The organism is Achromobacter sp. SLBN-14 (assembly GCF_006715415.1).
Lineage (GTDB): Bacteria > Pseudomonadota > Gammaproteobacteria > Burkholderiales > Burkholderiaceae_B > Achromobacter > Achromobacter mucicolens.
Genome location: NZ_VFNE01000001.1, coordinates 1,083,256 through 1,139,787 on the forward strand (window position 1 = coordinate 1,083,256; position 56,532 = coordinate 1,139,787).

Sequence of the window (56,532 nt, forward strand, 5' to 3'; positions counted from 1 at the left end):
CGATGAAGCGCAGCACATGGGCGCGGCGCGGCATCATGACCATGTTGCGCAGACGCCGCTCCCAGGATTGGCCGCCGCGCGCCGGCCGCGACAGCGTCAGGGATTGATAGCGGATGCCGCGCTTGGTGGCGTCCAGCTTGAGCGCCTTGAACAAACCCCAGAGCGACAGCAGCAGGATGATCGAGAACGGCAGCGCGCTGGCGATGGTGGCCGTCTGCAACGCGGTCAGGCCATCGGCCAGCAGCAGCGCGATGGCCACCGCGCCCATGGACAGCGACCAGAAGATCCGCTGCCATACCGGCGTGCGGTCCGCGCCGCCCGAGGCCAGCAGATCCACCACCAGCGCCCCGGAGTCGGCGGAGGTGACGAAGAACACGGCCACCATCGCAATGGCGAACACCGAGATCACGCTGCTCCAGGGCAATAACTCAAGGAATGCGAACAGGGCCAGCGAACTGTCCGCATCCACGGCCTTCGCCAACCCCTGGTCGCCGCCAACCAGGATGTAGTAGATAGCCGTGTCTCCGAACACCGTCATCCAGAACAGCGTGAACCCGGCCGGCACCAGCAGCACGCCGCAGACGAATTCACGAATGGTGCGGCCCCGCGAAATGCGGGCGATGAACAAGCCCACGAAAGGCGACCAGGCGATCCACCAACCCCAGTAGAACAACGTCCAGCCGCCCAGCCAGTCGGTCGGCTCGTAGGCGTACAGGTTGAAGGTCTTGTTGACGATGTCGGACAGATAGGCGCCGGTGTTCTGCACGAACGTCTGGAAAAGGAACACGGTGGGGCCAACGGTCAGCACGAACAACAGCAGGACCACGGCCAGCACCATGTTGGCTTCCGACAGGAAGCGGATGCCCTTGTCCAGCCCGCTGGCCACCGACAACGTGGCCAGTCCGCAGGTGATGACGATCAGCACGATCTGGGGCACGACGCCAACCGGAATGCCGAACAGATGGTTCAGGCCGCTGTTCATCTGCGCAACGCCCAGGCCCAGCGACGTGGCCACCCCCAGCACGGTGCCGATGATGGCGAAGATGTCGACCGCGTGGCCGATCGGACCATGGATGCGATTGCCGATCAGCGGATACAGCGCCGAGCGCAGGGTCAGCGGCAGGCCGTGGCGGAAGCTGAAGAACGCCAGCGTGAGCGCCACCGCCGCGTAGATCGCCCAGGCGTGCAGTCCCCAATGAAAGAAGGTGATCTTCATGGACTCGCGCGCGGCCTCGACGGTGCCGCCCTCGCCCACGGGCGGCGACACGAAGTGCATGACGGGTTCGGCCACGCCGAAGAACATCAGCCCGATGCCCATGCCGGCGGAAAACAGCATGGCGAACCAGGTGAAGTTGCGGTAATCGGGCTCGCTATGGTCCGGACCCAGCTTGATGTCGCCGTACCGGCTGATCGCCAGGAACGCGACCGAGATCAGGATGATGGCGACGACCAGGATGTAGAACCAGCTTGCATTGCCGATGATCCAGGCCTGCATCGATTCGAAGAGGGTCTGCGCTGCCTTGGGCGCAATGATGGCAAAGGCCACCAGCAGCAACGTAAAGACGGCCGCGGAATAGAAGACGGGCCGATGGATGGTCGTGCTTGGTCGGGGTTCCGAAGTCATGGATGCACTCCTTGTGCCCGAGGGTGATGGAACATGGCGTTGGCCCCCTCAGCACGACCGGTGCGCCGCCGGTATTACTATCACGGGCGCACCCAAGCTGACAATCACCTGAGTTTGAAATCGGACCGTTCAGCGACGGTCCCGCGGCCTCAGTCCGGCTTGGCGTCGCCGAACACCACACGGCGAAAGAACCCGGCCAGCACGGCCTCGGTCATCTCGGGCGTGACGGCCTGGGGATCGAACGCAACGCTGAACTGCATGCCGTCGGACAGGGCCAGCAGACCCACCGCAAGCTGCTCGGCCGGCAGCGGCAGCGGCGTGCCGAACTGGGCCGAGAACTGGCGGATGTATTCGGTGGTGGCCGCGCGCAACTCGCGCAGACAGGCGACAAAGCCCACGCGGAAGTCCGGATCGCGCGCCGCCTGCAGCTTGCCTTCCATCCACAGCAGGAAACAGTCGTTTTCGCGAAAGTGCTTGCTGTAGTAGTCGAGCACGCGCGCTTCCATCTGCGACCGGCTCTCGCCGGCTTCGAAAATGGCGCGCATGTCGGCCATGACGTTTTCGTGGTCGCGCTTGAGCAGTTGCAGGAACAGCTCGGACTTGCTGCTGAAATTGGAATAGAACGCGCCGCGCGTGTAGCCCGCCTGCTCGGCAATGTCTTCAACGCTGGCGGCCACGAAACCCTTCGACAGAAAAATCGACTGCGCGGCGTCAAGCAGGCGCTGGCGCGTCTGATCTCGGCTTTGCTCTCGGGTCAGGCGGACTTTGGACATGGCGCGAGTTTAGCACCGGCGCGCATTTCAGATTCAACTTTGTATTCAGATACAAGACTGTATTAGAATTCAGTCCGTATCGAGTCTGACTCGTCCCTTTCCTGCCCCATTTCCGCGCAGCGAGGTGTTTCGTGAATTGTTTTGGCCCGGGCGCGCATCCCATCGCGCGCCATGCCGTTGCTGCTGCAGCACGGATCGTTCCCGCCGTTTCGCCCCGCCGCGGCACGCGCCTGTTGGCCCTGTCCGCTGTCATCGCAATGGCCGCCGCCGTGGCCGGCTGCGGCCGTGACGAAGCGCCCGCCCCCGCGCCGCGCCCCGTCGTCGCCATGCCCGCGCAGGCGGACGAAGCCCTGCCGGCCTGGACGCTTCCCGGTGAGGTGCAGGCGCGCTACAGCACGCCGCTGTCGTTCCGCGTGGGCGGCAAGATCGTGGAACGCAAGGTGCGGCTGGGCGACACCGTGTCCCCCGGCCAGGTCCTGGCCAAGCTGGACCCGGCCGACGCCACCAAGAATGCCGCCGCCGCGCGCGCGGCGCTGTCGGCGGCCCAGCACCAGCTGGACTACGCCCGCAAGCAACTGGATCGCGATCGCGCCCAGGCGCGCGAGAACCTGATCGCCGCCACCCAGCTCGAGCAGACCCGTAATGCCTATGCCTCGGCCCTTGCGCAGCGGGACCAGGCCGCGCAGGAGGCGGCGCTGGCGGCCGACCAGCTCAACTACACGACGCTGCACGCCGATCACGCGGGCGTCATCACCGCCGAACAGGCGGACACGGGACAGAACGTCGCCGCCGGCACCCCCGTCTATCAGTTGGCCTGGGCGGGCGACATCGACGCGCTGTGCGACGTGCCCGAAAGCGTGCTGGCGGGCCTGGAAATCGGCCAGCGCGCCACCGTCACGCTGGGGCCCTTGCCCGGCCAGACGTTCACGGCCGTGCTGCGCGAGATCGCGCCGGCCGCCGATCCGCAAAGCCGCACCTACCGCGCCAAGCTCACATTGGAATCGCCCTCGCCCGAGGTCCGGCTGGGCATGACGGCCAACATCAGTTTCGATAACCGCCAGGCCAACGGACGGACCACCTATACCGTGCCGGCCACGGCCCTGTTCCATGACGGCCGCGAGCCGGCGGTGTGGATCGTCAAACCCGAGGCCGACACGCTGGAACTGCGCCGCGTGCAGGTGCTGCGCTACGACGCGCGCACCGTCACGCTGTCGCAAGGGTTGGCGGCGGGCGAGCGCGTGGTGTGGCAAGGCGTGCACACCGTGTCGGCCGGCGAAAAGGTACGCCCGGTGCCGCCGCTGCATCCCGAGGATTTCGCGTCATGAGCGCCCCCGGCCAGGACCCCGGCCAGCAGGCTGACCAAGACGCCCATCGCCACGAGGAAGGCCGGTTCAACCTGTCGGCCTGGGCGCTGCGGCATCAGCCGCTGGTGATCTTCATCATCACGCTCGTCACGCTGTTCGGCGTGCTGTCGTATTCGCGGCTGGCGCAGTCCGAAGACCCGCCCTTCACCTTCCGCGTCATGGTCATCCAGACCATGTGGCCGGGCGCCACGGCGCAGCAGGTCCAGGAGCAAGTCACCGACCGCATCGCCAAGAAACTCCAGGAGACCGCCAACACCGACTTCCTGCGCAGCTACTCGCGGCCCGGCGAATCCCTGATCTTCTACACGATGAAGGATTCGGCGCCGGCCAGCACCGTGGCCGACCAGTGGTATCAGGTGCGCAAGAAGGTGGGCGACATGCGGGCCACGCTGCCGCAGGGCGTGCAGGGTCCGTTCTTCAATGACGAGTTCGGCGACGTCTACACCAACATCTACACGCTGCAAGGCGACGGCTTCTCGCCCGCGCAGTTGCGCGACTATGCCGACAAGCTGCGCACCGTGCTTTTGCGCGTGCCGGGCGTGGCCAAGGTGGACTATTTCGGGGATCAGCCCGAACACATCTACCTCGAGATCCCGAACACGCAGCTCACCCGGCTGGGTGTGTCGCCGCAGGAGATCGCCGAGGCAATCAACAGCCAGAACGCCGTGCAGGGCGCGGGCACGCTGACCACGGCGGACGACCGCATCTTCGTGCGGCCCACGGGCCAGTTCCCGAATAGCCGCGCCCTGGCGGACACGCTGATCCGCGTGAACGGCAAGTCCGTCCGGCTGGGCGACATCGCCACCCTGCACCGCGGCTACGACGATCCCCCGGCGCAGCAGGTGCGGTTCCAGGGCGAAACCGTGCTGGGCATCGGGATCACCATGCAGCCGGGCCACGACGTGGTGCGCCTGGGCAAATCGCTGGACGCCAAATTCAAGGAACTGCAGGCCGAGCTGCCCGCGGGCCTCGCGCTGACGGAAGTGTCCAGCATGCCGACGGCGGTGTCGGAGTCCGTCGACGAATTCCTGCGTTCCGTGGCCGAAGCCGTGGCGATCGTGCTGGCGGTGAGCCTGGTGTCCCTGGGGTTGCGCACGGGCATGGTGGTGGTGATCTCCATCCCTGTGGTGCTGGCCATCACGGCGCTGTTCATGGAGATGTTCGGCATCGGCCTGCACAAGGTGTCGCTGGGCACGCTGGTGCTGGCGCTGGGCCTCCTGGTGGACGACGCCATCATCGCGGTCGAGATGATGGCGGTGAAGCTGGAACAGGGCTGGAACCGGACACGCGCCGCCGCGTTCGCCTACACCAGCACCGCCTTTCCCATGCTGACCGGCACGCTCGTCACCGTGGCGGGATTTCTGCCCATCGCGCTGGCCAAGTCCAGCACCGGCGAATACACGCGCTCGATCTTCCAGGTGTCGGCCATTGCGCTCATCACCTCGTGGTTCGCGGCCGTGGTGCTGATTCCGCTGCTGGGCTACCGCCTCCTGCCCGAGCGCAAGCGCGAGGCGCATCTGCCGCACGACCACGAGCACGACATCTACAACACCCGCTTTTACCAGCGCCTGCGCGGCTGGGTGGCGTGGTGCGTGGATCGGCGTTATCTGGTGCTGGCCGGCACCGTGCTGGTGTTTGCCGTGGCGATGGCGGGCTTCAGGTTCGTGCCGCAGCAGTTCTTTCCCAGCTCCGACCGCAGCGAACTGCTGGTGGACGTGCGTTTGCAGGAAGGCGCGTCCTTTGCCGCAACGCTGCGCCAGGTCGAGCGTCTGGAAAAAGCGCTGGAGGGCCGGCCCGAGATCGCGCATTCGGTCAGCTTCGTGGGTACCGGCGCGCCGCGCTTCTACCTGCCGCTGGACCAGCAGCTTGCCACGCCCAACTTCGCCCAGCTCGTCATCACCACGCATTCGGTGGAAGACCGCGAAAAGCTCGCGCAGTGGATGGCGCCGATGCTGCGCAGCGACTTCCCCGCGATCCGCAGCCGCCTGTCGCGCCTTGAGAACGGGCCGCCGGTCGGCTACCAGGTGCAGTTCCGCGTCAGTGGCGACAAGATCCCCGAGGTGCGGGCGGTGGCCGAAAAGGTGGCGGCCGAGGTGCGCGCCGACAAGCGGTCGGCCAACGTGCAGTTCGACTGGGACGAGCCTTCGGAAAGATCGGTGCGCTTCGAGGTCAACCAGCAGAAGGCGCGTGAACTGGGCATCACTTCCAGCGACATCTCCAGCTTCCTGGCGATGACGCTCTCGGGCTACACCGTGACGCAGTACCGCGAGCGCGACAAGCTCATCAACGTCACCCTGCGCGCCCCGCGCGAAGAACGGGTCGACCCGGCCCGCCTTGCCACGCTGTCCATGCCCACGGCAAACGGCCCCGTGCCTCTGGGCAGTATCGGCCAGGTCCGCTACGACCTCGAGTACGGCGTCATCTGGGAGCGAGACCGCCAGCCCACGATCACTGTCCAGGCCGACGTGACGGGCGATGCGCAAGGCATTGACGTCACGCACGCCATCGACAGGAAGCTGGACGCCCTGCGTGCCGAGCTGCCCGTGGGCTTTCGCATCGAAGTCGGCGGGCCCGTGGAGGAAAGCGCCAAGGGCCAGACGTCCATCAACGCGCAGATGCCCCTGATGGCGGTGGCCGTGCTGACGCTGCTGATGGTGCAGTTGCAAAGCTTTTCCCGGGTGCTGATGGTGGTGCTGACCGCGCCGCTGGGACTGATCGGCGTCGTGGCCGCCCTGCTGCTGTTTGGCAAGCCTTTCGGCTTTGTCGCGATGCTGGGCGTGATCGCCATGTTCGGCATCATCATGCGCAACTCGGTCATCCTGGTGGACCAGATCGAGCAGGACATCCGCGCGGGCCACAAGCGCGTGGATGCCATTGTCGGCGCCACGGTGCGGCGTTTCCGGCCGATTACGCTGACCGCTGCCGCCGCCGTGCTGGCGCTGATCCCGCTGCTGCGCAGCAATTTCTTCGGCCCGATGGCGACAGCCCTGATGGGCGGCATCACCATCGCCACGGTGCTGACGCTGTTCTTCCTGCCCGCCCTGTATGCGGCGTGGTTCCGCGTGAAGCACGACGAACGCGACGAGCCGGAAGGCGTGCCGCCCGGCGCCAACGCGGGCGACACGGTGGAACGAGGAGCCTGACCATGCGCATCCCCTTCACTTTCCAACGCGTTCGGTTTGCGGCGCTGCCGCTGATGCTGGCACTGGGCGGCTGCGCCTTCGCGCCGGACAGCAAGCCGCCCGCCATGGCGCAACCCGCGCAATATGGCGTCGAGGCCGCGCCCCCCGCGGGCGCCACCGCGCAGGGCGTGGCGCAGCGCTTCGAACGCGGCGCGCACCCCGTGCCGCAGTGGTGGAAGCGCTACGGCTCCGAGGCGCTGAATGCACTCGTCGAGGAAGGCCTGGCCAACAGCCCCGACCTGGCCGCCGCCGAACGCAACCTGGCCGGCGCGCGCGAGCAATTGCGCGGGCAGGTCAATTCCTCGCTGCTGCCTTCGGTGGACGCGGGCGCCAGCGCCACGCGCAACCGCGCGCTGACGATGCCCGAACTGCCCGAACCCACGGCGCTCTTTAACGTCTTCACGGGACAGGTGCAGGCCAGCTACAACCTGGACCTCTTTGGCGCGGCGCGCTTTGCCAACACCTCGCTGGCGGCGCAGGTCGCGCAGCAGGCCTATCAGCTTGAAGCTGCCCGGCGCTCGCTCGCGGCCAACATCGTCACCGGTGCGATCACCTCGGCCGCGCTGGCCGAACGCGTGGCGCTGACGGAAAAGCAGGCGGTGCTGCTGCGGCAGGTGGCGCATGACACGCAACGCCGCTATGAATACGGCTCTGCCTCGCAGAACGATGCGCTGGCCGCCGACCAGGACGCCGCCACGCTGGAGGCGTCGTTGCCCGGCCTGCGCGCGCAGTGGCATGCCACGCGTCACGCGCTGGCCGTGCTGCTGGGCCGCAGTCCGGACCAGGCGCCCCCCGACCTGGCCTTCGACACGCTGGCCGTGCCCGAGGCGGTGCCCGTGGTGGTGCCGTCGGAACTGCTGGCCTCGCGGCCGGACATCCGGGTCGCCGAGGCGGCGCTCGAGGCCGCCGCGGCCGACGTGGGCCTGGCCACCGCGCAGATGTTTCCCAGCCTGTCGCTGTCGGCGTCCATGGGCAAGGGCGGGTTTTCTTGGGCCGACGCCTTGTCAGCTGGCGGTTCGATCTGGGCCATCGGCGCGTCGCTGACGCAGCCGATCTTCCATGGCGGGCAATTGCTGGCCGAACGCAGCGCCGCGAAAGAACGGTACGAGGCCGCCGTCCTGCAATACAAGCAGACCGTGCTGACCGCGTTTCGTGATGTGGCCGACACGCTCTCGCGCCTGGATGCGGGCGGACAGGCGCTGGCGTCGGCGGAAGCCTCGCGGCGCGCGGCCGAACAGTCCTATCGGAACACGGCCAGCCGGGTCAAGTTGGGCGCGCTGGCGCCTTACACCCAATACGCCGCCGAACAGCATTACGTCGCTGCGCGCCTGCGCGAACTGGAATACGCCAACAGCCGCATGACGGAAACGGCGGCGCTGTTCCAGGCAATGGGGTCGCCGGTCGCCGCCGCACCGCAAAGGTAGCGATCCCGCGCGCCGGTCTTCGTGGCGCGCCAGGACGGGCTGGCGCATCAGCCTTTCTTGAAAAGGCGCTTGACCAGACTCACCGCGCCCAGCACGACCGCGCCGGCGACGATGCCGAACAGGGCATTGAGCAACGTGGACACCAGCGCGTGCACGACGCCGCCCCCGCCCACCGCGGCGGCGGCGTGTTCGATGGCCGCATGCACGGGCGGGATGCCGTGGGTCAGGATGGCGCCGCCGACCATGAACATGGCGGCCGTGCCCACCACGGACAGGGTCTTCATCAGGTAAGGCGCCGCGCCCACGATCCGCTCGCCCAGCCAGGCCACCGCGCGCGACGATTTCTGGCTCAGGTGCAAGCCCAGGTCATCGAGCTTGACGATGCCCGCGACCAGGCCGTAGACGCCCACCGTCATCGCAATGGCAATGATGGACAGCACCGCGACCTGCCGTGTGAAGTCGGCGCCCGCCACCGCGCCCAGGCTGATGACGATGATTTCCGCCGACAGGATGAAGTCGGTGCGCACCGCGCCTTTGATCTTGGTCTTCTCGAACGCCACCATGTCGACCGACTGGTTCTGCAGCGCCTCGGCGCGCGCGGCGTGATGTCCCTCGGGCGATTCGCCGTGCGACAGGAACTTGTGCGCCAGCTTCTCGACGCCTTCGTAGCAAAGAAAGGCGCCGCCCAACATCAGGAGCGGCGTGATCGCCCAGGGTGCGAAGGCGCTGATGAGCAGCGCCGCAGGCACCAGGATCAGCTTGTTGATGAAGGAACCCTTGGCCACCGCCCAGACGACGGGAAGCTCGCGGTTGACGGGCACGCCGCTGACCTGCTGGGCGTTGAGCGCCAGGTCGTCGCCCAGCACGCCCGCCGTCTTCTTGGCGGCCACCTTCGTCATGACGGAAACGTCATCCAGGATGGTGGCGATATCGTCGAACAACGCGAAAAAGCTGCTTCCGGCCATCAAGATCCCCAGGCGCCTAGTAAGGTGCTCCGAGTGTACAGGCGGCGGCCGGCGGATTCATGCAACCGAGCTGTCGGTTTTCATTCCGTTTGTGTCCGGATCGGGGCGGGTTGCGCGCCGTGCGCACCGCCGCGTCAGAAGCGTCTGGCGGGTCTGGCGCTACATCGCCTCGATGCGGGGATAGAGATCGCGGTTTTCGCGCTGCATGCGCTCGTGCACACGGCGCAGCACGGTGTTGGCGTCGTCGCGAAAACCCCGCTCGTCCAGTTCCAGGCTGCGGGCATTGTTCCAGCGCTTGGCGAAGCCTTCGTAGGCGGCGGCGATGGCGTCCATCTCTTCCTGGAATTCGCGTCCCTTTCGCGCCAGGTCGGCGTCCGCGCTGCGCGCCACTGCGGGATACAGCGCGCGGTCCTCGACCGCCAGATGCAGTTTGATGGTGGCGCTCATGGCGACGATGCCCCGGGCGATCTCGGCCGCGTTGCGCGCCACGCCGGCCAGGGCCAGCTTGCGCAGCGACGCGATGCCTTCCAGGATATCCACGTGCTGCTGCTTGAATTTGTCGATGTTCATACGGACCTTCCCTGATGATGCCGCGGGGCCGGCAGGCCCCGCCCTTCCTTGCCGCGCGCGCCGTCAGGCCGGCGCGCGTGCGCCTGCGTTTTCGAAGAGGATGTTGTTTTCCAGGTGGATGTGCGCCATCAGGTCTTCCTTGAACTGGCGAATGCCCAGGTAAAGCGCGCGCCAGGTATTGCAGGCCGCACGCGGCAAGGTCACGTTGTTGGTCAGCGCCATCAGGCGTTCGAGCGCCACGCCGTGGTCGTCGTGTTCCGTGCGCATGACCATGATCGGCATGGTGGCCATGGCGCCGTGGCCGCGCGCCAGCATCGGGAACAGCACCTGTTCCTCTTTCTGCATGTGGCTTTCCAGTTCCTGCTGCATGGCGCGCAGGTGGTCGGCCAGGCCCGCCGGGCAGTCCGGGCTGTCGGCGTGGACCTGTTCCACCTTCAAGGCCAGGCGGATGAGCTCGGGCAATTGCTGACGGTGGACCTCGTGGTAACGCGCCAAAATGTGATCGACCAGCTCGGCCGGCGAAGCGAGCCCCCAGTCCGTTTCCTGCGAGGGGTTCTGCGCCAGGGCGACCAGGCGCGCCTCGATCTGCGCGGGATCCAGCGAACGCTGGGCTGCCGCCTCGGCCAGGCTTTTCTTGCCGCCACAGCAGAAGTCCAGTTCGAATTCGTGAAACACCTGCGTGGCGCCGGGAATGCTGCGGGCCAACTGGCCCAGGGATTGCTCAACCATGCTCATCGCGTCTCTCCATAGATCATGACGGTGCTTCTCTACTTGCGAGATCCGTGCCAGGAAAAACTTGCGATTTATCAATCACCTGCGTTTTAAAGGGTAGATATCACCCTTATGCGGTAGGGTTTTATTCACCTTGCAACGGTAGAATTCACCCATGCAAAATCTCCTGCTTGCCGACCTGGTCGCCGACCTGCCACCCGCCATTCGTCTACAGCGTCTGGTCTCCAGCCTTCGAACGCATTTCCGCTGCGGCGCCGTCGCGCTGCTGCAGCTCGAAGAAGATCACCTGCGTCCCATCGCGGTGGACGGCCTGACGCAGGACGCCCTGGGCCGCCGCTTCGCCGTGCAGCAGCATCCGCGGCTGGCGGCCATCCTGGCGCGGCGCGGCGTCACCTGCTTTCACCACGACAGCACCCTGCCCGATCCCTACGACGGACTCATCAACGGCATGGCCGGCGAACCGCTGCCCGTGCACGACTGCATGGGCACCAGCCTGCACATCGAGGGCAAGACCTGGGGTGTGCTGACGCTGGACGCGCTGGAGGTCGGCACGTTCGACATGGAGGCGCAGGCCGATCTGCGCGACTACATCGTGCTGCTCGAAGCCGCGCTGCGCACCACCCGCCTGGAAGCCGAGATCCGCGCCCTGCGCGTGGCTCGCGGGCAGGCGCCGGCGGACAGCGCCGCACCCGCCGCCAGCGAGATCCTGGGCCAGAGCGAGTCCATTGCCCGCCTGCTGCACGAGATCGAAGTCGTGGCCGATTCGGAATTGCCGATTCTGCTGCTGGGCGAAACCGGCGTGGGCAAGGAATTGTTTGCGCGCCGGGTGCACGGGCTGTCGCGCCGCCGCGACCGGCCGCTGGTGCACGTGAACTGCGCCGCGCTGCCCGAGTCCCTGGCCGAAAGCGAATTGTTCGGCCACGCGAAGGGCGCGTTTTCCGGCGCGGTGGCCGACCGGCCCGGCCGCTTTGAAGCCGCCAACGGCGGCACGCTGTTCCTGGATGAAGTCGGCGAACTGCCGCTGCTGGTGCAGGCCAAGCTGCTGCGCACCCTGCAGAACGGCGAGATCCAGCGCCTGGGCGACGACCGTCCGCGGACGGTTGACGTGCGCATCGTGGCGGCCACCAACCGCAGCCTGCGCGACCTGGTGCGCGCGGGCGATTTCCGCGCCGACCTCTACCACCGCCTGTCGGTCTATCCGATTCCCATCCCGCCCCTGCGCGACCGCGGCAACGACATCCTGCTGCTGGCCGGCCGCTACCTGGAACTGAACCGCGCGCGACTTGGGCTGCGCAGCCTGCGGCTGTCGCCGGAGGCCGAGGAGATGATGCGCCGCTACCGCTGGCCCGGCAACGTGCGCGAACTTGAACACGTCATCAGCCGGGCGGCCATCAAGGCGGTCAGCCACGGCGCCAGCCGCAACGAAATCGTCACGCTGGGCGCCAAGCTGCTGGACCTGTCCGACGGCGACATGCCGGGTGCGCTGGAAGACGATGCGGATGACACACCTGCTCCGGATGCGCCGGCACAGTCGCTACGCGACGCGGTGGACGCCTGTCAGCGGCAGGTCATTCGCCGGGCGCTGGACGCCCACGACGGCAATTGGGCCGTCGCCGCGCGCGCGCTGGATGTGGACCCCAGCAACCTGCACAAGCTGGCGCGGCGGCTGGGGTTAAAGGGCTGAAGCGTGGCGCCGCGAGATTGCCGCGTTGGGCGCAATCACGCAATCCGGGCGTGCGAATCGACCACCAGACGACCGTGGGTGATTGCGGCGTCGACCGCCATTCCGGGCGTGGCAACAAACCCGCCGGCAACGAAAAGCGGCACGGCATGGGGCTCGCCAAGCCGGTCCTGATCACCCGCCAGTTCCACTGCCACGGTAGCGGTGAAGGCTGGCCGATGCGCGTTCCCGACGGAAACCCGGGAGACGCTGGCGGAAAGCCGATAGCCCTTGTAGACCATATTGTTCTGATACATGGGACCTCCAATGTTTGGCGGCAAGCCTTGCGGCCCGCCACTCACAGCGCGCGGATCTGCGTCGCGTGAGGGCCCTTGGCGCCTTGCGCGGTCACATAGCTGACCCGCTGGTTTTCCACGAGCACTTTGTGTCCGTCGCTGACGATCTCCGAGAAGTGCGCAAACAAATCCTTGCCGCCGTTCTCGGGCATGATGAAGCCAAATCCCTTGGCATCGTTGAACCACTTCACAATTCCGGTTTCCATTGACGCTTTCCTTTAAATGCGGACAGGCCGCGTAGCGAGGCCTGTCAAGGAAAGGATCGCGAACAATGAGGCGCCCCGCAAAGGGTGCAAGACCGGACGAAAATCACGATGCTCGAAAAGCTTCTGAACCACTATGGGTGCCGGGCCGGGGGAAGTCAACGCGCTTTGTGCTTATTGCGTAACCAATCAACTCAATCCACGGGACGGCCGCGAAAAGCGCGTATGCTGGCCGCGTGGTGCTTGAAACGCGCGTTGCCTCGCCGTATCGCCATGAGGAGCAAGCCGTGATCAACCATCGCCAGAACGTCCCGCCTATCCCCCGCCCAGGCCTATTCGCCGCGTTGACCGCTGACGCCACGTGAGCCTGATCGGCAGGTCCATCGCCCGATTCGCCAAAGCGTGCGTGAAGCGCCTTCCCCCAGCGCCGGCCCCGTCCCGGGGCCCTGCCGCATCGGGACGCGATCCGCATCCGCGCCACGCCGCGATTTCATCGCCCTGGCGGATCTACCGCATCTATGCACGCCCCGGCCATCTGCTGTTGCGCAACGAACAAGGCCAAATCCTGGATCTGGGCGTGATGAAAGGCGCCGAACCCAATCTCCGATACCGGCTCTTTGCCCGGGACCTGCAAGGCAGGGGGTTCGCCACGCGCACGCAATTGCTTGACGACATCGCGCGGCGCATCGAGGCCGGGGAAGTCAGCCAGGAACTGCAGGTCCTGCCCGCATGGGACAGGCCGCTGGGCGCAGATCTGGACCGGGGCACGCACACGGATGTGTCGATGAAATTCGCACGCTAGCCGGACATGCTCGCCAGTCCGCTGATGCAGGACGACGTGACGGGGTTCGACGCGCCCTCGCGCTGGCGCGTGAAAGACAATTGCATGCGGTAACAGGGCCGTGCTACAAGACGGCCCTTCCCCGTCATCCCCCACCCGAATCATGTTCACAGCCTCGACCGCCAGCCTATTTGTCGCGGGCGTCGCCGTCATTCTCGCCATGCCGGGCCCGACCAATACGCTGCTTGCCGCCGCCGGCCTGCGCCAGGGCTTTCGCCAGTCCGCGCCGCTGACGCTGGCCGAGCTTGCGGGCTACCTGATTTCAATCACGGTGTGGGGCCGCTTTCTCGGTGAAGCGGCGCAGGTGCTGCCCTGGTTGCCGGGCGTGGTCCGGGCCACCAGCAGCCTGTACATCGCCTGGCTCGCGTGGCGCATGTGGCGCGCGGCCAGCGCCGTGCCTTGCGCGGCCCAGCAAGTGATCGGCATGCGCACGCTGTTCGTTGCCACGTTGCTCAACCCGAAGGGCATTCTGTTCGCCAGCGCCATCTTCCCCGCGCTGGCCTTCCAGCACTTGGCGGCGTATCTGACGGCGATGGGCGTCTTTGCGCTGTTGCTGGTGCCCATCGGCCTGGCCTGGGTGCTGTTTGGCGCGATGCTGGGCGGCGAACGGATGAAGTGGATCGATCCGGCAAAAATGCAGCGCGGCGCGTCGATCGTGCTGGGCGTGTTTTCCGCGACACTGGCCTGGTCGGTGTTTCGCTGAGCACATGTCGCACCGGCCTGAAAAACCATAGGATCCCTCGGGCGCGGCGGACCGAGCCCGTCCGCGGCAGCGGACGTCAGCCCTTGGGCATCTCGCGCTTCAAGCAGGCATTGACCACCTCGGTCACGCTCTTGCTCAGCCTTTCGCTGTCCGGCGTTGCGCTTTTGGTCGCCAGCAGCTGGTCCAGCTGCTTGAATTCCTCGTACGGCACGGATTTCTGCAAGCCGTCGACCATGCAATTGCAATAACTGGCGGCCTTCGCGTCCACTTCCGGCGAGGCCTGGACCCGGGACTTGAAGCCCGCGACGCACGAGCTATAGGTCTCGCGCTGGACCTCGGGCGGATAGGCCTCTTTCTTGCCGCACGCGGCAAGCGCCGCCAACGACATCAGCCCCACGCCCGCCGCAACCCGCAATGACATTCCAGCCATGAACCCCGCTCCTGATGACTTGAAAGCGGACCATTGTGGCATAGCCGAAACCCGCCATTGCGCCCCGTTCGCCGCGCTTAACCCATGCCCGCTGCGCAATCCAGGATGGCGCGCCGGAACTCGTGCATCAACGGCGACCAGGCGGTCCCCTGCCGCGAAATCAGCGCAATGGCGCGCGGCAACGGCCGGCCCAGCGCCACCGGCAGCGCGACGACGTCCGCCTCAGCCTCCAGCGCGCTTTGCGGCAGCAGCGCCAGCAGGTCCGTCTGCGCCAGCAACGCCAGCGTGCCCTTGGAAAAGTGCTCGACTTCCAGCGCCGCGGCGGGCAATGGCAGGTTGCTTTCCGCGTACCGCGAATCCAGGGCCTTGCGGGCAATCGAGGAAGGCTTGGGAAGAATCCACCGCAGGTCCGCCAGATCGCGCAACGCCAACTTGCGGCGCGCGGCCAGCGGATGATGACGGCTGGCCGCCACGCACAGCCGGTCTTCCATGATCGGTTCATGGTGCAGGGTCGAAGGCACGTCCGCATAGATGGGCGTCACCGCCAGGTCCAGCTTGCCGCTGGCGACCTGCTCGTTCAGGTCATCGGATAACCCCTGCGTCAATTGCACCCGCAGCGCCGGCCGGCGCGGCAGCAGGTGCCGCATCGCGGGCATCGCCACGCTGTCGATGGTGGCGCCCGTCACCCCGACGCGCAGCAATCCCGCCTGCCCCACGCGCAATTCCGCCGCGTGACGCATGGCGTCCAGGTATTCGGCCCAGAGCCGCTTGGCATGGTCCAGAAACACCAGTCCGGCCGACGTCAGGCGCAGCCCACGGCCACTGCGGTCCAGCAACGCAAGACCCGTATCCGCTTCCAGCCGCTGCAGCGACTTCGACAGCGCCGGCTGGCTGACGCCAAACGACGCCGCGGCGCGTTCCAGGTTGCCGTACTCGACGGCGGCCAGGAAGTACTCGATATCCCGCAACGACAGATTCATAACCAAAGTTCATTCATTTACGTACTTTCGGGAATATAACGGCCACCCTGCCCTCCTAGAATCCTGGGATCAACCCGAGCATTCACCGAGGCGAGAGCACAATGGAACACAAGCCGAACATCGTCTTGATCGTGGCCGACAACCTGGGATGGGGCGAACTTGGCTGCTACGGCGGCGGCGCCCTGCGCGGCGCACCCACCCCGAACATCGACCGCCTGGCCGCCGAGGGCCTGCTGCTGCAGAACTTCAACGTCGAAAGCGACTGCGTGCCCACGCGCTCGGCGCTGATGAGCGGCCGTCACCCCATCCGCACGGGCTGCCTGCAATCCGTGCCGCCCGGCCTGCCGCAAGGACTTACGCGCGACGAGATCACGCTGGCGCAACAACTGTCGGGCCAGGGCTACGCCACCGCGCATTTCGGCAAATGGCATCTGGGCGACATCCCCGGCCGCTATCCCAGCGACCGCGGCTTTGACGAGTGGTACGGCATCCCTCGCACCACCGACGAAAGCCAGTTCACGTCGTCGATCGGCTTCGATCCCTCGGTGGCGGACATTCCGCACATCATGCAAGGCGAAGCCGGCGGGCCGTCGGAGAACGTCAAGGTCTACGATCTGGATTCGCGGCGCGGCATCGACGCCGAACTGGTGGACCGGTCAATCGGTTTCATGCGCAAGCACGCCGAGGCGGCGCGCCCGTTCTTCCTGTATCTGCCGCTGGTGCATCTGCACTTTCCCACCCTGCCGCACCCCGACTTTGCCGGGCGCACGGGCGCGGGCGACTTTGCGGACTCGATGGTCGAAATGGACCATCGCGTCGGCCAGATCGTGCAGGCCGTGGACGCGCTGAACCTGCGCGAGGACACCGTGTTCATCTTCTGCAGCGACAACGGTCCTGAATACCGCAAGCCGTACCGCGGCACCGCGGGCCCCTGGAGCGGCACCTACCATACCGCCATGGAAGGCAGCCTGCGCGTGCCCTTCATCATCCGCTGGCCCGGCCGCGTGCAGCCGGGCCAGGTGTCCAACGAGATGGTCCACGTGACCGATCTGTACACCACGCTGTCCCGCATCGGCGGCGCCGGCATTCCGCAGGACCGGCCCATCGACGGCATCGACCAGACCGACTTCTTTACCGGCGCCAGCCCGAAATCCCTGCGCGAAGGATTCCTGTTCTACATCAAGGGCGACCTGCGCGCCGTGAAATGGCGCGACTGGAAGCTGCACTTCTACTGGGAGCCCGAGGTCAACGAGGGCAAGGGCAAACTGGAATCCCCATATCTGTTCAATCTGATCCAGGACCCCAAGGAGGAAAGCGACATTCTCATCTTCAATACGTGGGTGCTCGGCCCCATCCTGAAAATGGTGCAGGCGTTCAACCAGTCGTGCGCCGAACATCCGAACACGCCGCCCGGCAAGCGGGATCCCGGCTGAGCGCAAGACGAATCACCGATAGCAGAAATCAAGGGGAAAACATGAAATTCGCTATCCAAGGCTGCGCGATGCTGCTGAGCATCGCCCTGCCCGCCGCGGCCGCCACGGCGGCCGACAGTAATTCTCAATGGCCGGCCAAACAGATCACGTGGGTGGTGGGCTTCGTGCCCGGCGGCACAGCGGACGTGCTGACCCACATCGCGGCGCAGGAGCTGGCGCGCCAGACCGGCCTGAACGTCATCGTGGAGAACCGTCCCGGCGCCTCGGGGGCGATCGCGCTTCAGCTGGTTGCGCGCAGCAAGGCCGCCGACGGCTATCTGATCACCGTGCCGGGCCCGCTCATCTACCCGACGCCGCAACCCGACATCGGCCGCGAGCTGGCCCCCGTGATGCTGATGGCGCAAGGCCCCATGGTCATCGTCGGCCCCGCCCGCAACGCCAAGAACAGCCTGCAGGACGTGCTGGCCGATGCCCGGCGCCAGCCCGAAGCCTGGAGCTATGGCAGCTCGGGCAACGGCACCTCGCAGAACCTGGCGGGCGAATTGCTGAATCAATACGCCGGCACCCGCATCGTGCATGTGCCGTACAAGGGCGGCGGCCAGGCGGTGGCGGACGTTGCCGGCGGACAGATTCCGCTGGCCATCCTGGGCTCCGCGCCGGTCATGCCGCAGATTAAGTCCGGCGCACTGAAGGCTTACGCCGTGACGACGCCCTATCGCCTGGACAGCCTGCCCGACGTGCCCACGGTGGAGGAATCGGGCTTCAAGGGCTACGCCGCGACGCAATGGTTTTCAGTGGCGGCCAGCAATGCCATCACGAGCGAACAGCTAGAACCCATCAACGCAGCACTGCGCGCCGCGGTCGCCACGCCCACGTTCAAGGCGGCGGTCGACAACGCCGGCATGCTGGCCGGCGGCGGCTCGCGGGAAGACCTGCTGAAGTTCATCCAGGCGGACAACGCCAAGTGGAAGGCCCTGATCGACAGCGGCGCGGTGAAACTGGCGAACTGAGGGGCTGGTGAACTGCGGGGCTGGCGAACTGCGGGACTGGGAATCAGCTCATGTACACGCCGCCATTGATGGCGTAGTTGGCGCCGGTGACGAACGCCGCCTCGTCCGAGGCCAGCCACGCGCACAGCCCGGCCAGATCCTGCGCGGTGCCCAGCCTGCCGACCGGCACGCTTTCGACGATGCGGTCCAGCAGCGCGGGCGGGAAGGCGCGGACGGTGTCGTCGGCGATGAAACCCGGCGACACCAGGTTCACCGTCACGCCGCGCGCCGCGACTTCCTGTGCGAGCGAACGGGTGAAACCGATGACGGCGCCCTTGGCGGTCGCGTAGTTGATCTGGCCGATCTGGCCTTTTTCGGCCGCCACCGATCCGATGTTGATGATCCGCCCCCAGCCTCGGTCCGCCATACTGTCGACGACCTGCTTGGTGCTGTTAAAGAGCGTGTCCAGATTGCTGCGCAAGACGGCCGACCAGTCGGCGTGGCCCATCTGCCGAAAGCGCATGTCCAGCATGGACCCGGCGTTGTTGACCAGCACGTCGATCTCGCCGACCTCGCGCCGGACCTTGGCGAACGCGGCCTCGGTCGAGGCCCAGTCGGTGGCGTCGCCTTCCGAGGCGATGAAGTCGTAGCCCAGCGACTTCTGTTCCTTCAGCCAGTGGTCCTTGCGGGATGAGCGCGGACCGCAGCCGGCCACCACGCGATGGCCGGCGCGGTGCAGCGCCTGGCAGATCGCGGTGCCGGTATGGCCCATGCCGCTGGTGACGTAGGCAATGCGCAAAGCCATGGTGCTTCCTTTGAATGTCGTGCGGCAGGCGCCGCGGGAATCAGGCGGCGGCGCCGACCAGCGGAAACAGGCCGAACGCCAGCGCGGCCGCCAGCATCACCAGGCAGACCATCGTGGCCCACTTCAGCGAATAGCGCTGGTGATCGCCGAATTCCACCCCGGCCAGGCCGACGAGCAGGTAGGTCGACGGCACGAGCGGGCTGAGCAGGTGGACGGGCTGGCCGATCAGCGAGGCGCGCGCCATTTCCACGGGCGAGATGCCGTAGCCCTGCGCCGCTTCGCTCAGGATGGGCAGCACGCCGAAGTAGAAAGCGTCGTTGGACATGAAGAACGTGAACGGCAGGCTGACCAGCGCGGTGATGCCCGCCAGGTACGGTCCCAGCGCGTCGGGAATCACGGCGAGCAGGCTCCGCGACATGGCTTCGACCATGCCAGTGCCCGACAGGATGCCGGTGAAGATGCCCGCCGCGAAGATCAGCGACACCACCGACAGCACGTTGCCGGCATGCTGCGCCACCCGGCGGCGCTGCTCGGCCAGGTTCGGGTAGTTGATGATGAGCGCAACCGCGAACGCAATCATGAACAGCACGGGCAGCGGCAGCACGCCCAGCACCAGGCTCACCATCAGCGCCAGCGTCAGGCCCGCGTTTACCCACAGCAGCTTCGGACGGCGCAGGTCGTGATCCACTTCGATCTCGGGCAGGTTCTTGGGGCCGTCCTCGTCGTAACCGGCGTGCAGGGACGCGCCATCGGGCAGCGACAGCACACCGAGGCGGCGGCGCTCGCGCAGGCCCAGGAAGAACGCCAGGATCAGGATCGCCACGATCGCCACGCCCATCACCGGCACCAGCGGCACGAAGATGTCGCCCGCGTCCACATGCAGGGCGCTGGCCGCCCGCGCGGTCGGGCCGCCCCACGGCGTCAGGTTCATGACGCCGCTTGCCAGCATCGCCAGGCAGGTCATGGACAGCGCGTTCATCTTCAGGCGCCGGTACAGCGGCAGCATCGACGCCACCACGATCATGTAGGTGGTCGACCCGTCCCCGTCCAGCGAGATCACCAGCGCCAGCACGGTCGTGCCCACCACGATCTTGAGGGGGTCACCCTTCACCGCGCGCAGGATGCGGCCGACGATGGGGTCGAACAGGCCCGCGTCGATCATCACGCCGAAGTACAGGATGGCGAACATCAGCATCACGCCGGTCGGCGCGATCTTGCGGATGCCGTCCAGCATCATCTTGTCGATGCCGCCGCCAAAGCCGCCCAGCAGCGCAAAGATAATGGGGACAAGGATGAGGGCGACCAGCGGCGAAAGGCGCTTGGTCATGATCAGCGTCATGAACGTGATCACCATGCCGAAGCCAAGCAGGGTCAGAAGCATGAGGGTTATCTCCAGCTAGTCGTTGTTATGTGCTGCCTCCGGCTGGGGAAGCAGGATCGCAAGACTAGGAAGAAAAGCTGTCTGGAACCTGTCGTTTTTTGCTATGCGACAATCGCGCCATGCGCATTCTGGTAATCGAAGACGACGAGGATCTTTCCGACGCACTCGTGCGCCGGCTGCGCCGTCTTGGCCACGCGGTCGACAGCCAGAATGACGGCCTGAGCGCCGACGGCGTCCTGCAGTACGAGACCTTCGATCTTGTCATCCTGGATATCGGCCTGCCCCGCATGTCGGGCTTTGACATCCTGCACCGGCTGCGTGACCGCGGCAGCAAGACGCCCGTGCTTGCGCTGACCGCACGCATCGACATCGAGGACCGCGTCCATGCGCTGGATACCGGCGCGGACGACTACCTTGCCAAGCCTTTCGATTTCCGCGAACTGGAAGCCCGCTGCCGCGCGCTGCTGCGCCGTCCCAGTCCGCAGGCCACGGGCGTCCTGCGATTCGGCGACCTGGTCATCGACAGCGCCGCGCGGCAGGTGACGCTGGCGGGCCGGCGCATCGAGCTGCCCAAGCGCGAATTCAGCCTGCTGGAAATCCTGCTGGCCGGCATGAACCGCGCCGTCAGCAAATCGGAAATCGCGAACAAGCTGTTCGCCTTCGATGACGATGCGGCGCCCAACGCCATCGAGGTCTACATCGCGCGGCTGCGCCGCAAGCTGGAAGGCTCGCCGCTGCGCATCGAAACGCAGCGCGGCACCGGCTACCTGCTGACGGCCGCCGGCGGCGCGCAGGACGAGCCCCCTACCCCGCCGTCACCGTAGCGGTCCCGCGCCACCATGATCCGGCCGCGCCCCGAGCAGCCTCGCCGCATTTCCGTCCGCCGCCGGCTGCTGACCGTGCTGGGGATGCTGTTCGCGGCCGGGCTGGCTGCGATCTACCTGCTGCTGCGCGGCTACGCGCACCAGACCGCCGACACCACCTACGATCAGTTGCTGCGCGCGTCCGTGCTGTCCATGTCCGACAGCCTGCAGCTCGTGCAGGGCGAGTGGCAGATGGACATGCCCTACGCGGCGCTTGCCCTACTGGAGCAGGCGCCGCGCGATCGCGTGTTCTACCGGGTGGCCTCGGCGCGCGGCGCGCTGATTTCCGGTTACGGCGACCTGCCCGCGCCGCCCGCGCGCGGCAACGCCGACGCCAGCACGCCGCAGCTTTACGCGGCCGAATACCAAGGCGAACCGGTGCGCGTCGCGTGGATGGAACGCAAGGTGGCGGGCCCGCAAGAGACCGAAACCGCGATCATCCAGGTCGCCCAGACACGCGAGGCGCGCAACGCGCTGGCCGAACGCATCCTGTGGCAAGGCACGCTGGCGCTGATCGGCTTTACCGCCGCCGCGCTGGCGCTGGCCTATTGGGGATTGCAGCGGTCGCTCTCGCCGATCCAGCGGGTCGAGCGCGAGCTGGCCGCCCGCTCGGCGTCGGACCTGCATCCCATTGCCGCGCCGGTGCCCGAAGAGCTGGACATGCTGGTCCAGTCGCTGGACGGCTTCATGGCGCGGCTGTCGGAAAACCTGGACACGCTGCGCCTGTTCATTGCCGAGGCCGCGCACCAGCTGCGCACGCCGCTGGCCGCGCTGCATGCGCAGATGGAAGTCGCGCTGGACGAGGACGACCCGATGGAGCAGCGGCGCAGCCTCGCGGCCGTGCTGCGCAATGCCGAAAAGCTGTCGCGGCTGGTCAACCAGCTGCTCAGCGACGCCAGCGTCATCCATCGCAGCAACGTCCGGCAGTTCCAGCCGGTCGACGTGGCCGAGCTGCTGAGCCAGGCCGTCTACGACACGGTTCCGCAGGCCGATCCCCAGCCCGACGTCCGGCTGCACCTGCCGTCCCCTGGCGACGAAACGCCCCGCGTGCAGGGCGACAGCCTGATGCTGCGCGAAGCGTTCAAGAATCTGATCGACAACGCCTTGCGCCACGGCGCCAACGAGGACGGCCACATCGACGTTCGCCTGGAACGGCATGACGGCGGCTGGCGCATCACGGTGTCCGACCAGGGGCCGGGCATCCCGCCGGCGCTGGCCAACACCGCCTTCGAACGCTTTGCGCGCGGTCCCAATCCGCGCGCGCCCGGCGCGGGCCTGGGCCTGTCGATCATCAAGCGCGTCGTCGACATCCACGGCGGCACGCTCAGTCTGAGCAACCGCGTGGGCGGCGGGCTGGACGCTGTCGTCACATTGCCTGGAGGCCCCGGTCATGCGTGACGCCCTGACCTTCCTGCGCGGCCTGGCCGCAAGCGCCGCGCTGACGCTGGCCGCGATCGGCCATGCCGCCGAAGTCAGCAGCAGCGGCCTCACGCTGGGTCCCGCCGACAGCAGCAACGTGCTGGTCGTGCATGCGTCCAACAGCGTGCAGGTGTTTCGCGGCGTGCTGGAAGACTTCAGCCGGCTCAACCCCTCCGTGCGGCTGGAGTACACCGAGCTGTCCACGCAGGATCTCTACCGCGAGACCGTGGACCGCGCGGCGAGGTCGCCCGGCGTTCCGTCCGGGCCCGACATCGTCATCAGCAGCGCCATGGACCTGCAGACCAAGCTGGTCAACGACGGCTACGCGCGCGTGCACCTATCGCCGCAGACGCGCGCCCTGCCCGGCTGGGCCAACTGGCGCGACGAGGTCTTCAGCATCGGCACCGACCCCATCGTCATGGTCTACAACACGCAAAAGCTTGACGCCACGCGCGTGCCGCACACCCGCCGCGAACTGCTGTCGCTCCTGCAGGCGCCCGACCAGCCGCTGGCCGGCCGCATCTCCACGTACGACGTGCAGGGCAGCGGCATCGGCTATCTGGCGGCCACGCAGGACACGCGGCTCGACAGCATGGCCGGCGCCCTGCTCGCCGCCTTTGGCCGCAATGGCGTGTCCATCCACGAGTCCACCGAACATGCGCTGGACAAGCTGGAAAGCGGCGAGGTCACGCTGGCCTACAACCTGCTGGAATCCTATACGCGGCACCGCATCGACAACGGCGCGCCGCTTGCGATCATCTACCCGCAGGACTACACGCTGATGCTGTCGCGTTCGGCCATCATTCCGCGCCAGGCGCCGCGCGGCGACCTGGGCGCGCTGTTCCTGGACTACCTGCTGTCGGCGCGCGGCCAGGACGCGCTGGCCCGGGAATCCGGCATGCGCCCGGTCAGCGCATCGGTCGTGCCCGCGGCCGGCGTGCGGCCGGTGGCTTTGGGTGTCGGGCTGCTGGTGTACCTGGACCCGCTCAAGAAACGCCACTTCCTGGACCTGTGGCGCGCGGCCATCTTCCCGCCGCGCTGATACCGCGCTCGATGGGGTGCGGCGGCCGCAGGTTCAATGCGGGCTGGCCGTCGGGCGCACCACCACTTCGCTGACGTCCACGTCATCCGGTTGTTCGATGGCGTAGGCAATGGCGCGGGCGATGGCGTCCGGGTGCAGGGCGACGCGGCGGAACGACTGCATCGCCACGCGCGCGGTGTCGTCGGTAATGGTGTCGGCCAGTTCGGATTCGACGACGCCGGGGCAGACCACCGTCACGCGGATCTTGCTGGTCTCCTGGCGAAGGCCATCCGAAATCGCGCGCACCGCGAACTTGGTCGCGCAGTACACGGCAGCCGTGGGCGACACGCTCAGGCCGCCGATGGAAGACACGTTGATCACCTGGCCGTGCCCCTGGCGTTCCATGCCCGGCAGCACCGCGGCGATGCCATGCAGCACGCCTCGGATGTTCACGTCGATCATGCGGTCCCACTCGTCCACCTTCAGCGAAGACAAGGGCGACAGCGGCATGACGCCCGCGTTGTTGACGATCACATCCACTTGCCCGAAAGCTGCCTCTGCACCGCGCACGAAGGCCTGCATGTCTTCGGCGGATGTGACGTCCAGCGCGCGGAACGCCGCCGTGCCGCCCTTTGCCCGAATCTCTTGCACCAGCGTTTCCAGCCGGTCCGTGCGCCGCGCGCCCACATACACGCGGTGGCCTTGGGCGGCCAGCAACCGCGCCGCAGCCTCGCCGATCCCGCTGCTGGCGCCGGTGATCAGCACTACTTTGGATTGCCGTTCTTGCATCGAAGTCATGGTCGTTATCCAGGTTGTTTTCCGTGACTGAGATGCTACGGACCCGGCTGCCGCGCGCGAATACCCGCGTCTATCGCACCCTTGCCTATTTCTATCGACCGCCATGTTCCGGCCGGGAAGACGCCGGTAGAATGTGCCGCACCGGAACCGAAACACGGGATACCCCCATGACGCTGCCGTCCAGTCCGCAGTCGCGCGAAATGATTGCCCTCATCGAACGCCTGGCGCCCAACGAGGGCTACAGCCTGTCCGCGCTGGACGGGGTGCGCTTCATGCGCTCGGACCGCCCGCTCGGCCGCACGCCGGTCCTGTACGAGCCCGGCATCGTCATCGTCTGCCAGGGCCGCAAGCTCGGCTTCCTGGGCGATGAGGTCTACGTGTACGACGCGCAGCACTATCTGGTGCTGTCCGTCCCCCTGCCCTTTTCCACCGAAACGCAGGCCAGCCGCGAAGAGCCCTTGCTGGCCGTGTCCATCCGGATGGACCTGACCACCGTGGCGGACCTGGTGGTGGCGATCGACGCGCTTGCCGGCGCGCGCTCGGGCGACGCCCAATCCGGCGACGCGCCGCTGGGCATTGCTTCCACTCCGTTGTCGATGGACCTGGCGGACGCCACCGTGCGCCTGCTGCGCGCGCTGTGCAACCCGCTCGATGCCGAGATCCTGGGCCCGGCGCTCGTGCGCGAGATCTGCTTTCGCGTCCTCACCGGCGAACAAGGCGACGCCTTGCGCGCCGCGCTGGCGCACCCGGGCCGCTTCGGCCGCGTCGCCCGGGCGCTGCGGCGCATCCATACGGACTTTTCACAACCGCTTGACGTGACGCACCTGGCGCAGGAAGCCGGCATGAGCGTGCCGGCCTTCCATGTCAACTTCAAGGCGGTCACGCAGACCTCGCCGATCCAGTACATCAAGTCCACGCGCCTGCATCACGCGCGGCTCATGATGATCCGCGACGGCCTGACGGCGGCGTCGGCCTCGGCGCGCGTGGGTTACGAGAGCGCCTCGCAGTTCAGCCGCGAATTCAAGCGCTTTTTCGGCCGCACGCCCATCGAGGAAGTGCGCGACATGAAGGCCTCGTTCGCGCTGTCGCCCGCGGCCGCCATCGGAGATTTCGCGTCCCGGCATTGAGACGGGCGCGGCGCCGCATCGTGTAGCATTCGCCGCAATTGCCGCAATCTTCACGCCTCAGGATGTCCGACGTATCCCGCCCCATTGGCCTGCATCACAAAACCGCCCAAGCGATCCAGGACGAAACGCTGGCCGCCATCCACCGCTGGTTCGACACGCTTCAAGCGCGCGACGACATCGATGCCATCGTGGCCCGCACGCCGCTGCAGGTCGGCATCCACAGCGAGATCCTGCTGGAATACGAGCCCTCGCGCATCGTGTTCGACGTCATGCCCAGTTGGGAGCCCGACGACCAGGACGGCCTGCATGCCGAAGGGCGCAACGGGCCGCTCAGCCCCGACGCGGTGCACACGTCGCTGGCGCCCGTGCTGCGCGAGGCTGTGCGCGAACGCATCGCCCGGCTGGCCGGCACGCGGGCCCCGGTGCGCGAACGGCTCTTCGGGTCGGACAAGAAACTTGCCGCATTGGCGCGCAAGGCCGACGGCCCGCACAAGGCGCGGCTGCTGCGGCTGCTGGAGTGCTAGACGGCACGGCAAGGGCGCGTTTGCGCGAGGCGGTTGAATTAGCCCGGTATCGCCGCATCAACGCGGCATTTGCCGCGTGAAAATGCGCGGCGAAATGCGCCTTGCGCGCAAGTTTGCGACGATAATCGGCGCTGGGCCCACCGCCATTGTCAACCTGATATGCGCGGCGCGCCCGCCGCTTTGATCCGCAGCAGCGGTGCGCCGCCCCCTTGCCGGCCGGCGCCACCTACAACCATCTGTGACACGTAGCAGCGTTTACGTCTGAACCAGAGTTGGAGGCACGCCATGCCCGATCATCGAATCGCCTTGCGCCGCGCCGTCGAGGCCGTGGACCATCTGACCGATCCCGAGCCGCCGTGGCGCGACATCCTGGGCACGGCCCGCGATCTGGTCGGGGCCGACAGCGGAACGCTCATCGTGTTCGACGCGAGGAACAAGCTGTTGACGCTGTCCGCCATCGGTTTCTCCGACGCGTGCGCGTCGGACTACCAAGCGCATTTCTACAGCTGCGACATCCTTGAGCAGGACGGGCGCCATGCCCCGGCCGGCACGTGGCTGGACACCGCGCGGATGTACGACGCCGCCCAGTTGCACCGCACCGAGTTCTACGCGGACTTCATGGTGCGGCATCGCATGGCGCAACTGTTCTCGCTCATCATCGAATCGAACACGGTCTTGCACGCGGCGATCGGCTTTCAGCGTTCGTCCGTGGATGCAAAGGCCGGCGACCGGCTGCAATCCGGAGACTTTGGCCGGTACTTTCGCGTGCTGCGTCATCAGCTGTCGCAGCGCGAGCGCAATCGCGCCATCGGCTGGAAATCGCTGGAAAGCGCATTTTCAGAAGTCCACGAAGCGGTGCTGCTCATCAGCGTGGATTGCATCGTCGATAAGCTGTCGCCGTTGGCGGTGGGATTCCTGGACGACGTCAATGGCTGGACCCTGCATGGCCGCAGGCTGCGCCACGCCGATGCCAAGGTGCAGCGGCTGTTCGACGCGCACTGCGCCGCGGTGGCGCGCGACGGCCAGATGCGGTCGATGGCCACCGCATCGGGGTGGGGGGAACTCTTCTGGGTCGATATCAGCGCGGCGCCGCCCGCGCTCAGCCTCATCGGCGGCCGGATGCTGCTGGTGCGCATGCGCAAGAAGAGCGCCTTTGCAATGCCGGACGTCACCAAGCTGCAATCGGTGTTCTCCATCACGCATGCCGAGGCCGCGGTGCTGGCGGGCTTGGCGGCAGGCCATAGCGTCGAGGAAGTTGCCACCCTGCGTCATGCCTCCGTCCTGACGGTGCGCAAACAGGTGGCGTCGCTGCTGACCAAGATGGAATGCAGCCGGCAATCGGAACTGGTCCGGCTGGCCTCGTTGCTGTAGCCCAAGGACGACGCGGCGTACTCAATCTTGAGTATGTGGTCTGCACCCATGCGGTCCTACGATGAGCACGAAGGCATGAGCACCGGGCGGCCACGTGTCCGCCGGATGCCTTCCCCCGGCCTGCGCCGGCCTCATCCAAAAGCCTTTGCGCGAGAGAGCCCGAGCCGCGGTCCGGCGCCCCTGTTCGTCACCAGGAGTTCCCACATGAAGCCCCTACTTCCCTTACGCGCCCTCGTTCCGGCCGCGCTGGCGGCTTTTGCCCTGTTGTCCGGCCCTGCCGGTGCGCAACCTGCGGCCTCCGCCCCCGCCACGGCCGCGCCGCCGTCCAACTACACCCCTACCCGCGCTGAGGTCGAACGCGATCTGGCGGCGTGGAAGGAGTCAGGCGTCGAAGCCCAATGGGCCGGCGAAGAAACCCCCAACATCAACAGCCCGACCTATATCACCGACTACCAGAAGTACGTCAGTTCGGTGCGCGGCGGCGACATGGCCCAACAACCCGCCAGCCAGACGGGATCGCAGCGCCGTTGGTGATTGCCGCGGCGAGTGGCCCGACTCTGCGGGTTGGGCCACCCCCCAATGTCGTGACGAAAAATGTCATCACACCGCGCACGTCCAGTCGCGCCGGCCGGCCGGCAGCGCGTCCCCGGCGAACGGCTTGCGCCAAGGCGTTACAAGTCCTGCCAGAATTAATCAAATAAAACACTTCTCCCCGCGCTTCTGCTTTAGTTCTAGCCGTTGCATGGTGTTGCGTTTGGCGCGGCTGCCTGCGTCTTGCGTACCGCCGGCATAGAAAAGATCAATCACCCGGAGGAGAAGTCTATGCGTACGTTCAAGCGCAGGGCCGCCGCATTGCTGGCAAGCGGCCTTATCGCAGTGCTGGCGGGCTGCGCCTCGCCAGGCGGCAAGAAGGACACGATCGCCATGGCGGGGCTGTCGCAGCCCGTGGAAATCGTCAGGGACAAGCACGGCGTGTCCCACATCTACGCCAAGAATCAGGCCGACCTGTTCTTTGCCCAGGGCTTTTCCGCGGCGCGCGACCGCCTGTGGCAGCTGGACCTGTGGCGCCGCCAGGGCGAAGGCAAGATGGCCGAACAGTTCGGCCCGCGCTTCATCGAGCAGGACCGCGCGGCGCGGCTTTTCCGCTACCGGGGCGACATGCAGACGGAATTCGCCAGCTACCACCCCGACGGCCAGGCCATCCTGACGGCGTTCGCCAATGGCATCAACGCCTACGTGAACTGGGTCAAGGCCAATCCCGACCAGATGCCGCCGGAGTTCAAGCTGACCGGCACCGAGCCCGGCTACTGGAGCCCGGAGACCTCGCTGATCCGCATCTACGGGCTGACGCGCAACGTCAGCGAGGAAGTGCGGATGTCCGAGCAGATCGCCGCACTGGGGCTGAATGCCGTGCAGGGGCTGACCACCTTCGAGCCGCCCCTGGCGTTGCAGGTGCCCGCCGGTCTGGACGTGCGCCAGATCAACAAGTCCGTGCTCGCCACCTACCGGCTGGCGCGCGACGGTCAGAAGTTCGAGGCGGGCGACTTCCCGCGCAGCCCGCTCGCCGCCGACGATCGCGCCAAGCTGGCCAGCGCCTTGTCCGAGGGCCGGCTTGCCTCGCTGGATCCGGCCTTCGATCCGCTGGGGCCGCGCTATGAAAGCAACAACTGGACGCTGAGCGGCGAGCGCACCGCGACCGGCAAGCCCATTCTGGCGGGCGACCCGCACCGGTCCATCACCATGCCGTCGCTGCGCTACATGGTTCACCTGAATGCGCCGGGCTGGAACGTGATCGGCGCGGGCGAACCGGCGTTGCCCGGCGTCTCGATGGGACACAACGACCGCATCGCGTTCGGCCTGACCATCTTCGCCTTCGGCGACGAGGAAGACCTCTACGTCTACGACACCAATCCCGCCAACCCCAGCGAATACCGCTACCAGGGCGGCTGGGAAAAGATGCGCCAGATCGATGAGACCATTGCCGTGCGCGGCGCCTCGCCAGCAACGCGCAGCCTGAAATTCACGCGCCACGGGCCGGTCATCCATGAAGACCCGGTGCGGCGCAAGGCCTACGCCCTGCGCGCCGCCTACCTGGAATTTCCGGGGACGGCGGCCTACCTGGCCAGCCTTCGCCTGAACCAGGCGCAGAACTGGAACGAGTTCGTGGCGGGCATGGAAAAGCACTACACGCCCAGCGAGAACATGGTGTACGCCGACGTGGACGGCAACATCGGGTGGTTCGGCGGCAGCATCGCGCCGATCCGTCCGCGCAATGACTGGTCCGGCATGCTGCCCGTGCCCGGCAATGGCGACTTCGAATGGCGGGGCGTGCTGCCCGGCAGTTCCCTGCCGCGGGTCTTCAACCCGCCCGAAGGCTATGTCGCCACGGCCAATGAGTACAACCTGCCCGCCAACTACCCGTACAAGGACATGTCGGCGCGCACGTGGGCCGAACCCTTCCGCGTGCAGCGCATCCGGGAGGTGGTGGCCGACGGCCGGGGCCTGACCGTGCAGCAATCCCAGGACTTGCAGTTCGACAACCTGTCGATCCCGGCCCGCACGCTGGGCGGTTACGCCAAGTCGTTGAACTCGGCGGACCCGAACGTCGGCGCGGCGCTGAGCCTCTTGAAGGACTGGGATTACCGCATGGAGACCGACTCGCGGGCGGCGACCGTGTACGCGTTCTGGCTGCCCGAAGTCGTCAAGCGCGTGACCGACCTGTACGTGCCGGCAAACGGACGCGCGGCGTTCGGCGACCTTTCCACCCGCCGGACACTGGAAAAGCTGGCCACGCCCGACACCGCTTTCGGCCCCCGGCCTGAACAGGGCCGCGACGCCCTGCTGTTGCAGGCGCTGGCCGACGGCCTGACGAAGCTCACCGCCAAGATGGGGCCGGATTCGACACAGTGGCAGTGGGGCAAGCTGCACCACATCCAGTTCGATCACAGCCTGGCCAGCCTCTTGCCGCCCGACACGGCCAAGGCTTGGGCCACGCCGCGCTATCCGGTCGGCGGCGACAACGACACCGTGCACCGCGCGACGTTCCGCAAGAGCGACTTCCGCCAGACCAGCGGCGCATCGTACCGCCAGGTGATCGACGTGGCCGACTGGGACAACTCGCGCGTGCAGAACGTGCCGGGTCAATCGGCGGATCCGCGCAGCCCGCACTACCAGGATCTGCTCAAGGGCTGGGCGACGGGCGAGTATTTCCCCATGGCGTTCAGCCGCGCCAAGGTGGACAGCCAGCGCTCGGATACGTTGACGCTGCAGCCTTCGGGCAAGTGAGCTGAGATCCCGGCTTTTTGATCGGGCTGCTTGCTTGGTACGGTGTCAGACGGGGCCCCGCCCCCTTGATGTTTGTCATTTCCCGCCGCCATCCGGCGGCGGAGAATACCGCCATGACCCTCTATCCCGTGCTGCTCATCCTGCACCTGCTTGCCGCCTTCCTGTTCGTCGGCACCGTCGCTTTCGAGGTGCTCTTCCTGGAACCGGTGCACCGGCGCCTGCCGCCGGACGTGCGCAAGGCGCTGGGCAGCCAGCTTGGGCCCCGGGTGCGTTCGGTGGTGCCCTGGTCGGTGCTGGTGCTGTACCTGGCGGGATTGGGGCTGGCATGGCAGCATCGCGGCGCGCTTGCCGCGCCGCTGGCCTCATCGTTCGGGCTGTTGCTGACCGTGAAGATCCTGCTGGCCGTCAGCGTGCTGGTTCACGTCGTGACGGCGTTGGTGCTGGCACGCCGGCGCAAGCTAACCGGCGCGCTGCAAAGCCGGCTGCACACCAGCGTGTTCTGTCACATGGTCGCCATCGTCGTGCTGGCCAAGGCGATGTTCTACATCACCTGGTGACCCGGCGCTGGCAGCTATCGCTTCGCTGCCTTGCCCGACGCATCCTGCTCGACCACCATGTCCAGCACGTAGACCTTGGACGGCGCATCGGCGGGCGGATTCTTCCAGTCGTAGCGCTTGACGCGCAGCACGGTGCGCACGCCATCCTGGTGCTCGAATCCCTCGATCGACTGATACAGCGGCTGCCACTTGTCCGGCGCGGGCAAGGCGATGCCTGCCTCGTTGAATTTACGCTCGCGCACCATCAGGCACTGGTAGTGCGGAATCATCGGATGGCTGCACTCGGCACGCTTGGCCGCCACTTCCAGGAACATGATCTGGCCCGTGCTGCCATACAGGGTTTCGGGCGTCGGTTCGCCGATGAACGTCAGGACGCTGCCGTCCTGCGCGGCCAGTTCCAACGCGGGCTCGGCCTTGTCGCCCGACAGCGTCACGCGCAATTGCCCTTTGAGGCGCTGGGCGATTTCCGCATCGAGCTGCATCAGGCTCTGCTCGCACGCCTTCATCGTGGAGGCCAGGTTCGCGATGGTCAGCACGCCATTCTTGTACGTGTACCCGCCGAACTGCGCGTTGCAGCCGCCGCGGACATTGACGCCGTCGTCCTTGAAGGTCAGCCGCACCTGATGTTCGACCCCCTTCTGCAGCGCCGCGATGGACTTGCCCGCGGGGTCGGTGGCGGCGGTCAGGCGCCAGTGGTAGGCGGTCAGGCCGGCCTGGGTGGCGGCTGACGTGGAGGCCGAATCAGGCATGGCGGACGATCCTTCACGGGGAGAGGTCGCGGGCGCGCAGGCAGACAGCAGCGCGGCGCAAACGGATGCAAGAAGGAGGGTTTTTTTCATGATTGGTTCCTGTCAGCCGCTGGCCGGAAAGAAAAGCGGCATTCTACGTCCGTGGTGTGGACGAAATGGCCAGCGCGCCGGCCATACCGTTTCCAAATCTTGCGAGCGCCGCGTGCGAATTACAGTCTGACACTTTCATCTGCCGTCCGCGCCGCCGCGGGCGTCTGCATGCGCTACTTTCCGCCGGGATATGCCGGACTGGCCAGGCAGGCCTGCGCCCATTCGTAGTCGTCGGTATCGAAGATCTCGCCGTCGATCTTTGGCAGCGGCTTGTCGGCATACGCGAAATCGGGCTTTGCGGGCGACCGGTTCCAATGGGTCTTGCCATTGCCGTCGCTGCACGCCTCGTCGGCGCTGGTGAACGAGCACGACGCGATGACCTTGGGCTTGCCGTTCTCGACGTTGGCCACGTAGCGCTTCGTGTAGACGCCGCCGGACGCCCAGTACTCGTCAATCGTGCAGACGCGGTCCTTGTTCTGGTAATGGCGCGTGGCAAAGCAGGCGTAGTTGTTGTAGTCGGGCGGCAGCACATCGCACGACGACGCGAAGCCGGCAAACGGGCCGCCGGTGAACTGCGCCCGGAACTTGCGCTGTTCCAGCGCCCGCGCGATCAGGACCGGGGTGTCGGACCCCTTGGCCTTTTCCTTGAACTGGGCGCTACGCGCAAGAATCAGGCTGCGCGCCGCCTGTGCGGGGGTCTTGCCGTCGGGCAGCAGATCGGGCGACTCGATCAATCTTTCCAGTGCGTTGTCGCGCGCCGCCAGCCAACGCTTTTGGCCCTCGACCAGCATCGTGCGGATCTCGGCATCGGGCGCGGATTTCAACAGTGCGCCGTAGCTGCGGTTCAATTCCGCGTCGGCGGATACCGCGCCGCGGTCGGCGCAGATCAGCTTCTCGACGCCGGTGGCGGCCTTCTTGCAATCGATGGCCAGCGCAGGTGCGGACAACGCGTACAAGCCAGCCAGGGACAGCAACCGTAGTGCGGGAATTCCAGGTCTCATCTGATTCTTCTCGGGGTTCGATGGCGGTTGAACAGCGTGCCATTCTGGCATGAAACCGGGGACACCTTGAAAACGGCAAACCCGCCGTCCGCCCTGGTCTTGGGCGAGCGGCGGGCCGGGCGATGCGCGCTACAACGCCGAGGCCATCGCCAGGCGCTCTGCGTAATGCGGTATCGACAGGCGCTCGATGACGGCCTGCTGCTGCGCGCCAAACACATCGCGCTCGTCGGGCGAGGCCGAAATGTTCGGGCGGTCGATCGTCAGCTTGATGGCATTGCAACTGTCCACGAAGAACGTGCCCACCACGCGCTCGGGCGCCACACCCAGCACACGCGCCACGTTGGCCGCGCAGAACACGTTCGAGCGCAGCGCGGCCTCGTAGTCGGCGGCGGAATTGAACACGATGTCGAACGTCAGCCGGTTGATGCCGGCGTCCTTGCTGCGCACCACCACGGCCATGTTTAGCAGCGGCTGTTCGCGCTGCGGCGTTCCTGCAGGCGGCACGTCGGCGATCAGGGACAGCGTGCGATCGTCCAGGTTGCCCTCGTAGCCCGTGATGCCGATGTCCGCATACCGCGGCCGCTCGGATCCGCTTTCCGTCCACGCCGCGCCGTTGACGCGGAAATACGTGATCGGGAACATGCGGTTCTTGATGATGTCCTCGTTCTGCAACAGGTGATAGAGCGTCCATTCGTAGGCGTCGCCCGCGTCCATGTTCAGGCGCGAGCCGTCACGGGCGGGGGCCAGCGACAACAGGCGTTTCAGGTCGGCCTGATGCCGCTCGGCAAGCTGCGCGGCATCGCGGTCGATGGTGCGAACCAGCGCCACCGGCCGGCTGGCGTCGGCTTCGTGGATCTTCCACGTTGCGGCGCGCAATGCGTCCGGAAACTCCGCCTGCACCAGCTTGAGCACGGCGTCCTTGATCATCGGGTAGTTGGCCTGGAACACCGGATCGCGCGTGCCGCTGGGAACCACCGCGCCATACTGCCCGTCCTCGCGCTGAAAGCTCACCAGGTTGGGCGACAGCGGATAGGCGATGTTGCCCGCGGTGGCCTTGCGGCCGGCGTAGCCGTAGTGGATCAGGTAGTGGGTCAGCAGGCTGGCCAGCGTTTCGGCCGCCTGCGGCGTCGCCGCGCAGGTTTCCACGATCAGGCCCAGCTCCGCTTCGCCCTCGCGCAGCGGCACGGTCTGCACGCCGTTGCGGCCATAGACCAGCACATCGGCGGGCACGCGCGGCAGGTCCGCGGGGTCCAGGTGGACCAGCGACACCTTGCGCTTGCCCAGCCACCGCGCGCCTTCCAGCTTGATGCTCCACGGCCAGGGTTTGCCTGCCCGCACGAACTGGCTGTTGCGGATGCCGGCGGTGCGCGCATCGCGCGCGAAGAATTCGGTGTGCTCCATCGCCAGGATCCCCTCGGGATAGAACTGGAGCTGGGGATGGCTTTCCTCGTAGAGCGAATGCGCGGCAATCGAATACGGCGTGCAGCGCCGTCCCGGATCCGGCGCCACGAAAAGCGCGGTGCCGTCGTCGTAGATTTCCGCGACGAGGCAATCCGACGGCGAGCCCGGGTCGCAGGCCAGCGCGCCGCATTCCAGCACGTGGCCGACGTGATAGGCCAGCCCCGGGTCGATGCCGCGGCGGATCATGTCGGACGCGAACAGCGCAATGTCGCAAGACCGGCCGGCCAGCACATACTTCGCGCCGCTGTCCAATGCCGTGATGAGGGGATGCACGCCCATCTGTCCCACGATGGTGCTCTCTTCCAGCGCCGCGGCGTCCAGCTCGGGGCCCGCGCCCGTGGGCCGCAGCGCGCCCGCCCGGAATTCCCGGATCACGCTGGCCGGGTCCAGCTCGGACCGGATGACGGCCACGGTGCGGTCCTTCACGCCCAGCTCGTCAAAGACTTCCTTGGCGACGTCGATCATCCAGTCCAGGTTGCGGTTGCCGCCGGCCATGCCGCAGCTGCCCAGGATGACCGGTCCGTCGATGCGCTCGCCCGCCTCGACCATGTGGCGAAAGTCCGCCTTCACGGCCTCGCGTTCGAAGTATTCGGTACCCGTGCCCAGGTAATACGGGCCGGCGTCCATCGACCCCGCATCCGAGATCACGGCATCGATACGCCCTTCCAGCGCCTTTTGCAGCGATTCGCGGGGAAATCCATATCCCAACGCGCCGCACGCGGACACCACGCGATAAACCAGCTTTGCCATCGTCACTCTCCTGTTTTGCAGGCCGCAGACATTGCGTTTGCTGCATGGGAGTGCACTTTGCGCCTGACGGCGCGGCAAAAAAAATAGTATGTCGATATGCGGGTATCGGCTGCCGATATGGCCTTTTAGCGGGCCGTCAGGAGGCCAGCGGTTCCGCGCCGGCCAGCCCCCCTTTCTCTACGTGCTGCATCACGAATTCGCTGAGGAGCGTGCGCACCGCCTCGGCCGGCGGCGCCAGCGGCACGTCGCTGGAGGCGATGACCGCCGCCGTCAGATAGACCGGCGGCTCGATCAGGGCGGCCGACACCATGGCGTGCCCAGGTGCGCCGGAGAAGTCGCCCAGCGGCAGGATGGTGTGGCCGATGCCCGCCTGCACTGCCGACAGCATCCCCGAAAAGACCTCGGTTTCCGCGACCACCTGCGGCACGATGCCGGCTTCGGAAAACAGCCGGTCCAGCAGGTTGCGCGTCATGTTGGGGTGGGCGGGCAGGATGAGCGGCATGCCGGCCAGCTGCTCGAAGCGCATGGTGCAAGGCCGGCGCCCCGGCTTGCGCGGGCTGACCACGAACAGCCGCTGCCGGAACAGCGGCTGGCGCGCGAACCCGGTCGTGGGCTCGTCCTCGAACACCAGCGCCAGGTCGAGCGAACTGTCGCGGATCCGGGCGCCCAGCTGGCCGCTTGCGTCGCTGCTAAAGCGCAGGCTGATCTTGGGCAGCGATGCCCGGCACTTTTCCATCAGTTCGCCCGCCAGGAACGACGCAAGCGTGGACGACATGCCGATCCGCACCACGCCCTGGATGTCGCCGCCCAGCGAGCGCACGATCTGCGGGATGCGCTCCATGCGGCTCAGGATGGACGTGGCTTCCGTGTACAGCGCGGCGCCGGCGGCCGTGGGACGCGCGCCCCGCGCACTACGATGCAATAGCGTCACGCCCAGCTCTTCTTCGAGCGCCGCGATCTGCTGGCTGAGCGCCGGCTGCGCCACCGGAATGAGCGCCGCCGCGCGGGAGAAACTGCCCGCCTCGACGATCTTCACGAAATACCGGAGATGGCGCAGTTGCACGGAAACGCTCCGTTCAGAACGTCACCGTGACGGACAGCGCGCTGCGCCGGGCTTCGCCGTGGAACACGGCTTCGATGTTGTTGCCATCCGGATCCAGCACGAATGCGCCGTAGTAGCCGGGGTGGTAATCGCGAAATCCCGGCGCGCCGTTGTCCTGGCCGCCGTGGGCCAGCGCCGCCTTGTAGAACGCGTCGACCATCGCCTGGTCGCGCGCCTGGAACGCAAGATGGTGGCGTCCCGTCAACTGGCCCAGCGCGGCCTGGCTTTCGGCCGTCGACACGAACAGTTCGTCGGCCCAGAAGTAGTCGTCCGCCGTGCCGCCCATGGGCACCTCCAGGGCGTCGAACACTGCCTGGTAAAAGCGCTGGCTGGCGGGCAGGTCCCGCACGACAAGCTGGATGTGATCGATCAGGCGGCCGCGATGGATCTCATTGGTCTGCATGACGTCTCCTTTCGGGTTGACAGGCTCAGTCGACTATAGCGCCATCCGCCGCCCGAAAATGACAAAGCCCGCATGGCTCTGTCGAGCCATGCGGGCCTGAAGACCGCGGTCATGCCGGGCGCGCGCGGCGCGCCCGAGGCGATCAGCCAAACACGCGGAAGCGTTCGGCGTCGTCCATGAACGGCTTGTCGCCGAAACCGGCTTCGTTCGAGCCGAACGGCATCTGCGCGCGCAGCTTCCAGTAGGCGGGGACGTTCCACTCACGCGCCACGGCGGCGTCGATCAGCGGGTTGTAGTGCTGCAGGCTGGCGCCGACGCCGGCGTTGGCCAGCGCGGTCCAGACGGAAAGCTGGGCCATGCCGCCCGACTGCTCGGACCACACGGGGAAGTTGTCGGCGTACAGCGCAAACTTTTCCTGCAGGCTGCGCACCACGTCCTGGTCTTCGAAGAACAGGATCGTGCCCACGCCGGTGGCAAAGCTCTTGAGCTTGGCTTCGGTCTTGTCGAAACCTTCGGCCGGCGCAACCTTGCGCACTTCTTCCGTGGTCAGGTTCCAGAGCTTTTCGCTTTCGGCGCCAAACAGGATCACGGCGCGCGAGCTTTGCGAGTTGAAGGACGACGGGCTGTGCTTGATCGCTTCCTGGATCAGCGTGGTCAGTTCTTCCTTGGAAGCCGACAGGTTACGGCCCAGCGAATACTGCGTGCGGCGCTGCTTGAGCGCTTCGAGATATGCGTTGCTCATGTTTTGACCTTTCGACCAGTAGATAGAGATGACGATGGGAGGCATTCTACCGGCTGGACCATGACGCGAATACCCGTTCAACCGCACTTCGGCTGGAACAAACTGTTCCACCGGTGAGATCAAACGGGTGAAATCCGTGCGTTGGGGCGGCTAATTCAGTCGGCGCGGAACCCCGTCGCCTTCACCACCTCGGTCCAGCGCCTGGATTCGGCGGTCAGCAGCGCCTGCAGGGCCTGGCGGTCCGAACCCACGACCACGAAGCCGGCCTCGCCCAGCGTCTTCACGGCGGCGGGCTGGCGCAGCGCGGCCGCACTGTCGGCCTGCAGGCGGGTCAGCACGGCGTCGGGCGTGCCGGCCGGGGCGAACAGCGCGAACCAGGCGCCGAAGTTGACCGCTGGCAAGCCGCGCTCGGCAAAAGTCGGCACATCGGCCAGGGCCTGGGTGCGTTGCGCGCCCGTGGTGGCCAGCGCGCGCAGCTTGCCGCCCTGTACCTGGGGCGCGGCCAGCGCGGTCGTCACGAAGGCCGCCTGCACGCCGCCGGACACCAGCCCGGAGACGGCGTCGCCGGTCGAACGGTAGTGGATGGCTTCGATCTTCAGGCCGGCCTCGCGCGCAAAGAGCTCGGCGCCGAAGTGGCCCGGCGTGCCCGCGCCGAAGGTGGCGAAGTTCAGGCGGTCCGGCGCCTTTTTCGCGGCGTCGATGAATGCCGCCAGGTCCTTGTAGGGCGACGTGGCCGGCACGACCAGCACGAAGTCGGCGCGCACCACCTCGGAGATCGGCGCGAAATCGCGCGGCGGATCGTAATTCAGGTTGCGGTACGTGGCGGGCGAAATGCTGATCGATCCGACCTCGCCCAGCAGCAGGGTCTGGCCGTCGGCCGGACTGCGCGCGACGGTCTGCGCGGCGATCTGCCCGCCCGCGCCCACCTTGTTTTCCACCACCACGCTTTCGCCCAGCAGCGGCCCCATGTGCTGGGACAGGGTGCGCGCCACGATATCGGGCCCGGTGCCGGGCGGAAAGCCCACGTTCAGGCGCACCGGCCCATTGGGAAATTGCGCGGCCGCGGCAAGCGGCACGCACAGCAGTAAGCCGCCCAACAGGCGGCGCAGCATCGTTTGCATGGTTGTCTCCTGGTTTTTTTAATGCCGCGGCGGCTGCCGCGGGGTCAGCAAATGCGATAGAAGCGCAGCTCGACGCGATCGGGATAGCGCGCGCCGGTGCCGATGAAAAGGCTTTCGTTCATCCAGCCCAGCGTGGGCGAGGACGTCTCGAAACGGGGATAGCTGCGAAAGTAGATGCGCGCCGGATCGACGGCCTCGCCGCGCGCCAGCCGCGCAATGTCCTCGGCGCTGCCCGTGCGGATGCCGGTGTTTTCGACGTACACACGTTCGCCCGAGGGCGTCTCGATGACGTAGCGTGCGTGGATGTCCGTGAAGGTGGCCGACCGGATGATCTGGAAGTCCGCGCCGCCGGGCAGCACCTTGCCCGACAGGCGCGGTCCCTGGACCGTGCCGCCGGTGATGGGGATCACGCGGCGGCGCCCCTGCGGCGTATCGCCCACTTCCTGCGGCGCGCCCACGTCGACCACAACCGTGGCCACGTGTTCAAGCCGGGGGGCCTGCGTGTCGTTCATGGCATCGGCGCCGCTCATGGTTTCTCTCCGCGGGCAAGGCGCAGCGCCGCCGGGTCAAAGCCCGCAAGCTGCTTGTAGCGCAGCGACACCGCCGCCAGCTCCTCGCCCGAAATCACGTCGTTGATGTTCGCGAACCCCGCGGGCGCGCGTTCTTCGGCCATCTGCATCACCTGCTCGGGGCCGTTCAGGCGGTTGCGCAGCACGATGCCCGCGGTACGCGGCAGGCGTTCGGCTTCGTACTCCAGCAGCGCGATCTCCGCCGAGCGCGCCTTGCCGCGCACGGCCTGATCCAGCCAGTCAGCCAGGCAGCGCGCGTCCAGGATGGCCTGCGCCGATCCGTTGGAGCCGATGGGGTACATCGGATGCGCGGCGTCGCCCAGCAGCGTGAAGCGCCCGCGCGTCCAGCGCGGCAAGGGGTCGCGATCGACCAGCGGAAATTCGTAGATCGCCTCGGCGCCGTCGATGATGGCCGGGATGTCGATCCAGTCCCAGCGCCAGTCGGCAAAGCGGTCCGCGAAGACGGACTTGTCGACCTTGCGGTTCCAGTCGGTGGCGGGCAGTTCCGCGCCCGGAATGGACAGCTCGGCGATCCAGTTGATGAGCGAGCGGCCTTGCCGGCGCAGCGGTTCCGAAATCGGGTAGCAGACGAACTTCTGATCCTGGTGCCCCGCCATGAACATGCTGCGCCCGTCCAGATACGGCGGCGCCTCGGTCACCGCGCGCCACAGCATGCGGCCGGAGAACCGGGGTTCGTCCCCCACGGGATGGAGCTGGCGCCGCAGCGCGGAATGAATGCCGTCGGCGCCCACCAGGATGTCGCCCTGCACGGTATGCAGCGTGTTGTCCGCGCGGCTGCGGAACTGGGCCTGCACGCCGTCCGCGTCCTGGGTGGCTGACTCCAGCACCATGCCGGGGACGATGGCATCCGGACCCAGGCGCTCGCGCACGGCCTGCGCAAGCAGCATCTGGAACTCGCCGCGATGCACCGAGAACTGCGGCAGCGGATAGCCGGCCTCGCGGCCGCGCGGCTCGCGCCAGATCGGCTGGCCCAGCTTGTTGTAGTAGTGCAGCTGCGAGGTCTCGATGGCGCGTTCTGCCAGCGCGGGCATCAGGCCCAGCTGTTCGATCTCGCTGACGGCATGCGGCAGCAGGTTGATGCCGACGCCGAGCGGGCGCAGTTCCTGCGCGCTTTCATAAATGCGGCAGCCGATGCCGCGGCGGTGCAGCATCAGCGCGAGAGTCAGCCCGCCGATACCCGCGCCGGCAATGACGATTTGCATGTCTACTCCTGGTCTTATTTGTTATGCAACATAACAAAATCGCCCCGCGTTCCGCACGAGGGATTTCCCGCAATCCGGTGGCGCGGCGACAATGCCTGCATTAGTGTTGAGGCCCCATCCGCGATCCGCCCCCATGTCCAGAGCATCCGTCCAACGCCCTCGCCGCCCCGCGGCCCGTGGCGAACACTTCGATCCGCACGTGCCCGGCGTTCAGTACGGCGCGCTGGACGACCTGGTCGGCTACGCGATCCGGCGCGCGCAGATCCTGATCTACGAGGACTTTCTGGCCGCGCTGGCGCCGTGGGACATCACGCCGCAGCGGTACTCGGCGTTGACGCTGATCGCCGCGAACGAAAACCTCAAGCTCACCGACCTGGCCCGCATCCTGGGCATTGCGCGATCGGGCGCGGTGCAGATCGTGAACCAGCTGCAGGACCTGGGCTACGTGGAACGCCAGGAGGCCGAGCACGACCGGCGCGCGTACGCGCTGGCCATGACACAGACCGGCCACGATGCGCTGGCCGCCATCACCGAGGCCGTTCAGGCGCACGACGCCCGCATCAGCGCCAAGCTGGGCGCGGCAGAGCGGCGCAAGCTGATCGGCTTGCTGGGCAAGCTGGGCTGACGCGTCCGCCGGCATCGCGCGGCGTTCCCGATTCGCGCGTCCGCGCCCCATTGCATGCTTTCTGCACCGATGCGGGCATTCCCCTATTACCCCCGCCGCGCCAAAAAACTATCGTATTCGAGAATTATCAAATAAGAGAATTCTCGCTTCCGACAAAATGATTGCTGAAACCCTATACGATTTTGCCGTGATCGGCGCGGGCATCGCCGGCGCCTCCGTGGCCTACCGCCTGAGCGCCTCGGCGTCCGTGGCGGTGCTGGAACGAGAGTCCCAACCCGGTTATCACTCCACCGGCCGTTCGGCGGCCATGTTCATGGAGACCTACGGCACCACGCAGATCAAGGCGCTTACGCGCGCCAGCCGCGCGTTCTACGAGCATCCGCCGGAAGGCTTCTGCGAGCATCCGCTGCTCAGCCCCCGCGGCGTGCTGTACATCGGGACGCCGGATCAGAAGGATCTGCTGCAGGACGCCTTCGAAGACTTCCACCGCCAGTCGCCAAACGTCACCCTTATCGACGCCAGCCAGGCCGTCAAGCGCGTGCCCTGCCTGCGCGAAGACCAGCTGTGCGGCGCGATCGAGGAACCCGATGCGCGCGATATCGACGTGCATGCGCTGCACCAGGGTTTTCTGCGCGGCATGAGCCGCCAGGGCGCCGTGCTGCACAACAACGCCGAACTGGTGGGCGCCGCTTTCGAGAACGATGTCTGGACGCTGACCCTGGCCGATGGCCGGCAGATCCGCGCGCGGGCCGTCGTCAACGCCGCGGGCGCCTGGGCCGACCACACCGCCGGCTTGTGCGGCGCCGCCCCCGTCGGCCTGCAGCCGTGCCGCCGCACCGCGTTCACCTTCAGCGGTCCGGAGGACATGGATTTCTCGCACTGGCCCGCCGTGGTGGGCGTGGACGAAAGCTACTACTTCAAGCCCGACGCGGGGCAGCTGCTGGGCTCGCCCGCCAATGCCGACCCGGTCGATGCGCACGACGTGGTGCCCGAGGAACTGGATGTCGCCACCGGCATCTACCGCATCGAAACCGCCACGTCGCTGACCATCCGCCGCCCGAAGCACACCTGGGCCGGCCTGCGCTCGTTCGTGCGCGACGGTGACTTCGTGGTGGGCTGGGACGCGGCCACGCCGGCGTTCTTCTGGCTGGCGGCGCAAGGCGGCTACGGCATCCAGACCGCGGCGGCCACGTCCGAGCTGGCGGCCGCATTGCTGACGCACCAGCCCATTCCCGACCACCTGCAGGCGCATGGCGTCAATGCCGACGCCGTGCGGCCCGAGCGCCTGCGCTGACCTTATTGCCTACGACACCGAGATTGTCCAAATGACCGCCATTACCCGCTACCCCAGCACCCTGCCCCTGCCTTTCTCGCGCGCCACCCAGGCGGGCGGTTTCCTGTTCCTGTCCGGCCAGATCCCGATGGATGCCGCCGGCCAGGTGGTGCGCGGCGATGTCGCCACCCAGACGCATGCCGCCATCGAGCGCATCAAGGAAACCCTGGCCCTGGCCGGCGCAAGCCTGAAAGACGTGGTGCGCGTGACCGTGTGGCTGACCGACCTGGCGCATTTCGCCCAGTTCAACGAGGCCTATCGCAGCCATTTCTCTTCCGATTTCCCCTCGCGCTCCACCGTCGAGGCCAAGCTGGCCATGGACGTGGACGTCGAGATCGAAGTGCAGGCGTGGCTGGGCGACGCCCGGCCCAAGGCGCCTGCCGCCTGAACGCTGTCCCGTTCGATTGCATGACACCGCCAGGCGCAGCGCCTGGCGGGGCGACACCCCCAAGCGCGCGCCCCGATGCCCGCGCCCTAAAGCCCCACTTTTTGCGCGGAGCGTCATTCATGAAGATCTTTTCCGGGTCCCTGGCGACCGAGACGAACACCTTTTCTCCCATTCCGACCGGCCTGGCCTCCTACCGGGCGCGCGGGTACTTTCCGGCCGGCCAGCATCCGGACCGCATGCAGATGTTCTCGGGTCCGCTGTGGGCGGCGCGCCAGCGCGCCGCGGGCAAGGACTGGACCCTCATCGAAGGGCTGACGGCAGGCGCGACGCCGGCCGGCATCACGACCCGCCACGCCTACGAGACGCTGCGCGACGAGCTGCTGAACGATCTGCGCCGCGCGGGCAAGGTCGATATCGCCCTCTTTGGCCTGCACGGCGCGATGGTCGCCGACGGCTACGACGACTGCGAAGGCGACCTGCTGCGACGCGCGCGCGAGATCGTGGGCCCCGATACCGTGATCGGCGCAGAGCTCGACCCGCACTGCCACCTGACGGACGCGATGGTCCAGAGCGCCGACTTCCTGGTCTGTTTCAAGGAATACCCCCACACCGACATCCTGGAGCGCGCCTTCGACCTGGTCGACCTGTGCGTGGCGCGCGCCGAGGGCCGCATCAAGCCCGCGCGCGCGGTCTTCGACTGCGAGATGATTTCCATCATGCACACCAGCCGCGAGCCGATGCGCAGCTTCGTGGACCGCCTGCTGGCCATGGAGGGCAAGGAAGGCGTGCTGTCCGTGTCCATCGCCCACGGCTTTCCGTGGGGCGACACGCCGGACATGGGCTCGAAGGTGCTGGTCTATACCGACGGCAACCCCGCGCAGGCCGAGGCGCTAGCGCGCACGCTGGGCGAAGAGATCATCGGGTTCCGCGACCAGCTTGCGCCGCCCTACCCCGGCGCCGACGAAGCGCTGGACCTGGCGCTGGCGCACACCGAATTTCCCGTGGTGCTGGCCGATTCGGCCGACAACGCGGGCGGCGGCGCGCCCAGCGATGCCACGTTCATTCTGGAACGCGTGCTGGCGCGCGGCATCACCGATGTCGCCACCGGCCCGTTCTGGGATCCGGTTGCCGTGCAGCTGTGCTTTGAGGCCGGTGAAGGCGCGCAGATCAAGCTGCGCGTGGGCGGCAAGGTGGCGCCGGTGTCTGGCCAGCCGCTGGACCTGGACTGCGAGATCCTGGCGCTCAAGCGCGACGCCGTCATGACCGGCCTGGCCGGCACGCCCGCGCTGCTGGGCGACGTTGCCGTCGTGCGCACCCGCGGCGTGACGCTTGTGATGACCACCTCGCGCACCCAGGCGATGGGCACCGACCTCTTTACCCAATTCGGCGTGGACCTCGCCGCGATGAAACTCATCATCGTGAAGTCCTCGCAGCACTTCTACGCCTCGTACTCCAAGGTAGGCCGCCACGTCATCTATGTCGAGACGCCCGGCGCCATCACGAATGACCTCAACACGCTGCCGTTCGTGAAGCGCCAGCTGCCCAAGTGGCCGTTCAAGCAGTAAGACCCGATGCCCAGGACCAACCACCCAAGCCGCCCATGACGGGCAGACCAGAATCAACAAAGGGGAAATCCATGATCAGACGTTTCAGCCTGCTGGGAGCCGCCGCGCTCCTGGCCATGAGCGCCGCAACCGGCGCGCTCGCCCAGACCAAAACCCTGCGCCTCGTGCCGCATGCGGACTTAAAGACGCTGGACCCGCTCTTTAACACCGCCTACATCACGCGCAACCACGGCTACATGGTGTTCGACACCCTGTTCGCCCAGGACAGCCAAGGCCAGGTCAAGCCGCAGATGGTGGACACCTGGACCAAGTCCGAGGACGGCAAGACCTGGACGTTCACGCTGCGCCCGGGCCTGAAGTTCAGCGACGGCACGCCGGTGACGGCCGAGGACTGCATTGCCTCGATCCAGCGCTGGGCCAAGAAGGACACGTTGGGCCAGGCCATGATGGCGGCGGGCGCGGAACTGGCGGCCACCAACGAAAACACATTCACGCTGACCCTGAAAGAGCCCTTCGGCCTGGTGCTGGATGCGCTGTCCAAACCCTCCGGCATGCCGCCCTTCATCATGCCCAAGCGGCTGGCGGCCACCGATCCGAACACCCAGGTGACCGAGATGGTCGGGTCGGGTCCGTTCCTTTTCAAGCGGGATGAATGGGTGCCCGGCAACAAGGTGGTCTACGTGAAGAACCCGGCCTACGTGCCGCGGTCCGAAGCGCCGGACGGCCTGGCGGGCGGCAAGAATGTGAAGGTGGACCGCGTGGAGTGGGTCTACATCCCCGACGGCAACACGTCGACGGCCGCGCTGATGAACGGCGAGGTCGACATGATCGAACAGGTCACGCCCGACTTCCTGCCGGTGCTCGAAACCAATCCCGACATCACGCTGAGCACGTCGGTTGCCTCGCAAGGCATGGTGATTCTCAACTCCCTGCATCCGCCGTTCAACAACCCGCTGGCGCGCCAGGCGCTGTATCACCTGGTCAGCCAGAAGGAAATGCTGACCGCGATGGGCTACCCGGACAAGTACCGCGTCGACTACTGCCCCACCATGTACATCTGCGGTTCGCCCCTGGCCACGGACGCGGGCGCCGCGCCCTACGCCAAGCCGGACGTGGCCCGCGCCAAGCAACTGCTGCAGGAATCGGGCTACAAGGGCGAGAAGGTCGTGCTGCTGTACCCCACCGATCACCTGAGCGCTCCCGCCGTCATGGTGCTGGCGCAGAACATGAAGAAGGCCGGCGTGAACGTGGACCTGCAGTCCATGGACTGGGCCTCGCTGGCCGGACGCCGCCTGAAGAAGGATCCGCCCGCGCAAGGCGGCTGGAACATCTTCCTGACCTGGGGCGGTTACTTCGACGCCAGCACGCCGGTGACCAACCCGTGGCTGTCCGCCGCCTGCGGCAACAGCCTGCCGGGCTGGCCCTGCGATAAGGAACTGGACACCCTGCGCACCAGCTGGATCCGCGAAACGGACGCCGCGAAACGCAAGGACATCGCCGCGCAGATCCAGGCGCGCGCCTACCAGACGGTGCCTTACGTGATGTGGGGCGAGTTCAAGCCCGTCTTTGCCGTGCGCGGCCTCAAGCACACCGAGCTGGTCAAGTCCGGCATCCCGGTGATGTGGAACATCGAAAAACCGTAAGGCCGACGCCGGGCGCCGCGCGCGCCCGGCCGCAAGCCGGGGGGAATCCAGCGTGAAATTCATCCTGCGCCGCATCGCGGCCGTCATACCCGTCATGGCCGTCGTGGCGGTTGTGGTGTTCCTGCTGATACACCTGTCGCCGGGCGATCCCGCAGCGGTGATCGCGGGCGACAACGCCACCGCCGACGACGTCGAGAAAATCCGCCAGAACCTGGGCCTGGACAAGCCGCTGTTGCAGCAGTTCGTCATCTGGGTCAGCCATATCGCCACGGGCGACCTGGGCACGTCGATGTCCACGCAGATGCCCGTCTCGCAGCTCATCGCCCAGCGCATGGGCCCGACGATCTCGATCGCGCTCTTCACGATGCTGTTCGCCGTGCTGGCGGCAATCCCCCTGGGCGTGCTGGCCGCGTGGAACGCCGGCAAGTGGCTGGACCGGCTGGTGATGGTGGGCGCGGTGTGCGCGTTCTCGGTGCCGGTGTTCCTGATCGGCTACAGCCTGGTGTACGGCTTTTCCATCAAGCTGGGCTGGCTGCCGGTGCAGGGCTACAAACCCCTGGCCGATGGCCTCGTGCCTTACTTGCGCCACCTGGTGCTGCCCTGTCTGTCGCTGGGCCTGGTGTACATGGCGCTGCTGACCCGCATGACGCGCGCCACCATGCTGGAGGCCCTGTCCGAAGACTACATCCGCACCGCGCGCGCCAAGGGCCTGTCGTCCGGTCCCATCGTCTGGCATGCGCTCAAGAACGCCGCCAATCCCATTGTCACGACCATCGGCGTCGGCGTGGCGCTCCTGATCGGCGGGGTCGTCGTGACCGAGACGGTGTTTGCGATCCCGGGCCTGGGCCGCCTGACCATCGACGCCGTGCTGCGCCACGACTATCCGGTCATCCAGGGCGTGCTGCTGGTGGCCTCGGGCATCTACGTGCTGATCAACCTGCTGGTCGACCTGAGCTACCGGCTCTTCGATCCCCGCATCCGCTATTGAGAAGAGGCCACGCATGAACACGACCACCCTGCCCCTTCCCGCCGCGCGGCCGCGCCTGCGGCGCGCGTTCCGGTCGGTGCGCCGCCATCCCATGCTGTACGCCGGCGGCGCGATTCTCATCATCCTCGCGGCCATCGCGCTGGCCGCGCCGTGGCTGGCCACCGTCGACCCGCAGGAAATCAATCCGCTGGCGCGCATGAAGCCGCCCTCGGCCGAACACCTGTTCGGCACCGACGCGCTGGGCCGCGACGTCTATTCGCGCACCGTCTGGGGCGCCCGCATCTCGCTGCTGGTCGGCATCGTGGTCGCCGTCGTCTCCACCGCCGCCGGCGTGGTGCTGGGCATGATGGCCGGCTACTTCCGCCGCATCGACGCCGTCATCATGCGCATCATGGACGGCCTGATGGCCATCCCCGGCGTGCTGCTGGCGATTGCGCTGATGGCCACGCTGAAGGGAGGGCTGGGCACCGTCATCATCGCCATCGTCATTCCCGAGGTGCCACGCGTCGTGCGCCTGGTGCGCGCGCTGGTCCTGACCATCCGCGAGCAGCCCTACATCGAGGCCGCCGTCTCGGTCGGCACGCGGGTGCCGTCGATCCTGATGCGCCACATCCTGCCCAACCTGTTTGCGCCGCTGATGGTGCAGGCCACGTTCATCGCGGCCTCCGCCATCCTGACCGAAGCCGTGCTGAGCTTTCTGGGCGTGGGCATTCCGCCGCACATCCCGAGCTGGGGCAACATCATGGCCGAAGGCCGCAACTTCGTGGCCGTGGCGTTCCACATCATCCTGTATCCGGGCCTCTTTCTGGGCGTGGCCGTCCTGGCCGTCAATCTGGTCGGCGACGGGCTGCGCGACATGCTCGATCCCCGCCTGGCCAAGAAGCTGTAGGAGCGCACATGCAACCCAATCCCGTCCTGCGCGTGCAAGACCTCACCACCTGTTTCGACGGCGACGACACGACCGTGCTGGCCGTCGACAAGCTCTCGTTCGACCTCCTGCCCGGTGAAACCCTGGGCCTGGTCGGCGAATCGGGCTGCGGCAAGAGCGTCACGTCGCTGTCCATCATGCGGCTGCTGCGCGCCCCCGGCCGCGTCGCCAGCGGCAGCATCGAATTCGACGGCAGCGATCTCCTGGCCCTGCCCGAGAAATCGATGCGCGCCATTCGCGGCAACAAGATCTCGATGATTTTCCAGGAGCCCATGACCTCATTGAACCCCGTGATCACGGTGGGCAAGCAGATCAGCGAGTCGCTCATGCTGCACCAGGGCCTGTCGCGGCGCGAGGCGCTGACGCAGGCCGAGGCGCTGCTGGACCTGGTGCAGATCTCCGACCCGGCGCGCCGCGTGCGCGAGTACCCCTATCAGCTCTCGGGCGGCATGCGGCAACGCGCCATGATCGCCATGGCGCTGGCCTGTCAGCCCAAGGTGCTGATCGCAGACGAGCCCACCACGGCGCTGGACGTCACCATCCAGGCGCAGATCCTGCACCTGTTGCGCGATATCCAGGCGCGCCTGGGCACGGCCATCGTGCTGATCACGCACGACCTGGGCGTGGTCGCGCAGATGTGCCAGCGCGTGATCGTCATGTACGCCGGCCGCAAGGTCGAGGAAGGCAGCGTGGACGACGTGCTGGACCGTCCGCAGCACCCGTACACGCAGGCGCTGATCCGCTCGCTGCCCGACTTCGTCGACGGGCAGGACCACACCGCGCGGCTGGCCGAGCTGCCCGGCATCGTTCCGGTGCGCACACCTGCCTCGCGCGGCTGCGCCTTTGCGGCGCGCTGCCCCGAGGCCCTGCCGCGCTGCACCGAGGAAGCGCCCGGCGCCACCGACGCGGGCGCCCGCCACCGCGTCTGGTGCTGGGCCCGCCAGGACGCACCGGCACCCGCCGCCCTGACCGCCTGAGACGCATGAGACCCGCCATGAACCTGCACGACATTCCCCTCGCGTCTTCCGTGCCCGCCGCCACCGCGGTGCCCATGCTGGAAGTCATCGGCCTGAAGAAGCACTTTCCCGTGGACAGCGGGCGCGGCGCCAAGGTGCTGCGCGCGGTCGACGGCATCTCGCTGTCGGTGCCCCGCGGCCAGACGCTCAGCCTGGTCGGCGAATCCGGCTGCGGCAAGTCCACCACCGGCAAGTGCCTGATCCGCCTGACCGATCCCACCGAAGGCCGCATCCTGCTGGAGGGCGAAGACCTCGCCAAGATGAACAGCAGCCAGCTGCGCGCCATGCGCCGCCGCATGCAGTTCATCTTCCAGGACCCGTTTTCGTCGATGAATCCGCGCATGCGCGTGCGCGACATCATTGGCGAGCCGCTGCGCAACTTTGGCCACGACCGCGAGGCCATCCGCGAACGCGTGTCGCAGTTGCTGGCGCGCGTCAGCCTGCGGCCCGACGCCGCCGACAAGTATCCGCATGAGTTCTCGGGCGGCCAACGCCAGCGCATCGTGATCGCGCGCGCCCTGGCGCTGGACCCGGGGCTCATCGTCTGTGACGAGCCCGTGTCGGCGCTTGACGTATCGGTGCAGGCGCAGGTCATCAACCTGCTGATGGACCTGCAGCGCGACCTGGGCCTGACCTACGTGTTCATCTCGCACGACCTGAGCGTCGTGCGCCACATCAGCCACCGCGTGGCCGTGATGTATTTGGGCAAGATCGTCGAGATCGGCACCCGCGATGCGATCTTCGACCGTCCGGCCCACCCCTACACCCGGGCGCTGCTGGCGGCCGTGCCGTCCGCGCGTCACGGGGAGCGCAACCCCGTCGAGGTGCTGAAGGGCGAAATCCCCAGCCCGCTGTCGCCCCCGTCCGGATGCGCGTTCCGTACCCGCTGCCCCATGGCGCAGCCGCGCTGCGCCGAAGAAACGCCCCAGCCGCGCCAGGTCGCCGCCGAACAGCAGGTCGCCTGCCACTTTGCCTGATCCCACCATTGCCTGATCCCACCATTGCCTGATCCCACCTTGCCGGAGAATCGCATGTCCCAGCCCGACGCCACCCCGTTTGACTACATCCTCGCCGGCGGCACCGTCATCGACGGCACCAACGCCCCGGGCCAGCGCGCCGACGTGGGCGTGCGCGGCGACCACATCGCCGCCGTGGGCGACCTCAGTGGCAGCGCCGCGCGCCGCCGCATCGACGTATCGGGCAAGGTGGTGGCCCCCGGGTTCATCGACTCGCACACGCACGACGACAACTACCTGCTCAAACGCCGCGACATGACGCCCAAGATCTCGCAGGGCGTCACCACCGTCGTCACCGGCAACTGCGGCATCAGCCTGGCGCCGCTGGCCCACGCCCACGCCAGCCCGCCCGCGCCGCTGGACCTGCTGGACGAAGGCGGCTCCTACCGCTTCGAACGTTTCTCCGACTACCTGGATGCGCTGCGCGCCACGCCCGCCGCCGTCAATGCCGCCTGCATGGTCGGCCATTCGACGCTGCGCGCGGCCGTCATGTCCGACCTGCAGCGCGCCGCCACGCCCGACGAAGTGCAGGCCATGCAATCGCTGGCCGACGATGCGCTGGCCAGCGGCGCCATCGGCATCTCCACCGGCACGTTCTACCCGCCCGCGGCCCAGGCTACCACCGAGGAGATCATCGAGGTCTGCCGTCCGCTCAACACGCACGGCGGCATCTACGCCACGCACATGCGCGACGAAGGCGAACACATCGTGCAAGCGCTGGAGGAGACCTTCCGCATCGGCCGCGAACTGGACGTGCCCGTCGTAATCTCGCACCACAAGGTCATGGGCCAGCCCAACTTCGGGCGGTCCGCCGAAACCCTGCCGCTGATCGAAGCCGCGATGGCCAAGCAGGATGTCTCGCTGGACGCCTACCCCTACGTGGCCGGATCCACGATGCTCAAGCAGGACCGCGTCCTGCTGGCCGGCCGAACCATCATCACCTGGTGCAAGCCGTACCCCGAACTCAGCGGCCGCGAGCTGGACGAAGTGGCCGCCGAACGCGGCAAGTCCAAGTACGACGTGGTCCCGGACCTGCAACCGGCCGGCGCCATCTATTTCATGATGGACGAGCCCGACGTGCAGCGCATCCTCAAGTTCGGCCCGACCATGATCGGCTCGGACGGCCTGCCCCACGACGAGCGCCCGCATCCCCGGCTGTGGGGCACCTTCCCGCGCGTGCTGGGCCATTATTCGCGAGACCTGGGCCTGTTCCCGCTGGAAACCGCCGTCTGGAAGATGACGGGCCTGACCGCCGCCAAGTTCGGCCTGGCCGAGCGCGGGCAGGTGCAGCCCGGCTACTTTGCCGACCTCGTGGTCTTCGACCCGGCCACCGTGGCGGACGCCGCCACCTTCGAACGCCCCACCGAACGCGCGGCCGGCATCCACTCTGTCTACGTCAACGGCGCGCCCGTCTGGGAGGAGCAGGCCTTCACCGGCCAGCACGCCGGCCGCGTCCTGGCCCGGACCGCCGCCGGGAGCGGCGCATGAGCGCCCGCAAGCTCCACCTTGCCGTCGCGCAGCTGGGCCCCGTCCAGCGCAGCGACACCCGCGTGCAAGTCGTGCGCCGTCTGATCGACCTGCTGGAAGACGCCCACAGCCGCGGCGCCGCCTGGGTGACGTTTCCGGAACTGGCCCTGACCACCTTCTTTCCCCGCTGGTCCCTGGACGATCCCCGCGAAGTGCAGGAATTTTTCGAGACCGAGATGCCGGGCCCGCTGACCCGCCCCCTCTTCGACGCGGCGCGCGACAGGGGCATCGGCTTTTACCTGGGCTATGCCGAGCTCGCGGACGGCGCGCAGTACAACACCAGCATCCTGGTGGGCCGCGACGGGCAGATCGTGGGCAAGTACCGCAAGATCCACATCCCCGGCGACGCGCAGGCTGTCGACGGCGCGCCCTTGCAGCACCTGGAAAAGAAGTACTTCGCCGTCGGCGACCTGGGATTTCCCGTGTGGCAGACCCCGGACGCCGCCATCGGCATGTGCATCTGCAATGACCGCCGCTGGCCTGAGACCTTTCGCGTCATGGGCCTGCAGGGCGTGGAGGTCGTCATGGCCGGCTACAACACGCCGTCGGGCTATGTGCAATGGAACGAGCCGATCCACCTGCGCATGCACCATCACCTGCTGTCGCTGCAGGCCGGCGCCTACCAGAACGCCTGCTGGGTGGCGGCGGCGGCCAAGGCCGGCGTCGAGGAAGGCAACCCGATGATCGGCGGATCCTGCATCGTCGCGCCCACCGGCGAAATCATGGTGCGCACCTTTTCCGAGGACGACGAGGTCATCAATTTCGTCTGCGACCTGTCGGTGTCGGATCACTACCGCGCCAACATCTTCAATTTCGCCGCCCACCGCCGGCCCGAGCATTACCGGATGATCGTCGAACGCACCGGCGCCCAACCGCCCGCCTGATCCGGCCCACCCCTTACAATCCGGCTACACGCGGCGGGGCTTGCGGGCCCTGCCCCTGCCTTCAACCCTATCAGCCAGACCGCTACATGGCCCCAACCGGCAACACATCCCCGCCCGAGATCGTGGGCAAGGAAGAAATGGGCGCCCGCCTGCGCGCCGAGCGCAAGGCCAGGAAAATGACCTTGCAGGCGCTGTCCAAGGCCAGCGGCATCGCGGTATCGACCCTATCGAAGGCCGAACTCGGCCAGATCGCCCTCAGCTACGAGAAATTCGCCGCCCTGGCCCGCGCGCTCGACATCGACATGACCCGCATGTTCATGCTGCGCGACGCCGCGCAGGCCGCGGTTGCCCCCACCTTCGTCAAGAACCGGCTCAGCGACGCCCGCGACTACATCACCGAGAACTATCACTACCGCCTGCTGATGGGCGAATACCCCGGCAAGAAGATGCTGCCGATGGTCGCCATGATCGACTCGCGCAAGGTGGTGGAATTCGAGGACTACATCCGCCATCCCGGGCAGGAATTCGTCGTGGTCCTGTCGGGCAAGGTCCGCATCCAGTTTGAAAATGGCGACAGCGTCGTGCTGAACCGCCTGGAATCGGCATACTTCGACAGCAGTATCGGGCATGTGTATCTGTCGCTGAGCAGAAAGCCGGCCGAGGTGCTGGCGGTGTGCAGCGACATGGACGACGTGCCGGACAGACTGAAGGGCTGAGCGCTTAAGCGCCTAAACGCCTAAAGGCGGCGCGCGCTCGCGGCCAGCAGCTTTTTCGTCATCGTGTCGTAGCGGCGCAGGATGCGCCGGCCATTGAGCGCCTTGCTCCACGAATACACGGGAATCAGCTGCTTGGAGCCGTAGCCGTCCACCAGATAAAGGCCTTCCCGCCCTTCGGCATTGAAGCCCACGACGATATTGCTGGCGCTGACGTCGTTGAAGATGACGTGCGCATCGATCAGCGCCATGATGAAGTCATGCACGCGATGCCGCAGTTCTGGGGAAAACCCGTGCCGCGCCACCACCTCTTTCAGCGTGGGCGCCAGGTTCCCGTGAGCGTCCACGATGCGCTCGACCACCAGCCCCAACCCCTTCGAGGTCAACATCAGGCCAAAGATGCGCGCCATGAGCACATTGCCCACTTGCGCCCCTTGCCGCGCGGACGTTGCGATGTACTCGACGGTCTCCATGATGAACACCCGGTGGGCGTCATCCCGCTGAAAGCGCTTGTACCAGGCCCGCTTGCGGTCCGGCTGGCTGCGGCGCGCGCCATTGATGATCTTGATGAGCAGCGAGCTGTCGGCCGGGTGCAGATACACGTCCCGTTCGCTGCCCGCCGCGGCGATCGAGAGCGGTCTCAAGTCCAGGACGTCGAAGGGACTGGCCGCCCACGCGGCATGAAACGTCATCCGTGGCAGGACGCTCAGTTCATTCGGTAGCGGGGTCAGTTCGGCAATATCGCGCCGGACGGACGCATTTAGCATGGCAATCTCTGGAGACGACTGCTGCACTGTGTCGTTGAAAACTTGCGGGGTAGCGCGGCGAACCGTTCTATCCAAACGAACGGATGCAGGATGGCGCAGGCGCGTGGTGGCCATATGGTATGCGGGCATCTGCCCGCGCACAAGCGCGCGTTTGGCACGGCCGACCCGCGGATTTCGCCGGAATGGGCCCGGTTTCCTAGACGATCCCGGGCGGCGGCCGATTGTTTCCCAACATGGAAATCTGTTTTCCAGGCCAATCCGGAAACATTTTCCGGATTGGCTGGCCGATACGCCTCAATTATTGAGGAACACGTTAGCGCGATCCGGGGCCTGGGATTTCTCGGCAGCGGCCGATGCGCGCTTCGGGCCGGGCCTGGCGGCCGCCGGCGCCTGGACCTTCTTGTCGGTCTTGCGCACGATGTAACTGCCGCCTTCGCTCAGGGTGCCCGATGCCATCTTCAGGAAAGAGAACTTGGGCTTGACCTCCGTGACGCGCCCCAGCCCTACTTCGGATTCCATCGCCCCCAGCGATTCTCCGCTCTGCGGATCGCGCAGTTCTTCGCCCACCAGGAAGACCGCGTAGGTGTCGCCCGCCGCGATGCCGCCTTCTCCGCGATTGATGATGGCCGTATCGCCCATCACCTTGATGACCTGCATCGGATAGATCGCATCCACCATGCGGGCAACCAGCTTGTCGGCGGCGCCGCCGATCAGCTTGTTCAGGGTATCGGCGCCCACACTGGTGGCGCCCGCATAGTTGCCGCCGAACTTCTGCGACCCCGACCATTTGATCTTGCGGGAAGAGAACTCGATCACTTGCAATTGCAGCGTGCCGCTGGCGCTGCTGTTGACCAGGACTTCGCCCGTCATGGCAATGGTTTCGCGCTGGTTGTTGCTGACGCCAAGACTCTGCAACTGGGCCACCACCAGATAATCGGCGCCACTGGCCTGCGACAGGCGGGCGACCTCGGGATTGGCCGCCGCGTCGCCCAGGATGAACTCCTTCTCATCCTGGAAGAGCCTGTCGTTTTCCCGATTCAGCACATCGAAGCGCCGCGTGCCCACCAGCGATTCGCCGACGGTCTGGATCAACTGAGGACGGAACTGCCTGCTGTTGCTGACTACGACCACGCTGCGGCGGTTGCTATCCGCGCCCAGGCGTTCGTACTTGGCGTAGCGCAGCGTGACGGTGGCTTCCCAGCCGCGGCCCGGAAACTCAGCCACGTTGTTGACGTCGTAACCGAGTATCGGCGCATTCTGCGGCGTATTGAGCGTCTGGCGAATGTTCTTGTTCATGGCGCTGACGACCGTGGAATGATCCTGATTGTCCACGGACGCATCGACAGACACGTTCTGCGTCATGAACTGCGCCGACAAGCGCACGCCAAACGCCTGCCCGGCCGCGCTGACCAGCGCGGCCTGAATGGCCTCTTCGCGGCTCATGCCCTGGCCATCGGCCGTCACAGTGGCCTCCGTGACTTGCGCCTGGGCGCTCGGCATCAGGCCAAGACAAATTGCCAACGAAACCAGCAGGGTCGAAAGAATGGCTTTCATGCAGTGATCCTGTAGGGGCGGTCAACCGCCGTTAAAAGTCATGCTTGCTGTTGATGGACTTCGACGAGCGGTTCTGGTCGGTCGCCATGGCGGCCGCGCCGTTCGGCTGCGCGCCATTGCCGCGCCCGCGCATCTGCGCGTCGATGGCGTTGGCGTTCTCCAATTGCCCGTACGTCCACCCCACCACGGTTCCCACGTGTTCGACGCCGTTGCCGTCCTGCGTCGACCAGCGCTTGACGACGCTGGTGCCGCGCAATTCGCCGCTTGCCGACGCCGTGCCGGTGCGCGACCGCTTCTGGATCGTTTCGGCGATCTGTTCCTTGATCTGCTGGCTCTGGCCAACCTTGCCGTTCTCGATCTCGGTAACCTGGCGGGCCAGGTCTTCGTTGACATCGCCCATCTCCGTGTTCTCGGAGATCCGGATGTTGTTGTTCATGAAGGCAACGATGTTCGCCTCGGCCATCGCCTGCGCGATATCCTGTGCCGTCTGCTTGGCGCGAATCGCGCGCGACGCGCTCCAGCTCGGGTCCATCGGCACCGATGCGCGGCCGTAGGACAGCAGCATCGGACGACCGGCCTCGTCGTAGGTGAATCGCAGGCCAACCTCGTTCAGATACCCCTTTTCATTGGCAGGCAGCAGGTCCTTGAGCACCTTGGGGTCGCCCTTGACCAGCGTCGGCCGCTTGCGCGCAATGTCCTGCGCAAATTGCCGGGTCTTTTCGGACTGAACCGCGATCACCGCCACCAGCATGGCCTTCTTGCCATTTGCCGTTTGCGAGAAGATTCGCGTCTGCACCGGCACCAGGCCTTGCATGTTCTGGTATGCCGACTTGGTCACGCTCTTGCTCAGATTGTCCTTGAACAGCGTTTTCTTCTGTTCCACGGTCATCTTCTTGACGTCCTCCGCCGGGACGCCTTCCTCGACCAATGCGTTATCGAGTTTCTTGTCGAGCAGCGTCAGCGCCTTGTCGATCAAGGCTTCCAAGCGTCCACC

Annotated in this window: 53 protein-coding genes (2 of these 53 cut by a window edge); 29 read left to right on the forward strand and 24 right to left on the reverse strand. The window is 66.8% G+C overall.

Annotated features, from left to right (window positions below):
• Together FBY20_RS04945 and FBY20_RS04950 are read right to left on the reverse strand one after the other, a co-directional pair.
• On the reverse strand, nt 1–1,624 hold the 5' portion of the coding sequence (locus tag FBY20_RS04945) for a choline BCCT transporter BetT (RefSeq protein ID WP_056321672.1). 350 nt of this gene lie to the left of the window's left edge; 1,624 of the gene's 1,974 nt are visible here — the first part of the coding sequence; its start codon is at nt 1,622–1,624; its stop codon lies beyond the left edge, outside the window.
• A gap of 149 nt (nt 1,625–1,773) precedes the next feature.
• Nucleotides 1,774–2,397, reverse strand: a complete 624-nt coding sequence (locus tag FBY20_RS04950) for a TetR/AcrR family transcriptional regulator (protein WP_056321670.1) — start codon at nt 2,395–2,397, stop codon at nt 1,774–1,776.
• Between the two features lie 131 nt (nt 2,398–2,528).
• Between FBY20_RS04950 and FBY20_RS04955 the strand changes: the two genes are divergently transcribed.
• Genes FBY20_RS04955 through FBY20_RS04965 form a run of 3 tightly spaced genes read left to right on the forward strand, consistent with a single transcriptional unit; the run spans nt 2,529 to nt 8,367 of the window.
• A complete protein-coding gene (locus tag FBY20_RS04955) occupies nt 2,529–3,722 on the forward strand; it encodes an efflux RND transporter periplasmic adaptor subunit (RefSeq protein ID WP_082586267.1) in 1,194 nt (397 codons plus the stop codon).
• The gene (locus FBY20_RS04960) at nt 3,719–6,904 is read left to right on the forward strand and encodes an efflux RND transporter permease subunit (protein WP_142050405.1); all 3,186 of its coding nucleotides are present in this window, start codon (nt 3,719–3,721) and stop codon (nt 6,902–6,904) included. The genes FBY20_RS04955 and FBY20_RS04960 overlap by 4 nt, the downstream gene beginning before the upstream one ends.
• Before the next feature lie 2 nt (nt 6,905–6,906).
• Nucleotides 6,907–8,367: an efflux transporter outer membrane subunit gene (locus FBY20_RS04965; RefSeq protein WP_142050408.1), complete on the forward strand. Its 1,461-nt coding sequence runs from the start codon at nt 6,907–6,909 to the stop codon at nt 8,365–8,367.
• 47 nt (nt 8,368–8,414) lie between these two features.
• Here FBY20_RS04965 and FBY20_RS04970 read toward each other — a convergent pair whose 3' ends face one another.
• The 3 genes from FBY20_RS04970 to ytfE form a co-directional block, all read right to left on the reverse strand.
• Nucleotides 8,415–9,332 (reverse strand): DUF808 domain-containing protein, encoded by a 918-nt coding sequence (locus FBY20_RS04970; protein ID WP_142050411.1) that lies wholly within the window; start codon nt 9,330–9,332, stop codon nt 8,415–8,417.
• A 159-nt stretch (nt 9,333–9,491) separates the two neighbouring features.
• Nucleotides 9,492–9,902 carry a hemerythrin domain-containing protein gene (locus FBY20_RS04975; protein WP_056321657.1) on the reverse strand — a complete coding sequence of 137 codons (411 nt, stop codon included), beginning with the start codon at nt 9,900–9,902 and terminating at the stop codon, nt 9,492–9,494.
• A 63-nt stretch (nt 9,903–9,965) separates the two neighbouring features.
• On the reverse strand, nt 9,966–10,637 hold the full coding sequence (gene ytfE / locus FBY20_RS04980) for an iron-sulfur cluster repair protein YtfE (protein ID WP_056321654.1): 672 nt from the start codon (nt 10,635–10,637) through the stop codon (nt 9,966–9,968).
• Nucleotides 10,638–10,788: 151 nt separating this feature from the next.
• Between ytfE and norR the strand changes: the two genes are divergently transcribed.
• Complete coding sequence (gene norR, locus FBY20_RS04985) at nt 10,789–12,318, forward strand: nitric oxide reductase transcriptional regulator NorR (protein ID WP_142050414.1); 1,530 nt, start codon at nt 10,789–10,791, stop codon at nt 12,316–12,318.
• Nucleotides 12,319–12,353: 35 nt separating this feature from the next.
• On the opposite strand, the gene FBY20_RS04990 is transcribed toward norR, so the two are convergent.
• Nucleotides 12,354–12,611 carry a hypothetical protein gene (locus FBY20_RS04990; RefSeq protein WP_142050417.1) on the reverse strand — a complete coding sequence of 86 codons (258 nt, stop codon included), beginning with the start codon at nt 12,609–12,611 and terminating at the stop codon, nt 12,354–12,356.
• A 41-nt stretch (nt 12,612–12,652) separates the two neighbouring features.
• A complete protein-coding gene (locus tag FBY20_RS04995) occupies nt 12,653–12,856 on the reverse strand; it encodes a cold-shock protein (protein ID WP_006217928.1) in 204 nt (67 codons plus the stop codon).
• Nucleotides 12,857–13,214: 358 nt separating this feature from the next.
• Between FBY20_RS04995 and FBY20_RS05000 the strand changes: the two genes are divergently transcribed.
• Together FBY20_RS05000 and FBY20_RS05005 are read left to right on the forward strand one after the other, a co-directional pair.
• Complete coding sequence (locus FBY20_RS05000; RefSeq protein ID WP_056321644.1) at nt 13,215–13,655, forward strand: hypothetical protein; 441 nt, start codon at nt 13,215–13,217, stop codon at nt 13,653–13,655.
• Between the two features lie 142 nt (nt 13,656–13,797).
• Nucleotides 13,798–14,397 carry a LysE family translocator gene (locus tag FBY20_RS05005; protein ID WP_142050420.1) on the forward strand — a complete coding sequence of 200 codons (600 nt, stop codon included), beginning with the start codon at nt 13,798–13,800 and terminating at the stop codon, nt 14,395–14,397.
• Between the two features lie 76 nt (nt 14,398–14,473).
• On the opposite strand, the gene FBY20_RS05010 is transcribed toward FBY20_RS05005, so the two are convergent.
• On the reverse strand, nt 14,474–14,827 hold the full coding sequence (locus tag FBY20_RS05010; protein WP_255452242.1) for a hypothetical protein: 354 nt from the start codon (nt 14,825–14,827) through the stop codon (nt 14,474–14,476).
• A gap of 77 nt (nt 14,828–14,904) precedes the next feature.
• Complete coding sequence (locus FBY20_RS05015; RefSeq protein ID WP_142050423.1) at nt 14,905–15,807, reverse strand: LysR family transcriptional regulator; 903 nt, start codon at nt 15,805–15,807, stop codon at nt 14,905–14,907.
• Between the two features lie 101 nt (nt 15,808–15,908).
• Between FBY20_RS05015 and FBY20_RS05020 the strand changes: the two genes are divergently transcribed.
• Nucleotides 15,909–17,240, forward strand: coding sequence for an arylsulfatase (locus FBY20_RS05020; protein ID WP_142050426.1), 1,332 nt, complete (start codon nt 15,909–15,911; stop codon nt 17,238–17,240).
• A gap of 41 nt (nt 17,241–17,281) precedes the next feature.
• On the forward strand, nt 17,282–18,250 hold the full coding sequence (locus FBY20_RS05025; protein ID WP_142050429.1) for a tripartite tricarboxylate transporter substrate binding protein: 969 nt from the start codon (nt 17,282–17,284) through the stop codon (nt 18,248–18,250).
• A gap of 43 nt (nt 18,251–18,293) precedes the next feature.
• Here FBY20_RS05025 and FBY20_RS05030 read toward each other — a convergent pair whose 3' ends face one another.
• A complete protein-coding gene (locus FBY20_RS05030; protein ID WP_056321629.1) occupies nt 18,294–19,034 on the reverse strand; it encodes an SDR family oxidoreductase in 741 nt (246 codons plus the stop codon).
• A 40-nt stretch (nt 19,035–19,074) separates the two neighbouring features.
• Entirely contained in the window at nt 19,075–20,415 is a 1,341-nt protein-coding gene (locus FBY20_RS05035) for a CitMHS family transporter (RefSeq protein WP_056321627.1), read from the reverse strand.
• A 119-nt stretch (nt 20,416–20,534) separates the two neighbouring features.
• Here FBY20_RS05035 and FBY20_RS05040 point away from each other — a divergent pair, with 119 nt between their 5' ends.
• Genes FBY20_RS05040 through FBY20_RS05050 form a run of 3 tightly spaced genes read left to right on the forward strand, consistent with a single transcriptional unit; the run spans nt 20,535 to nt 23,739 of the window.
• Nucleotides 20,535–21,239, forward strand: a complete 705-nt coding sequence (locus tag FBY20_RS05040; RefSeq protein WP_056321624.1) for a response regulator transcription factor — start codon at nt 20,535–20,537, stop codon at nt 21,237–21,239.
• A gap of 15 nt (nt 21,240–21,254) precedes the next feature.
• A complete protein-coding gene (locus tag FBY20_RS05045) occupies nt 21,255–22,676 on the forward strand; it encodes a sensor histidine kinase (RefSeq protein ID WP_056321621.1) in 1,422 nt (473 codons plus the stop codon).
• Complete coding sequence (locus FBY20_RS05050) at nt 22,669–23,739, forward strand: ABC transporter substrate-binding protein (protein ID WP_142050432.1); 1,071 nt, start codon at nt 22,669–22,671, stop codon at nt 23,737–23,739. Before FBY20_RS05045 ends, FBY20_RS05050 begins: the two co-directional genes overlap by 8 nt.
• Before the next feature lie 33 nt (nt 23,740–23,772).
• Here FBY20_RS05050 and FBY20_RS05055 read toward each other — a convergent pair whose 3' ends face one another.
• Nucleotides 23,773–24,507 (reverse strand): SDR family oxidoreductase, encoded by a 735-nt coding sequence (locus FBY20_RS05055; protein ID WP_062840600.1) that lies wholly within the window; start codon nt 24,505–24,507, stop codon nt 23,773–23,775.
• 176 nt (nt 24,508–24,683) lie between these two features.
• Here FBY20_RS05055 and FBY20_RS05060 point away from each other — a divergent pair, with 176 nt between their 5' ends.
• The 6 genes from FBY20_RS05060 to FBY20_RS05085 all read left to right on the forward strand — a co-directional run bounded on the left by FBY20_RS05060 (nt 24,684) and on the right by FBY20_RS05085 (nt 31,380).
• Nucleotides 24,684–25,643 carry an AraC family transcriptional regulator gene (locus tag FBY20_RS05060; protein ID WP_142050435.1) on the forward strand — a complete coding sequence of 320 codons (960 nt, stop codon included), beginning with the start codon at nt 24,684–24,686 and terminating at the stop codon, nt 25,641–25,643.
• A gap of 62 nt (nt 25,644–25,705) precedes the next feature.
• Complete coding sequence (locus FBY20_RS05065) at nt 25,706–26,167, forward strand: DUF6138 family protein (RefSeq protein WP_142050437.1); 462 nt, start codon at nt 25,706–25,708, stop codon at nt 26,165–26,167.
• Between the two features lie 285 nt (nt 26,168–26,452).
• Entirely contained in the window at nt 26,453–27,538 is a 1,086-nt protein-coding gene (locus FBY20_RS05070; RefSeq protein ID WP_142050440.1) for a LuxR C-terminal-related transcriptional regulator, read from the forward strand.
• A gap of 204 nt (nt 27,539–27,742) precedes the next feature.
• Nucleotides 27,743–28,072 carry a DUF4148 domain-containing protein gene (locus FBY20_RS05075; RefSeq protein WP_142050443.1) on the forward strand — a complete coding sequence of 110 codons (330 nt, stop codon included), beginning with the start codon at nt 27,743–27,745 and terminating at the stop codon, nt 28,070–28,072.
• Nucleotides 28,073–28,360: 288 nt separating this feature from the next.
• Complete coding sequence (locus tag FBY20_RS05080; RefSeq protein ID WP_142050446.1) at nt 28,361–30,823, forward strand: penicillin acylase family protein; 2,463 nt, start codon at nt 28,361–28,363, stop codon at nt 30,821–30,823.
• 113 nt (nt 30,824–30,936) lie between these two features.
• Nucleotides 30,937–31,380, forward strand: coding sequence for a CopD family copper resistance protein (locus FBY20_RS05085; RefSeq protein WP_142050449.1), 444 nt, complete (start codon nt 30,937–30,939; stop codon nt 31,378–31,380).
• A 14-nt stretch (nt 31,381–31,394) separates the two neighbouring features.
• Here the strand turns inward: FBY20_RS05085 and FBY20_RS05090 are convergent, their stop codons facing one another.
• From FBY20_RS05090 to FBY20_RS05130, 9 genes are all read right to left on the reverse strand, one after another.
• Complete coding sequence (locus FBY20_RS05090; protein ID WP_186350996.1) at nt 31,395–32,129, reverse strand: META and DUF4377 domain-containing protein; 735 nt, start codon at nt 32,127–32,129, stop codon at nt 31,395–31,397.
• 263 nt (nt 32,130–32,392) lie between these two features.
• The gene (locus tag FBY20_RS05095; protein ID WP_142050455.1) at nt 32,393–33,220 is read right to left on the reverse strand and encodes a lysozyme inhibitor LprI family protein; all 828 of its coding nucleotides are present in this window, start codon (nt 33,218–33,220) and stop codon (nt 32,393–32,395) included.
• Nucleotides 33,221–33,349: 129 nt separating this feature from the next.
• On the reverse strand, nt 33,350–35,431 hold the full coding sequence (locus tag FBY20_RS05100; RefSeq protein WP_142050458.1) for a DUF4387 family protein: 2,082 nt from the start codon (nt 35,429–35,431) through the stop codon (nt 33,350–33,352).
• Nucleotides 35,432–35,567: 136 nt separating this feature from the next.
• A complete protein-coding gene (locus FBY20_RS05105; RefSeq protein WP_142050461.1) occupies nt 35,568–36,494 on the reverse strand; it encodes a LysR substrate-binding domain-containing protein in 927 nt (308 codons plus the stop codon).
• A gap of 13 nt (nt 36,495–36,507) precedes the next feature.
• Nucleotides 36,508–36,936 carry a VOC family protein gene (locus FBY20_RS05110; protein WP_142050464.1) on the reverse strand — a complete coding sequence of 143 codons (429 nt, stop codon included), beginning with the start codon at nt 36,934–36,936 and terminating at the stop codon, nt 36,508–36,510.
• A 142-nt stretch (nt 36,937–37,078) separates the two neighbouring features.
• The gene (locus FBY20_RS05115) at nt 37,079–37,678 is read right to left on the reverse strand and encodes a nitroreductase family protein (RefSeq protein WP_142050467.1); all 600 of its coding nucleotides are present in this window, start codon (nt 37,676–37,678) and stop codon (nt 37,079–37,081) included.
• Nucleotides 37,679–37,833: 155 nt separating this feature from the next.
• Complete coding sequence (locus tag FBY20_RS05120) at nt 37,834–38,799, reverse strand: tripartite tricarboxylate transporter substrate binding protein (RefSeq protein WP_142050470.1); 966 nt, start codon at nt 38,797–38,799, stop codon at nt 37,834–37,836.
• Between the two features lie 44 nt (nt 38,800–38,843).
• Nucleotides 38,844–39,329 (reverse strand): DUF3237 domain-containing protein, encoded by a 486-nt coding sequence (locus tag FBY20_RS05125; protein ID WP_142050473.1) that lies wholly within the window; start codon nt 39,327–39,329, stop codon nt 38,844–38,846.
• Nucleotides 39,326–40,591: a flavin-dependent oxidoreductase gene (locus FBY20_RS05130; RefSeq protein WP_142050476.1), complete on the reverse strand. Its 1,266-nt coding sequence runs from the start codon at nt 40,589–40,591 to the stop codon at nt 39,326–39,328. Before FBY20_RS05130 ends, FBY20_RS05125 begins: the two co-directional genes overlap by 4 nt.
• Nucleotides 40,592–40,724: 133 nt before the next feature.
• Here FBY20_RS05130 and FBY20_RS05135 point away from each other — a divergent pair, with 133 nt between their 5' ends.
• The 12 genes from FBY20_RS05135 to FBY20_RS05190 all read left to right on the forward strand — a co-directional run bounded on the left by FBY20_RS05135 (nt 40,725) and on the right by FBY20_RS05190 (nt 53,220).
• Nucleotides 40,725–41,216: a MarR family winged helix-turn-helix transcriptional regulator gene (locus FBY20_RS05135; RefSeq protein WP_056321583.1), complete on the forward strand. Its 492-nt coding sequence runs from the start codon at nt 40,725–40,727 to the stop codon at nt 41,214–41,216.
• A 157-nt stretch (nt 41,217–41,373) separates the two neighbouring features.
• On the forward strand, nt 41,374–42,510 hold the full coding sequence (locus FBY20_RS05140; protein ID WP_142050479.1) for an FAD-binding oxidoreductase: 1,137 nt from the start codon (nt 41,374–41,376) through the stop codon (nt 42,508–42,510).
• Between the two features lie 31 nt (nt 42,511–42,541).
• Complete coding sequence (locus FBY20_RS05145) at nt 42,542–42,937, forward strand: RidA family protein (protein ID WP_142050482.1); 396 nt, start codon at nt 42,542–42,544, stop codon at nt 42,935–42,937.
• Between the two features lie 119 nt (nt 42,938–43,056).
• Entirely contained in the window at nt 43,057–44,502 is a 1,446-nt protein-coding gene (locus tag FBY20_RS05150) for a M81 family metallopeptidase (RefSeq protein WP_142050485.1), read from the forward strand.
• A gap of 71 nt (nt 44,503–44,573) precedes the next feature.
• Nucleotides 44,574–46,145 (forward strand): ABC transporter substrate-binding protein, encoded by a 1,572-nt coding sequence (locus tag FBY20_RS05155; protein WP_108006514.1) that lies wholly within the window; start codon nt 44,574–44,576, stop codon nt 46,143–46,145.
• Between the two features lie 52 nt (nt 46,146–46,197).
• On the forward strand, nt 46,198–47,133 hold the full coding sequence (locus FBY20_RS05160) for an ABC transporter permease (protein WP_056321574.1): 936 nt from the start codon (nt 46,198–46,200) through the stop codon (nt 47,131–47,133).
• A 13-nt stretch (nt 47,134–47,146) separates the two neighbouring features.
• On the forward strand, nt 47,147–48,022 hold the full coding sequence (locus FBY20_RS05165) for an ABC transporter permease (RefSeq protein ID WP_142050488.1): 876 nt from the start codon (nt 47,147–47,149) through the stop codon (nt 48,020–48,022).
• Nucleotides 48,023–48,030: 8 nt separating this feature from the next.
• Complete coding sequence (locus FBY20_RS05170; protein ID WP_056321568.1) at nt 48,031–49,038, forward strand: ABC transporter ATP-binding protein; 1,008 nt, start codon at nt 48,031–48,033, stop codon at nt 49,036–49,038.
• 17 nt (nt 49,039–49,055) lie between these two features.
• Nucleotides 49,056–50,054 carry an ABC transporter ATP-binding protein gene (locus FBY20_RS05175; RefSeq protein ID WP_056321564.1) on the forward strand — a complete coding sequence of 333 codons (999 nt, stop codon included), beginning with the start codon at nt 49,056–49,058 and terminating at the stop codon, nt 50,052–50,054.
• Between the two features lie 54 nt (nt 50,055–50,108).
• A complete protein-coding gene (locus FBY20_RS05180) occupies nt 50,109–51,581 on the forward strand; it encodes an amidohydrolase family protein (RefSeq protein ID WP_142050491.1) in 1,473 nt (490 codons plus the stop codon).
• Complete coding sequence (locus FBY20_RS05185) at nt 51,578–52,504, forward strand: N-carbamoyl-D-amino-acid hydrolase (protein ID WP_142050494.1); 927 nt, start codon at nt 51,578–51,580, stop codon at nt 52,502–52,504. The genes FBY20_RS05180 and FBY20_RS05185 overlap by 4 nt, the downstream gene beginning before the upstream one ends.
• Nucleotides 52,505–52,590: 86 nt before the next feature.
• A complete protein-coding gene (locus tag FBY20_RS05190) occupies nt 52,591–53,220 on the forward strand; it encodes a helix-turn-helix domain-containing protein (protein WP_056321556.1) in 630 nt (209 codons plus the stop codon).
• A gap of 20 nt (nt 53,221–53,240) precedes the next feature.
• On the opposite strand, the gene FBY20_RS05195 is transcribed toward FBY20_RS05190, so the two are convergent.
• The 3 genes from FBY20_RS05195 to FBY20_RS05205 form a co-directional block, all read right to left on the reverse strand.
• Nucleotides 53,241–53,984, reverse strand: a complete 744-nt coding sequence (locus FBY20_RS05195) for a YrbL family protein (protein WP_174245386.1) — start codon at nt 53,982–53,984, stop codon at nt 53,241–53,243.
• 294 nt (nt 53,985–54,278) lie between these two features.
• Nucleotides 54,279–55,538 carry a hypothetical protein gene (locus FBY20_RS05200; RefSeq protein WP_142050497.1) on the reverse strand — a complete coding sequence of 420 codons (1,260 nt, stop codon included), beginning with the start codon at nt 55,536–55,538 and terminating at the stop codon, nt 54,279–54,281.
• 31 nt (nt 55,539–55,569) lie between these two features.
• Nucleotides 55,570–56,532, reverse strand: the 3' portion of a protein-coding gene (locus FBY20_RS05205; RefSeq protein ID WP_142050500.1) for a DUF6844 domain-containing protein. Its footprint extends 525 nt past the window's final position; 963 of the gene's 1,488 nt are visible here — the last part of the coding sequence; its start codon lies beyond the right edge, outside the window; it ends in the stop codon at nt 55,570–55,572.

Excerpts from the sequence above, each read along its gene's own strand:
- FBY20_RS04950 (WP_056321670.1), bottom strand. The coding sequence starts at position 2,397 with ATGTCCAAAGTCCGCCTGACCCGAGAGCAAAGCCGAGATCAGACGCGC.
- FBY20_RS04960 (WP_142050405.1), top strand. The coding sequence starts at position 3,719 with ATGAGCGCCCCCGGCCAGGACCCCGGCCAGCAGGCTGACCAAGACGCC.
- FBY20_RS04965 (WP_142050408.1), top strand. The coding sequence starts at position 6,907 with ATGCGCATCCCCTTCACTTTCCAACGCGTTCGGTTTGCGGCGCTGCCG.
- FBY20_RS04970 (WP_142050411.1), bottom strand. The coding sequence starts at position 9,332 with ATGGCCGGAAGCAGCTTTTTCGCGTTGTTCGACGATATCGCCACCATC.
- FBY20_RS04975 (WP_056321657.1), bottom strand. The coding sequence starts at position 9,902 with ATGAACATCGACAAATTCAAGCAGCAGCACGTGGATATCCTGGAAGGC.
- ytfE (WP_056321654.1), bottom strand. The coding sequence starts at position 10,637 with ATGAGCATGGTTGAGCAATCCCTGGGCCAGTTGGCCCGCAGCATTCCC.
- norR (WP_142050414.1), top strand. The coding sequence starts at position 10,789 with ATGCAAAATCTCCTGCTTGCCGACCTGGTCGCCGACCTGCCACCCGCC.
- FBY20_RS04990 (WP_142050417.1), bottom strand. The coding sequence starts at position 12,611 with ATGTATCAGAACAATATGGTCTACAAGGGCTATCGGCTTTCCGCCAGC.
- FBY20_RS04995 (WP_006217928.1), bottom strand. The coding sequence starts at position 12,856 with ATGGAAACCGGAATTGTGAAGTGGTTCAACGATGCCAAGGGATTTGGC.
- FBY20_RS05005 (WP_142050420.1), top strand. The coding sequence starts at position 13,798 with ATGTTCACAGCCTCGACCGCCAGCCTATTTGTCGCGGGCGTCGCCGTC.
- FBY20_RS05010 (WP_255452242.1), bottom strand. The coding sequence starts at position 14,827 with ATGGCTGGAATGTCATTGCGGGTTGCGGCGGGCGTGGGGCTGATGTCG.
- FBY20_RS05015 (WP_142050423.1), bottom strand. The coding sequence starts at position 15,807 with ATGAATCTGTCGTTGCGGGATATCGAGTACTTCCTGGCCGCCGTCGAG.
- FBY20_RS05020 (WP_142050426.1), top strand. The coding sequence starts at position 15,909 with ATGGAACACAAGCCGAACATCGTCTTGATCGTGGCCGACAACCTGGGA.
- FBY20_RS05025 (WP_142050429.1), top strand. The coding sequence starts at position 17,282 with ATGAAATTCGCTATCCAAGGCTGCGCGATGCTGCTGAGCATCGCCCTG.
- FBY20_RS05030 (WP_056321629.1), bottom strand. The coding sequence starts at position 19,034 with ATGGCTTTGCGCATTGCCTACGTCACCAGCGGCATGGGCCATACCGGC.
- FBY20_RS05035 (WP_056321627.1), bottom strand. The coding sequence starts at position 20,415 with ATGCTTCTGACCCTGCTTGGCTTCGGCATGGTGATCACGTTCATGACG.
- FBY20_RS05040 (WP_056321624.1), top strand. The coding sequence starts at position 20,535 with ATGCGCATTCTGGTAATCGAAGACGACGAGGATCTTTCCGACGCACTC.
- FBY20_RS05045 (WP_056321621.1), top strand. The coding sequence starts at position 21,255 with ATGATCCGGCCGCGCCCCGAGCAGCCTCGCCGCATTTCCGTCCGCCGC.
- FBY20_RS05050 (WP_142050432.1), top strand. The coding sequence starts at position 22,669 with ATGCGTGACGCCCTGACCTTCCTGCGCGGCCTGGCCGCAAGCGCCGCG.
- FBY20_RS05055 (WP_062840600.1), bottom strand. The coding sequence starts at position 24,507 with ATGCAAGAACGGCAATCCAAAGTAGTGCTGATCACCGGCGCCAGCAGC.
- FBY20_RS05060 (WP_142050435.1), top strand. The coding sequence starts at position 24,684 with ATGACGCTGCCGTCCAGTCCGCAGTCGCGCGAAATGATTGCCCTCATC.
- FBY20_RS05065 (WP_142050437.1), top strand. The coding sequence starts at position 25,706 with ATGTCCGACGTATCCCGCCCCATTGGCCTGCATCACAAAACCGCCCAA.
- FBY20_RS05070 (WP_142050440.1), top strand. The coding sequence starts at position 26,453 with ATGCCCGATCATCGAATCGCCTTGCGCCGCGCCGTCGAGGCCGTGGAC.
- FBY20_RS05075 (WP_142050443.1), top strand. The coding sequence starts at position 27,743 with ATGAAGCCCCTACTTCCCTTACGCGCCCTCGTTCCGGCCGCGCTGGCG.
- FBY20_RS05080 (WP_142050446.1), top strand. The coding sequence starts at position 28,361 with ATGCGTACGTTCAAGCGCAGGGCCGCCGCATTGCTGGCAAGCGGCCTT.
- FBY20_RS05085 (WP_142050449.1), top strand. The coding sequence starts at position 30,937 with ATGACCCTCTATCCCGTGCTGCTCATCCTGCACCTGCTTGCCGCCTTC.
- FBY20_RS05090 (WP_186350996.1), bottom strand. The coding sequence starts at position 32,129 with ATGCCTGATTCGGCCTCCACGTCAGCCGCCACCCAGGCCGGCCTGACC.
- FBY20_RS05095 (WP_142050455.1), bottom strand. The coding sequence starts at position 33,220 with ATGAGACCTGGAATTCCCGCACTACGGTTGCTGTCCCTGGCTGGCTTG.
- FBY20_RS05100 (WP_142050458.1), bottom strand. The coding sequence starts at position 35,431 with ATGGCAAAGCTGGTTTATCGCGTGGTGTCCGCGTGCGGCGCGTTGGGA.
- FBY20_RS05110 (WP_142050464.1), bottom strand. The coding sequence starts at position 36,936 with ATGCAGACCAATGAGATCCATCGCGGCCGCCTGATCGATCACATCCAG.
- FBY20_RS05115 (WP_142050467.1), bottom strand. The coding sequence starts at position 37,678 with ATGAGCAACGCATATCTCGAAGCGCTCAAGCAGCGCCGCACGCAGTAT.
- FBY20_RS05120 (WP_142050470.1), bottom strand. The coding sequence starts at position 38,799 with ATGCAAACGATGCTGCGCCGCCTGTTGGGCGGCTTACTGCTGTGCGTG.
- FBY20_RS05125 (WP_142050473.1), bottom strand. The coding sequence starts at position 39,329 with ATGAGCGGCGCCGATGCCATGAACGACACGCAGGCCCCCCGGCTTGAA.
- FBY20_RS05130 (WP_142050476.1), bottom strand. The coding sequence starts at position 40,591 with ATGCAAATCGTCATTGCCGGCGCGGGTATCGGCGGGCTGACTCTCGCG.
- FBY20_RS05135 (WP_056321583.1), top strand. The coding sequence starts at position 40,725 with ATGTCCAGAGCATCCGTCCAACGCCCTCGCCGCCCCGCGGCCCGTGGC.
- FBY20_RS05140 (WP_142050479.1), top strand. The coding sequence starts at position 41,374 with ATGATTGCTGAAACCCTATACGATTTTGCCGTGATCGGCGCGGGCATC.
- FBY20_RS05145 (WP_142050482.1), top strand. The coding sequence starts at position 42,542 with ATGACCGCCATTACCCGCTACCCCAGCACCCTGCCCCTGCCTTTCTCG.
- FBY20_RS05150 (WP_142050485.1), top strand. The coding sequence starts at position 43,057 with ATGAAGATCTTTTCCGGGTCCCTGGCGACCGAGACGAACACCTTTTCT.
- FBY20_RS05155 (WP_108006514.1), top strand. The coding sequence starts at position 44,574 with ATGATCAGACGTTTCAGCCTGCTGGGAGCCGCCGCGCTCCTGGCCATG.
- FBY20_RS05165 (WP_142050488.1), top strand. The coding sequence starts at position 47,147 with ATGAACACGACCACCCTGCCCCTTCCCGCCGCGCGGCCGCGCCTGCGG.
- FBY20_RS05170 (WP_056321568.1), top strand. The coding sequence starts at position 48,031 with ATGCAACCCAATCCCGTCCTGCGCGTGCAAGACCTCACCACCTGTTTC.
- FBY20_RS05175 (WP_056321564.1), top strand. The coding sequence starts at position 49,056 with ATGAACCTGCACGACATTCCCCTCGCGTCTTCCGTGCCCGCCGCCACC.
- FBY20_RS05180 (WP_142050491.1), top strand. The coding sequence starts at position 50,109 with ATGTCCCAGCCCGACGCCACCCCGTTTGACTACATCCTCGCCGGCGGC.
- FBY20_RS05185 (WP_142050494.1), top strand. The coding sequence starts at position 51,578 with ATGAGCGCCCGCAAGCTCCACCTTGCCGTCGCGCAGCTGGGCCCCGTC.
- FBY20_RS05190 (WP_056321556.1), top strand. The coding sequence starts at position 52,591 with ATGGCCCCAACCGGCAACACATCCCCGCCCGAGATCGTGGGCAAGGAA.
- FBY20_RS05195 (WP_174245386.1), bottom strand. The coding sequence starts at position 53,984 with ATGCTAAATGCGTCCGTCCGGCGCGATATTGCCGAACTGACCCCGCTA.
- FBY20_RS05200 (WP_142050497.1), bottom strand. The coding sequence starts at position 55,538 with ATGAAAGCCATTCTTTCGACCCTGCTGGTTTCGTTGGCAATTTGTCTT.